Here is a 57,671-nt window from a genome sequence, read left to right on the forward strand (position 1 = left end):
AAGGCTGCCTCATCGCTAACTTTGCAACAGTGCCTCTGAGCGCCCTTTCCAGTCAGAACCCGCAGGCCGATCTTGCGGTCTGACAGCTCCTTCACCGTGTTGACCAGATGGGCAAGCGATCGTCCGAGGCGATCGAGCTTCCAGACCACCAGCACATCGCCGTCACGCAATGACTTGAGGCAGGCAGTCAAGCCAGGGCGATCATCACGACCGCCGGAAGCAAGATCATCATAGATATTGTCCCGTTCGACACCTGCGGCGCGCAAGGCGTCGTGCTGCAGGTCGAGAGACTGCGAGCCATCGGCTTTGGAGACGCGGGCATATCCGATCAGCATGTATCACAAACGTTGGTTTGAGGCGGCGCTTCGGCCACGATTGCATTGACCTCTGGAAATGTATCTCAACCAGCTTCATAAACAAAGCGTCTTGAACGCTATCAGATTTTGAAAAAGGAACATGTATGCCGCGTCGCGTCACTCTAACCGATCGGCAGAAAGACGCGCTGTTGCGCTTGCCGACTTCACAGACGGATTTGCTCAAGCACTATACGCTGAGTGATGAAGACTTTGGGCATATCAGGCTGCGTCGGCGCGCTCACAACAGGTTCGGCTTCGCCCTGCAATTGTGTGTCCTGCGCTATCCCGGCCGGGTGCTGGCTCCAGGCGAACTGATCCCTGCAGAGGTCATCGAATTTATCGGAGCGCAGCTTGGCCTGGGTGCCGACGATCTCGTAGACTATGCTGCCCGCGAGGAAACACGGCACGAGCATCTTGCCGAGTTACGGGGGCTCTACGGCTTCCGCACCTTCTCCGGACGTGGTGCGAGCGAGCTGAAGGAATGGTTGTTCCGAGAAGCCGAGATGGCTGTGTCGAACGAGGATATCGCCCGTCGCTTCGTAGCCGAGTGCCGACGCACCCGCACTGTCCTTCCCGCGACATCCACGATCGAGCGGCTTTGTGCCGCGGCTCTCGTCGATGCCGAGCGACGCATCGAGACGAGGATCGCCAGTCGGCTGCCTATGTCGATCCGAGAACAGTTGCTGGCATTGCTCGAGGAGACGGCTGATGATCGGGTGACCCGTTTTGTGTGGCTGCGCCAGTTCGAGCCTGGCTCGAACTCTTCGTCGGCCAACCGGCTGCTCGACCGGCTCGAATATCTGCAACGCGTCGATCTCCCCGAGGATCTGCTTGCCGGCGTTCCTGCCCATCGGGTGACTCGTCTGCGCAGGCAGGGTGAACGGTATTATGCCGACGGCATGCGCGATCTCCCGGAGGACAGGCGGCTTGCGATCTTGGCTGTTTGCGTCTCGGAATGGCAGGCGATGTTGGCCGACGCAGTGGTCGAAACCCACGACCGGATCGTCGGCCGTCTCTACCGTGCTTCGGAGCGTATTTGCCATGCAAAGGTCGCAGACGAAGCGGGGGTGGTGCGTGACACCCTGAAATCCTTCGCCGAGATCGGGGGCGCCCTGGTCGATGCACAGGATGATGGCCAGCCGCTGGGCGATGTCATCGCGAGTGGGTCAGGGTGGGACGGCTTAAAAACCCTTGTTGCAATGGCAACCAGGCTGACCGCCACCATGGCCGACGATCCGCTCAATCATGTGCTCGACGGTTATCACCGCTTCCGCCGATACGCTCCACGCATGTTGCGCCTGCTCGATCTGCGAGCTGCGCCCGTTGCACTGCCGCTTCTGGAAGCGGTGACGGCCCTTCGTACCGGTTTGAACGATGCCGCGATGACCAGCTTCTTGCGGCCCAGCTCGAAATGGCATCGCCACCTTCGGGCCCAGAGGGCTGGCGACGCTCGCCTATGGGAGATCGCGGTGCTGTTCCATCTGCGCGATGCGTTCCGCTCCGGAGATGTCTGGCTTACTAGGTCCCGGCGCTATGGCGATCTGAAACACGCACTCGTTCCGGCACAAGCCATCGCGGAAGGCGGTCGTCTCGCTGTGCCATTGCGGCCGGAGGAATGGCTGGCAGACCGGCAAGCTCGCCTCGACATGCGGTTGCGCGAGCTTGGCCGTGCCGCTCGCGCAGGCACGATCCCGGGCGGGTCGATTGAAAACGGCGTTCTGCATATCGAGAAACTCGAAGCCGCCGCGCCGACAGGCGCCGAAGATCTGGTGCTCGATCTCTACAAGCAGATCCCGCCCACGCGCATCACCGATCTCCTGCTGGAGGTGGATGCGGCGACCGGCTTCACCGAAGCGTTCACCCATCTGCGCACAGGAGCACCCTGCGCTGACCGGATCGGGCTAATGAACGTTATCTTGGCGGAAGGGATCAACCTCGGCTTGCGCAAAATGGCGGATGCGACAAACACCCACACCTTCTGGGAATTGATCCGCATTGGACGGTGGCATGTCGAGGGCGAAGCCTATGACCGGGCGCTGGCCATGGTGGTCGAGGCACAGGCAGCGTTACCCATGGCCCGGTTCTGGGGCATGGGCACGTCGGCTTCGAGCGACGGACAGTTCTTCGTCGCTACAGAGCAAGGTGAGGCCATGAACCTGGTCAACGCGAAATATGGCAATACCCCGGGCCTGAAAGCCTATAGCCACGTCTCCGACCAATATGCGCCGTTCGCAACCCAGGTGATTCCTGCAACGGCAAGCGAAGCGCCTTACATCCTCGATGGCCTGCTGATGAACGATGCTGGACGCCATATCCGCGAGCAGTTCACCGACACGGGCGGCTTCACCGATCACGTCTTTGCCGCATGTGCCATTCTCGGCTACCGGTTCGCTCCGCGCATCCGCGACCTGCCATCCAAACGGCTCTACGCGTTCAATCCGTCGGCCGCCCCGGCGCACCTGCGAGCGTTGATCGGCGGAAAGGTCAACCAAGCCATGATCGAGCGCAATTGGCCCGACATCCTGCGCATCGCCGCCACCATTGCTGCCGGGACCGTCGCGCCAAGCCAGATTCTGCGGAAACTCGCCTCCTATCCGCGGCAGAACGAGCTCGCGACAGCCCTGCGGGAAGTCGGTCGCGTCGAGCGCACCCTGTTCATGATCGACTGGATTCTGGATGCCGAACTCCAACGGCGTGCCCAGATCGGGCTCAACAAAGGCGAAGCTCATCATGCGCTGAAGCGGGCAATCAGCTTCCACCGCCGCGGTGAAATCCGCGACCGTTCCGCCGAAGGCCAGCATTACCGCATCGCCGGCATGAATCTGCTCGCCGCCATCATCATCTTCTGGAACACCATGAAGCTCGGCGAGGTCGTTGCAAACCAGAAACGCGATGGAAAGCTGCTATCGCCCGATCTCTTGGCCCATGTTTCGCCGCTCGGATGGGAACACATCAATCTCACCGGAGAATATCGCTGGCCAAAGCCTTAGCGTAGGATTCCGCCCCCTCCCGCAAACGACCCCAAGATGTTCATGGTCTCCCCGATCACTGCCCGGAAATGGGCAGGCCGCTACCGGGAAGAGGGTGAGTTTGGGATGCAGGATCGCTCCAGCAAGCCGCACCGGATCCCAGGCAGGACGCCCGAGCATGTCAAGAAGAAGATCATCAACCTGCGCTGGCGGCTTCGACTGGGGCCAGCCCAGATCGCTGCGCGACTTGGTCTCTCGACGTCGACTGTTCACGCGGTCCTCGTCCGTTGCCGCGTGAACCGCCTCTCGCATATCGATCGTGTCACTGGCGAGCCATTGCGGCGATATGAGCATCCTCATCCGGGATCGTTGATTCATGTCGATGTCACGAAGTTCGGCAACATCCCCGACGGCGGTGGACATCGTTACGTAGGTCGGCAGCAAGGCGCACGGAACAAGCTCGCGACTCCGGGATTACCACGAGGAAAAGATCACAAGCCGCGCACCGGGACGGCGTTCGTTCACACAGTCATCGACGACCACTCCCGCGTCGCATACGCAGAAATCTGGTCGGATGAGCAGGCGAGCACAGCGGTGGGAGTTCTCGAACGCGCCGTGGCCTGGTTCGCCGAACGAGGCGTGACCGTCGAGCGAGTCCTATCCGACAACGGGTCGGCATACAGATCCCACGCATGGAGGGACTTCTGCGCTCGGCTCGGCATCCGACACAAGCGGACACGCCCCTACCGGCCGCAGACGAACGGGAAGATCGAGCGATTCCACCGCACGCTCGGGGACGGCTGGGCCTATGCCAGGTTTTACGGTTCAGAGGCCGAACGACGCCTGGCGCTGCCCGGCTGGCTCCACTTCTACAACCACCACCGACACCACTCTGCGATTGGCGGCGTACCCTTCGACCGACTCAACAACGTCCCTGGACATCACACCTAGGCGCAGTAATACCTTAAATTCGGTACCCCTATTCAGCTGCGCCTTGGGCTGGTGCAGGAAAACCACACACTTTCAAGGCTTCCCAGAGGATAGGCAGTGTCGGTTTCCTAGTTAGCTTCAGCTGCGGCAAAACCATTGCCAGTGACATCGAGCGCGCCGACCGCGCCGGAGGCCGGGTCGCTCAGCGCAGCATCGCGGACAGCCTTCGCCACGGCCGGCATGACGCGCGGGTCCAGCGCCGACGGGATAATGCGGTCGGCACTCAGGTCTTCTACACCGACATTTGCAATCGCCTGAGTAGCAGCCAGCTTCATGGCCTCGGTGATGCGCTTGGCACCCGCCTCCAGTGCGCCACGGAACAGACCCGGGAAGGCCAGCACATTATTAATCTGGTTTGGATGATCCGAGCGGCCGGTGGCCACCACGGCGCCGTACTTGCGTGCGACTTCCATCGGAATCTCCGGAATCGGATTGGCCAGCGAGAACAGGATCGGGTCGGCGGCCATCTGGCTAATCGCATCCTCGCCGATACGGCCGGCAGAGACGCCGATGAACACGTTAGCGTCGACAAGCGCATCGTTGATCGAGCCGGTGATGCCGCGTGGGTTGGTCATGCTGGCGACCCACTGCTTGATGTCGCTCAGCGGCTCGCGGTCCGGATGGATGATGCCGCGCGAATCGACGACAACGATGTCGGACACGCCAGCGGACAGCAGCATCTTCGTCGCAGCGACACCAGCGGCACCGGCGCCGGAGATGACCACGCGGAGATCCTGGAAGCTGCGGCCGGTCAGCTTGCAGGCGTTGATTAGTCCGGCGGCGATGACGATGGCGGTGCCGTGCTGGTCGTCGTGGAAAATGGGAATGTCGAGCTCTTGGTCGAGACGCTGCTCAATCTCGAAGCAGCGAGGCGCGGAGATGTCTTCGAGGTTCACGCCGCCAAACGACGGTGCCAGCGCCTTGACCGTCTGGATGATTTCCTCCGTGTCGAGGGTATCCAGGACGATTGGCACTGCGGAGATACCGGCGAACTGCTCGAAGAGCTGGGCCTTTCCTTCCATCACAGGCAGTGCAGCCTTGGATCCGATGTCGCCAAGACCAAGCACTGCGGTGCCGTCGGAAACCACTGCGACGTTCTGGCCGGTCCAGGTGTAGGTGCGTGCCAGGGCCGGATCTTCGTGGATGGCCTCACAGACGCGGGCGACGCCTGGGGTGTAGCCGATGGAGAGGTCGCGAATCGTCTCGAGCTTCATGGTCGAATGTGAGCGGAGCTTACCTCCGCGGTGTGCCTCAAAGATCTCCGCATCGGTGATGGTCGACGGATCTGTGGGGGCGGTGTCCTCCGGTACTGCGTGAAGCGGCGTCTTAGCGGAGTTCGCGTTCGCAGTGTGGTCGGAGGAGCTAGAGGAAGAATTCGCAGCAGGCATGATGACAGTCCAAAACGTGTTGAGTACTGAGTACCGTGTTGAGTACTGAGTACTTTGTACTTTGAGAAAACTCGACCGCGGCGTGAGCTGCTGGTGGGCAGTGCGTAAAGCCGGGAGCAATGGCTGGAAGGTGATACCTAGTGGTGTGCGTAAAAACCAAACCAGTCTTGCTATACGGGATTGGTATCTCATTATATGGACGGTAGGGTGGAAAATAAAATCTTTGCGGTTGGGGAGCGGGGCGGAACCTTTCTGCTGAAGCTCAGTTTGCGTCACCTCGCGCCCTATAATCAGAATTCAATCGATTGAAAGGTCCATTTCGTCCCATGCAAGATCAGACCAAGCTCATCCACTCCGGCTACGTTCCAGGTAATAAAGACCCGCGTCAGGTGCCGATTATTCAGTCGACGACCTACACGTTCGACTCCTCCGACGACATTGCTGCCGTCTTTGACGAACCAACTCACGCACTGATTTACTCCCGCTTCGCGAACCCAACGGTTATGGCCGTCGAAGAGAAAATCGCCGACCTTGAGGGCGGCGCCGCAGCAATGGCTACTACCTCCGGCCAGGCCGCAACTGCACTCGCAATCATGAACCTCTGCTCCGCGGGCGACTCGTTTGTCACCTCGTCGGAAATCTACGGTGGTACCTCGAACCTCTTCGCTACCACGCTGAAGCGCTTCGGTATCGAGGCAATCTTCGTCAATCAGAATGCCTCCGAGGAGGAAATCGCCGCAGCATTCAAACCGAACACCAAGGCGCTATTTGGTGAAATCATTGCCAACCCGGCGATGAGTGTGCTCGATGTCGAGAAGTTCGCCCGCATCGCCCACGGCCAGGGGGTACCGCTGATTGTCGACAGCACCTTCGCCACCCCGATTCTGTGTAAGCCCATCGAGCACGGCGCAGACATCGTCGTCCACTCCACTTCTAAGTACATGGACGGCCACGCGATCCAGGTCGGCGGCGTCATCGTCGACTCTGGCAAGTTCGACTTCACCAACGGCAAGTTCCCCGACTTTACCGAGCCCGACGAGTCCTACCACGGCGTCATCTACACCAAGGACTACGCCGTCGCGCCGTTCGTCATTAAGGCGCGCATGCAGCTACAGCGCGACTTCGGCGCGTACCCAGCAGCTCACTCCGCCTTCATGCTGAACCAGTCGCTCGAAAGTCTCGACGTTCGCATGCGTCGTCACTGCGAGAACGCACTGAAGGTCGCCGAATACCTCGAATCGCGCACGGATTTGCTTAACGACGTTCGTTACCCCGGCCTGAAATCTTCTCCGTACTACGAGCTTGCTCAGAAGTACCTCGACGGAGCTTCCGGTGTGGTCACGATTGACCTCAAGGGTGGCCGTGAAGCTGGCACGACCTTCATGGATGCGCTGAAACTGGTGACCCGTCAGGTGCACGTGGCCGACTCTCGTTCCTGCGTGCTGCACCCGGCTTCCACCACGCACCGCCAGGTTCCGGATGAGCAGCTGCCGTCGGTGGGAATCACCCCTGGTCTTGTTCGACTGTCCATTGGTTTGGAAAATGTTGACGATATTATTGCCGATATTGAGCAAGCGCTGGCCAAGGTTGAAAGCTAGTTTGTCGAGAGTTTAGCCAGGTCCAATCCCCGTTTGGCGGGGTAGGGCCTGGTTTTTTCTTGCCTTTAGCGGCGTCTTATGGTTCGTGAATCGAAAATATTTGTGTAGTGCGGAAGATTGAATCCAGGGTTGCTGAGATAGTTCCAACTGACGACAGAGAGCTGTTCGTTTATTGCAACTTCTACACAGGAGGCTTATTACGATGTCCGATTCCACTTTCCCTCAGAACCCACAGAGCCCACAGAACCCGTATGACCCCGAGGGGTCATATGGTTCCCAGAATCCGTATGGCACCCAGAATCCGCAGGCTTCGCTGGGGCAGCAGTCCTACCAGCACAACCCGCAGGATCCGCTCGGCCAGCAGTCCTACCCGCAGGGGTCGTCGGCAGCTGGGCAGATGGCTCAGGCTCCGAAAGAAAAGAAGAAGGGTGGCTGCTTCAAGTGGGGTGGTATCGCCGCGGGTGCTGTTGTGGTCCTAGCCGTGGCGGCCAGCTTGACCGGTGGCGGCGATGCTGATTCGGGCTCCGATTCTGAAGCTGCGTCTCTCTTTGATTCGGACACTGCAGTTGCGGCTGATTCTGGCTCTGTTGAGAATGCCGATTTCGCTGAGAACCCTGGGGCTGCTCTAGATGAGCAGGACGATACAGAGAAGCAGGAAAAGCAGGATGAGAAGGTTCCGACCGAGTACAAGAATGCTCTCCGAAAGGCCAAGAGTTACTCGGATTTGATGCACATGTCGAAGGCCGGCATCTATGACCAGCTGACCTCGGAGTATGGCGAGAAGTTCTCGCCGGAGGCTGCCCAGTATGCAATGGACAACCTTGAAGTGGACTGGAATAAGAATGCACTGGAAAAGGCGCGCTCTTACCAGGATTCGATGGCAATGTCCCCGGATGCGATTTACGATCAGCTGACGTCGGAATATGGCGAGCAGTTTACCCCGGAGGAAGCTCAGTACGCGGTGGATAACCTGTAGCAGCGGGTTTCGTTTGTTGATGACGCCAATTGGCCAGAGCCCCGTTTGGATGCATGCTGCAAAAGGACGGTTTCCGCTTCACCAGAATGCATTTGCTGCACACTTAACGGCTCCTGGTGAAGCGGAAACCGTCTTGGCTGTTTTATGGCGTGCCCTGGCAGTTGAGCGACTGTCGGCAGCAAAACTTCGGCGCGGTGCAGATTGTGCCGAGAAAAATGTGGATTAGATGGCTGATTATGCATATTTCTCTAATGGCTCGTGGATGATAGGTGCTGCTGAAGGCGAGCCTTAGGGGAGTCCTATGTACTTTGTGGCAATAGATGAAAGGATTATCGAAAAGTCACATCGCGAATTAAAAGAGATAATTCGGTTTGCATACAATGCTGTAGAGATTGCTTTGTAGGTTAGTTCCTGCATATTGATCCAAAGAATCAATACCATCGGCAAATGGGTATCACGATAATTGTCAGCGTGTCGGCACCGATCTTTGTGGAGAACGAAATCGTCTTGTCCGTACCACCAGCACATCCTGAAGAATTTAAGCAGGCGGTGATGACCACGTTCCGCGTGGTGAAGGTTACGTGCACAAATGATATCAACGTGCCGACCATATCAGATTCGGCTGGACCTGCTGAAGACTGGGCAGGCTGCAAATAATAGGGTAGCCATCCGGCTACCCCGGCAGTCGAATGGCTGGAGACATAGTGTTTTAATGCGTTAACTTAATTGTGTACCTGGATTGTCTATAGGTCGTCCGAAGGGGTTCTTTATGCAAAAGAAGATTCGAAGTCTTTTCAACAGGTTGTTGGCCGGGATTGGGATAGACATCTCTATGTCTGGTGCAGTTACCCTCACCTGCACATGCTGAAAGTATTGAAGAACTCGCTAAGCAAGGAGTTCTCGAATGGCGAATTAAGCCAGATATTCCCAACGAGAATCCGTTGAACTCTGTACCCATGTCGTGGAACCCCGATTCGGGGTTTCCGCCATTTGCAGCGTGCGGTCCAGCAACCGACACATTAAAAACGGTAGCAAGCTGGAAGTATGTTGATTTAGGAACGCCGCAAGACTTCATGCACGCAAATGAAATTACATTGCGCTGTGGAGATGCTCATCACGGATTAAAGCACATCCGACAGAATCATCCTGAATGGTCAACGCTCGCAGACATTGAAGGAAAGGACGGGGATTCACTAATCCGGATTGCGATTGATGCTGCACTGGAGAACACTACGTGGTCAAAGAGAGTTGAACCTTCAAGTCAGAATCGTGATGGTAAGTTTTGCGCGTCCGCTCAGATTTACTTAGTTGATAAAGTCCGAGGGATAATTGTAAGGACACTTGAACCATCAATCTTTGTCGCTGAACATGGCCACCACGTTATTACTGCCTACCCCACCAATACGTCGAGGTGTAAATAGTATGGGGTTTGCACAAAAATTTATCGGTGCTCTTGAGGCAGACACCCATGTCGATGCTGACCATGCTGCTTTTATCGGATCTGACGGCGATGCTGTTTTGATTCGATACCGGGGCCGGGATTTGCAGTGGCAGATTCCTGTGCGAATCAATGAACCCGGTTGGCAGAAAATGGACTATATTACAAGCAGCTTTGATGGTGTAGATTTTGGTCTCTTCTTAGATGAGGAGCTTTATAAACTGAACGAAAAGGAGTGGATTAAACCGGAGTTGCACCTTAGTGATGACACAGGGAAGTGGCATTTGGTAGAAACAGCTAAGACCTTTACCTAGTCTGGGCAGTCTTCACCGTAGTAATCACTAACTCCAATCATCAATCCCGTCACATTGGTGAATTGCTCCCCATTAGTTGGACTGAGAAATCAGTTACCGACTCGTGGGGAGTAGCTTTCATTGAGAGCACGAAGTTCGCTAAGTAAGCAGCAGCGTGAGCAGTTGGTTGAGCTTTTCGAACAGGGCAACGAACTCGATTTAGTTGTCCAGCTGGCTCCGGCCAAGTCGACGAGTGGATATGACCTGAAAATTACGAGTGTCTTTTTCCGCACGAGGAGAACGCGTACGCGGAATTGACGAAGATGGAAACATACGGGAGGTGACTTTCAATGATGGGTATCGTTTCGTTGTGCCAGAGGATCGAGAAGGAGTCTAGCCCGCGGGTGCAGTTCGACCGGCTGCATGGAGCAGGTGGTGACTTGACCCTCGAAATCTTCCTCAATGATCTCGTCGAAGCCCGAGCTTATGTGCCTGAATCTCTCAAGCGTGAGTTCCTTATGACCTGGGCCGATGAGCCAATCATTTTCGATGCAATCCCGGGGGAAGAGGAAGAGGGCATTACTCACGATCTCGTTGTCGAGTTCGCTGCGATGGACCCGGTAATCGACCTTGGTCCGAACTGGGGCTAATCAGAATCACGCCCTAACCAGCCCGGCCGCCCCACTACGGGGCGCGCCGGACTCCGTCATGGAAGGCCCCGCCCGTGGTGGACAACCGGTTTCGAAAACCGGCATGGGACGTCACAGCGTCGGGGTTCGATTCCTCGGGCATTTACCTCACACCCAGGTTGGTAGCGGGGCTTTCTTAATTCTAAAACAGGCCACCTAGACGGGTAGAGCAGGGTGCAATTCCCTGTATGGACACAGCATTAACCCCACATTCCCTTGGCGGGCTCTGTGGGGGGTTTGCGTACCCGAAGTGCTTTTCACCCAGGAGGGGCAAACCAAGTTATGTCTACGAATGAAGCGGCCGCTGATGTACCGGCCTCCGATTCCACGCCAGATGCTCCGGCGCAGGCTGAACCTGCTCGCGAGAATCACGGTGCGGAAGAGAAGCAGGAAATGACCATCGAGGATTACAAGTCCGCGTTGGACAAGGTTCGTCGTGAGGCGGCGAAGCATCGCACGGAAAACAAGGAGCCGCGCCCGTTGGCGCAGCGCGCTAAGGAAGGCGAAGAAGCTGGCAAGAGTGAGCTGCAAAAAGCCCACATGGCACAGCTCGGTTTAGAAGTAGCCCGGCACGAATCCAAGGCTACGGCCCCACGCCACCGACGACGCAGTGGTTAGAGCAGCCGGTTTTGGCGAGAAACCATCAAACATCGTCCTCGAGCTCGTTGACGATGAGGCTAACGAACTCAATAAAAGAATCGGTACCGGCCTTTGCATTCCCCAATTACCCACGAGTCATTGAGTAAATGAGCGCACGCCTGACCCGCACCCTCATGCGCCATACCTTCAACGCCGGCCGATAAGCAGTCGCAGACACCGTACGGCTCGGCAGAGTCCGCAACGCAATAACCAAACACCCAATCGGACGCAGCGTCGGCTACGCTCGAGTACTCACAGGGCAAGAATCCTGCGCCTTCTGCGCAATGCTCGCTTCTCGCGGCCCCGTCTACTCCGAAGACACCGCTACGCGCCGGGCTGATGGGCGTCGGTATCACGATGGGTGTGACTGTCGTGCGGTTCTTGTTATTGAGGGGCAGCCGTGGGAAGGGGAGCAGGAGTTTCATCGGTTGCAAGCAGCCTGGCGGGAGGCAACATGGGGAGATGGAGCCCCAGCGCAAGATCAATGGAAAAGATGGCAGAGCCATGTCAGTGAGAATGGCAGCGGTAGCTATATCAAGAATCTTCTCGCTGTGGACGCTGAGCGAGGCGCAGCGCCACCAAAACTTCTCGGCGTGTCCCGGAAAGGTTCGAAGCGAACGGCCAAAACAGCGCTTATAGGGGCCAACCCCACTGGCGATGCAGGCAACTGTATCCGAAGCGTAAATGCATGGCTGATGCGAATGCAAGGATACGATATTTCGGCAATTCCCGGACAGCCTTCAGTCGACGCTGAAGCTTCCTCTAAGACCTGGCGCGATGACCGTGGAAAACCACCGCAATGGACTGGCTCAGATCATGAAACCGGCGGGTTAGCTTGGGAAAAGGTACGAAATGAACTTGAGAAAATGCCGGAGGGCAGTTTCGGTCTAATCAGGTATAGGCGCAGGATGACTGCTCACGTGACAGGCTGGGAAAAGACTGGCAATGGCCTAATCCAAGCTATTGAGGGATTCGAGTATGACATCGAGAAAGGCGCTGCAGGAAGTTTCCGTTGGGTCAACATGCAGGGGTTCCGCCCAACGCCTGACACAGTTAAAATAGTAAGGGAGGAGTAAAGATGATTGAAAGCATTGCTGCTTTGCGGGAAACGGTGGCTGCAGCGACTGGGAAGCAAATAAACCAGTTCGCAGATTCTGCATTTCGGTTCAACAATCATTGGATGATAGGACCTGCGGAGAATGAGCCTGAGGGGAGCCCTGCGTATCTCGTAACTCCGGAAGGATTATGTTTAAAGAAGACTCATCAAGATTCCGATGAGATTGATGACTTCGTCTCTCAGGCAGTCGAAGTAACCGGATAGCCATCATTCAATGAATAAAGCCATGTAGGAGCCACATTCGTGAGGTGCGAGTCCCCGCCATGGCACTGCCCCGCACCACATCGGTGGTGGCGGGGTTTTCTTATACCCGAAAACTGATTCACCCAGGAGCTAACGCAGGACCTAGCAAGCAATACGTGGCTCACTTTTGGCTCAAAATACCCGTGAAAGTACGTGAAAGTGCGTGAAAAAGAGTGAAAGATAGTGAATACGCAGACAAGCAAAAACCCGCCCCCACCAGGCTAAAAACCAGGTGAAAGCGGGTTTTAAAATCGTGCCCCCGGTGAGACTCGAACTCACACTGGACGGGTTTTGAATCCGTTGCCTCTGCCAATTGGGCTACAGGGGCGCAAAGCCGTCGATAAGCGAAAATGCTCTATCGAAGCGACCTTGACTAGTCTAGTCCATCGACCCCGAATTAGAAAAACGGCGCTGCGCATAAGCGACGACGCTGACGATTGCGGCGCCGAGAATGAACAGTCCGAGGGCGAGTCCCCAGTCGGAGCCGATGTCCTGGAGCTCGTTGTTTTCGGTCTGCCACGGCCAGAGAGCGCGCAGAGAACCGAGCATGAGTCCGGACATGGCGACCAGCGTGAGCGCCTGATGTGTACTCAACAGCCATTCGAGGAGACGGATGAACAGGACGATGCCAATCAGTGCGCCGACGAAGAACGTGCCGATGTAGGCGACGTCACGATCATGAATTGCGCCCATGGTCGGTGCGTAGAGACCGATGACCAGCAGGAAGAAGGAACCGGAAACGCCCGGCAGGACCAGCGCGCACACGGCAATCGAGGCGGCGATGAGTACAAGCCACAGAGGTGGCTGCGTCGGTGCGGCCTGGGGAAGGGAAGTCAGCGTGAACAGGGCGATGCTGAAAAACAGGAAGACGGCGATGGCCTTGCCGCGCATGCCCGGCTGACGCAGGGCACCCGGCTGCAGCTCGTTCAGCGGCATGGTGATTGAGGCGGCGATCATGCCCATGAACAGTGCTCGGGAAGCGACCGGCTGGTTGGTGACGAAGTCCTCCATGATGCCGGCCAGGGAGAAGACTACGGCAACCATGCCGATAGCCACCGGGATGAGCAGCCACCAGTCAACCCTGCGTAGGTCCTCCTTGAAGGTGCCCTTGGAGATCGCCCGCGGCAGGTCGGTGATGCGCTTTGCCGACTCAATCAGGCGTCCGTAGATGCCTGTAATCAGTGCAAGCGTACCTCCGGAGACACCCGGAATCGTCTCGGCGAGACCAATGAGGCCACCACGAACTGCGTTGGCGATGACATCCAGCGGGGTCGGCTTCGGGATTTCAGAGTAGGGGCTCGTGGTCGGCAGCGTAGTCGACTCTGCACCAGGAGCGCTCATATTTTCAGTAGACATCGCAGGCCATTGTATGTCTTCCACCTGAGAAGAACCGTATTTCCGTGTGTGTATTAGCAGCTTCGGAGTGCGATTAAGGACACAAAATAAAAAAGCAGCGCCTGGGGCGGCGCTGCTGATTCAGTGAGTTACGCAGGAGTAGGCGGTGGGTGGTGGATGGTGGGGCTGGTTCCTGAGCTGTGCTCGGACCTTAGCCGTGCTCGATAATCTGCTGCAGGCAGCTACCTAGGGCCTCCACCGAGATTTTCGGCGCGTTGGTCTCGTCGATCAAACCGGTATCGGAAAGAACTAGGTATCCGACGCAGAGGGAAATAACCATCTGGCTGCGGTACACAGCAGTTTCGTGGCTGATGTCCTCTGGGCCGTCTTCTTCGACGCGGTGAATCAGGTCGTCGGCGATAGCTTCATTGAACCGTTCGGCGATGACTTTTGCAGTTTCCTCGGAGTCAAGGGATCCGACGATCAGCGGAATCATGGACTGTCCGGCCATTCCTTGACCAGTCAAAATAGCGCTGGCCATCCGCTGGCCAAGTTCATTGAAAGGAGCTCGGCTGAGCGTGCCTTTGAACTGGCTGAAGTCAATCAGTTCGGCCATGAGGCCTTCTTTGGAGCCGAAGTACTTGATGATGAGCGGCGCGCTAACGCCCGCATCGCTGGCAATCTCCTTCAGCGGCACGCTTCGCAAAGGCTTGCGCGCGAAGTGCCGAGCTGCAGCCACGATAATGCGCTCGCGGGTGGACTGGGCACTCCGTTGGAAATTGGTCGAATCGAACTCACTCATGCTGACGAGTCTAAAGCCATGAAAGCGTAACTACGCCAATTGCTTTCAGGTGCACGCGCAGGACGTGGCGATATGTTTTCGCGGCCACCTCAAAGAGGGGGTAATTTCTAGACGCCTCATTGGGGGCAGGTTCTATGCCTGTTGTTGAACAATCGTTGGAAAATATGGAAAAACTCCAGGAAGATAAGGCGAATATTAAAGTTGGATTACAGCATTTCGGAAACTGAAAACAAGTACCAAGCGACGCTCGGGAGGCTCCCTCTTGCGAATCACTGTTCAGGTGGACTAAGGGGCTGCTGAGCCCGTTTCAAAATACAGTCTGATTACCGTAATTATTATTCACCGAAGCTGGTCGGCCAACAGCTCATCCCGCGCGGCCCGCGAGCCCCCAGCGCGATTCTCAGTTTTCCTACGCTGTTCAATATTTTCCTACACTGGGATGTCATGAAGAAGACCCTCATGCTTATCGACGGTCATTCCATGGCCTTCCGCGCGTTCTTTGCCCTTCCGGTGGATAATTTCTCAACCACCGGCGGTCAGACAACGAACGCGGTGTACGGCTTCCTCTCCATGCTGTCCAATATCCTCAGCGAGGAAAAGCCCACGCACGTGGCGGTCGCCTTCGATGTCGCCCGCGAAACCTTCCGCAACGAGATCTTCCCGGAGTATAAGGCCCAGCGTGAGAAGACTCCTGAGGAATTCCGTGGTCAGGTGCCGCTTATTCAGCAGGTGCTGAAAGAGATGGGCATCGTCACGCTGGAAAAGGACAACTACGAGGCCGACGACATCATCGCGACGTTGGCTACCCAGGCCAAGCCTGAGGGCTTCGAAACGCTCATCGTCACCGGCGACCGCGACTCGTTCCAGTTGGTCAATGACACCACTACGGTGCTCTATCCAATGCGCGGTGTCACTACGCTTCATCGCTTCACGCCTGCGGCTATTGAGAAGAAGTACGGTCTAACGCCGACTCAGTACCCGGACTTCGCGGCCCTCCGTGGCGACCCCTCCGACAATCTCCCGGGCATTCCAGGGGTCGGCGAGAAAACCGCGACGAAGTGGATCGTTCAGTACGGCACACTGGAAAACCTCATCGATCACGCCGACGAAATCCGCGGCAAAGTCGGCGACAACTTTCGCGAGCGCGTCGCAAACGTCCAGCTGAACCGTGACATCACCGAAATGGTCAAGGACCTGCCCTTGCCATACGGTCCGAACGAGCTCGAGCTCCGGCCCGCTGATGCCCAGGGAATCATCGACTTCTTCGACCGCCTCGAATTCGGCGATAACCTCCGCGAGCGCGTGTTCCGCACCCTTTCTATCGAAGGCGCGGGCGTCACCGCCTCCACCAGTGACAGCGCGACAAAGCTCGAGGCTGTTTCGCTTGACGACGGTGCCCTGGCTGCCTGGCTCGATGAACTGCACGAGCCGGCCGCGTTGCAGGTCGGGGAGCATACCTTGATGATTGGCTCCGCCGATGAGAAGGGCAAGACCTCCGGTCGGGCCGTTTCTCTCGACCTCGGCGAGCTATCCGCAGAAGATGCCGACACACTGCGCGAGTGGCTCGCAGGCGACCACCCGAAGCTGGTGCATGACTGTAAATCGGCCATGCATGCGCTCTGGAACTATGACTTCGAGCTGGCGGGGGTTATCCACGACACTTTCTTGGCCGCGTACCTGCTGCGCCCAAGCCAGCGTAGTTACAGCTTGGACAACGTCGTCCAGCGGCACCTGGGGCAGACTCTTTCGCAGGCCGACGGTCAGATGACCCTGCTCGATGGCCCGGCCGAAGACGCTTCCCACGTCGCCGCCGTCATCGACCTGGCTGAGCGACTGGCTGTCGAACTCGATGAGGCCGGGCTTTACAGCGTGTACGCCGACCTGGAAGTTCCGCTTTCTCCAGTGCTTGGCCGGATGGAACGCGCTGGCATCGCTGTGGATGTCGATGCGCTCGAGGAGCTTCGCAAGCAGGCGCAGGCGGCTACCGATGAGGCGGAGAGTGAGGCTCGCAACCTCGTCGATAAGCCTGAGCTGAACCTCGGATCGCCGAAGCAGTTGCAAGAAGTCCTGTTTGACCAGCTGGGAATGCCCAAGACGAAGAAGACGAAGACGGGCTATTCCACGGCGGCGAAGGAAATTGAGGGGTTGGCGAAGGTCAACCCACATCCGTTCCTGGATTACCTGCTGAAGTTCCGCGAGTCGCAAAAGATGAAGTCGACCGTGGAAGGATTGATTAAGGCCGTCGCCGATGATGGCCGTATTCATACGACCTTTAATCAGACGGTCGCGGCGACGGGGCGCCTGTCGTCGACGGAGCCGAATCTGCAGAATATTCCGGTGCGCACGGAGTTCGGGCGACGGATTCGTGAGGCGTTTGTGGTGGGCGATGGCTATGCGCAGCTGATCACCGCGGACTACTCGCAGATTGAGATGCGTGTGATGGCGCACCTGTCGCAGGATCCGGGGCTGATTGAGGCCTACCGACAGGGCGAGGACCTGCATAACTACGTCGGCTCGAAGGTCTTCGGCGTCGGTATTGATGAGGTCACGCCTGAGCTGCGTCGTCGTGTCAAGGCGATGAGCTACGGTCTGGCTTATGGTCTGAGCGCTTTTGGTCTGGCTCAGCAGCTCGACATTCCGCAGCGCGAGGCGAAGAAGCTCATGGAGGACTACTTCGAGCGCTTCGGCGGCGTGCGCGATTACCTGCACAAGGTTGTTGAGCAGGCGCGCAAGGACGGCTTTACGGCCACGATGTTCGATCGGCGCCGCTACCTGCCGGAACTCAACGCCGACAACCGCATCGCTCGTGACAACGCGGAACGCGCGGCTTTGAACTCGCCAATCCAAGGGTCGGCGGCGGACATTATTAAGATTGCAATGCTTCGGGTCGACGATGCTTTACGACGCGGCGGGTTGCGCTCGCGTGTCCTCCTGCAGGTTCACGACGAACTGGTTGTGGAAGTTGCAGATGGGGAAGAGGCAGCAATCAAGGAGCTGTTGCATCGGGAGATGGACTCAGCGGCTGAATTGCTGGTACCGCTGGATGTTTCCATCGGTGCTGGTGTGAACTGGGATACTGCTGCGCATTAGTGGTGCGAAGGCGTGGCGGCGGTCGCGGCCGGCGAACTTTTTGCGGACTCACCGAGGGCGTGTTGCGGACTTGAATGTCGCAGCTCAAATCGGTATTGTTCGCTAGGTATGCATTAGCATGCCGACTTTGCAGCCTCGAGTTCCGGGGGACATCGGGTTAACTAATTGCCAATGGCGAGATTCGCCGAAAGCGGATTTGGCCCGGTTGTCCAGGAGTTTCTTTGAGGGGTAAGGCCGAAATTGTCCGTTTTTCGATTTCTATCCGCTTCGGAGCACATCTTATATGTCCACTTCTAACGTCCCTCAGGTTGCCATCAACGACATTGGCACCGCTGAGGATTTCCTGGCCGCTGTCGACTCGACGATGAAGTACTTCAACGATGGTGACATCGTTGAAGGCACCGTCGTTAAGGTTGACCGCGACGAGGTTCTTCTCGACATCGGCTACAAGACTGAAGGTGTCATTCCTTCCCGCGAACTGTCCATCAAGCACGATGTCGACCCTGACGAAGTGGTCGAAGTTGGCGATGAGATCGACGCGCTGGTCCTGACCAAGGAAGACAAGGAAGGCCGCCTCATCCTGTCCAAGAAGCGCGCTCAGTACGAGCGTGCTTGGGGCACCATCGAGCAGCTCAAGGAGAACGACGAGCCGGTTACCGGTACCGTCATCGAGGTCGTCAAGGGCGGCCTGATTCTTGACATCGGCCTGCGTGGCTTCCTGCCGGCTTCCCTCGTCGAGATGCGTCGTGTCCGCGACCTCCAGCCGTACATCGGCCAGGAGATTGAGGCCAAGATCATCGAGCTCGACAAGAACCGCAACAACGTCGTTCTGTCCCGCCGCGCATGGCTCGAGCAGACTCAGTCTGAGGTCCGCTCCGAGTTCCTGCACCAGCTGCAGAAGGGCCAGGTCCGCAAGGGTGTCGTTTCCTCCATCGTCAACTTCGGCGCATTCGTCGATCTCGGCGGTGTTGACGGCCTGGTTCACGTTTCCGAGCTGTCCTGGAAGCACATCGACCACCCGTCCGAGGTTGTCCAGGTTGGCGACGAGGTCACCGTCGAGGTTCTCGAGGTCGACCTGAACCGCGAGCGCGTTTCCCTGTCCCTGAAGGCTACTCAGGAAGATCCGTGGCGCGTCTTTGCCCGCACTCACGCAATCGGCCAGATTGTTCCGGGCAAGGTCACCAAGCTGGTTCCGTTCGGTGCGTTCGTCCGCGTCGAGGAAGGCATCGAGGGCCTGGTTCACATCTCCGAGCTGGCTTCCCGCCACATCGATGTTCCGGACCAGATCGTCTCCGTCGACGAGCAGGTCATGGTCAAGGTCATCGATATCGACCTCGAGCGTCGTCGTATCTCCCTGTCCCTCAAGCAGGCTGACGAGGACTTCACCGAAGAGTTCGACCCGACCAAGTACGGCATGGGCGATTCCTACGACGAGCAGGGCAACTACATCTTCCCGGAGGGCTTCGACCCGGAGACCAACGAGTGGATGGAGGGCTTCGAGACCCAGCGCGCAGAGTGGGAGGCTCGCTACGCAGAGGCAGAGCGTCACCACCAGCTGCACGCTGCCCAGATCGAGCGTCACCGCGCTGCAGCTGCCGAGGCTGCAGAGACCGCTTCGAACTACTCTTCCGAGTCCGGCGAGGCAGCTCCGGCTGCTCCGGCCGCACCGGCTGCAGACAACGCAGGCGGCACCCTGGCTTCCGACGAGCAGCTCGCTGCTCTGCGTGAGAAGCTGGCTGGCAACTAAGCTAGACCGCTTTTGGTAGGCGGCTTTAAGGGCGCCTACATTCGACTTCGAATTGGCCCCGGCGAGGTTTTCCTCGCCGGGGCTTTTTCGTGCCTTCTTTGCTTTACGACGGGCACCCGCTCGGCCTTGTTTTTCTAGTGGCGGCTTGGGTGCTTGCTGCATTTTTGGTCCTGGTGTTGGGACTTTGGGCCATGAAGGTGGCACCGCTGCTGCCTAAGGCGGGCTTGCGCTTCACCAGAAGTGGCTTGCTGCACAGTAACCGGCTGCTGGCGAAGCGCAAGCCGTCTTAATGGCCCTAATGGCCCTGGGGCCCTGTCGATTTTGCGGCTCTGGCTGTGCTGACCGCCGTTGACAGCCTGTCTGCCTACCCATATGGTTGATGATATGACAACAAAGCATGAAGCTAATCAGGTAGAGGACTCCTCGCACTCTACCGGTGGGGTGTACTCCCAGGAGGGCACGGACTTTAATCGCGACACCCGCTATATCGGTGACCGCATTGTTCGGGACGGTCGCGAATTAGGACAGGGGATTAAGACGTGGCCTGTTGAAGCCGGTCGATACCGCCTTATTGCTGCTCGTGCCTGTCCGTGGGCACACCGCACGCTCATCGTTCGCAGGCTGCTTGGCTTGGAAGATGCAATTTCGGTCGGAATTCCAGGGCCGGTTCACGATGCCCGCTCCTGGACATTCGATAAGGGACCAGGTGGCCGGGACGAAATACTCGGCTACGAGCGCCTGCAGGAGGCATTTCTAAAGCGCTTCCCGGACTACCAACGAGGCATTACCGTCCCCGCCATCGTTGAGATCGAGTCGGGTGAGGTCGTCACCAATGACTTCCCCTGGATCACCTTGGACTTCATTACCGAGTGGGCCGAGTTCCACCGCGAAGGCGCCCCGGATCTCTACCCGGTGGAGATGCGTGAGGAAATGGATGGGCTTATGCAGTTCATCTACACCGAAATCAATAACGGCGTCTATCGCTGTGGCTTCGCGGGCTCACAGGACTTCTACGACAAAGCTTACGACCGACTGTTCAGTGCCCTAGACAAGGTATCTGAGCGCTTAGAGACCCGCCGCTACCTCATGGGCGACCACATCACTGAGGCCGACATTCGCCTTTACACGACCCTCATCCGCTTCGATGCGGTCTACCACGGCCACTTCAAGTGCAACCGGAATAAGATCTCCGAGATGCCAGTTCTATACAACTACCTGCGTGATCTCTTCCAGACTCCGGGCTTCGGCGACACCACTGACTTTGTCGATATCAAGCGCCACTACTACGAGGTCCACCGCGACCTCAATCCTTTAGGTATTGTCCCGAAGGGCCCGGAGCTCTCCGACCTGCTCCAGCCGCACGGCCGTGAAGCCCTTGGTGGCAGCCCATTCGGTAATGGCACTGCTCCGGATCCAGTCAACCCGGATCCCGTTGAAGAGGGCCACCGCATCGAGGATCTCGTCGTAAAGCACTAACGTGCGGGGGCGTGTCCACGTACCCTTAGAGACATGCTCAAAGTAGGACTAACCGGTGGCATGGGCAGTGGAAAATCTACGGTCGCTCGTAGATTTGCCGAGCTCGGTGCCGTCATCATCGACGCTGATCAGATCGCCCGCGATGTCGTCGAACCCGGCGAACCGGCGCTGGCCGAACTCGCCGAAGCCTTCGGCGAGGGAATTTTGCTTGACGACGGCTCCCTCAATCGCGGCGAGCTTGCGAAGCGGGCCTTTGTATCCGTGGAGAAGACAGAATTGCTGAACTCCATTACTCACCCGCGGATTGAGCAGCGTACCGAAGCGCAGTTCAGCGCGGCAGGTGATGCCGTTATCGTGTTTGACTCTCCGCTGCTAATTGAAATGGGGCAGTCGGAAGCACAGGACCTTGTCGTGGTTGTGCATACCCCGGTGGAGGTCCGTCTCGACCGTCTGGTGGAAAGCCGCGGTGTAGACCGAAAGGATGCGAAGCAGCGCATCGCTAAGCAAATCAGCGATGACAAGCGCCTGCAGTTCGCCGATGTGGTCCTGGAAAACTCAGGCACCGAGGAGGATCTCGTGCGCCAGGTCGACCGGATTTGGGAGCGGATTATTCAGCCGCTGAATCAGATTCGTCAGCTACAGGCCGGGCAATAGCGATCCGGCCAGTAGCGGGCCGACCAGTAGCAGTCCGACCACTAGCGGGCCGATCAGTAACGGGCTGACCACTAGCGGGCCGATCAGTAACGGGCCGATCAGTAACTGGCCAATCAGCTAGATAATCCCGCAGCCGCGCAATAGCCTCCTCAATCACTTCGGCGCGCTTGCAGAAAGCGAAACGCACCAGGTAGCGGTACTTTTCTGACTCCGGGTCATCCACAAAAGCGGTAACGGGGATAGCTGCGACGCGGCATTCCTTGACCAGGCGGGTGCAGGTCTCCAGTGCGTCGCCAAGCCCCCAGCTCGAGACATCGGCGACGATAAAATACCCTGCCTGCGGCGTGAAGACGTCGGCGCCAAGACCCTCCAGCCCATCGGCGAGGAGCCGCATGTTGCCCTCGAGCTGCCTCGCTAGCTCGTCCACCCATGAAGCACATTCTTTCAGGCCACGAGCGACTGCGGGCTGAAGAGGAGTGGCACCGACATAGCTCAAGAACTGCTTGGCCTTGACCACGCCATCGAGCAACTCGGCCGGAGCGAGCGCCCAGCCAATCTTCCATCCGGTGACGTTGAAGGTCTTTGCGGCGCTGGACACGACAATGGTGCGCTCACGCATGCCGGGCAGAGCGCTGATGGAAGAGTGCGACAATCCGTTGAAGTACAGGCGTTCGTAGACTTCGTCGGCAAGCACGAGTAGATCGTTTGCGATGGCGACATCGGCGATAGCCTGCAAGTCCTCGTTTTTGAGGATGGTGCCGGTGGGATTGTGCGGCGAATTGATGATGATCATGGCCGTTTCGGCGGTGACGGCATCGGCAAGCGCGCTGCGGTCGAGCGACCAGGAGCGTTCGGTGTCCGAGGCCGTGGGAATGAGCGGCACCGCGGTATATGTGCAGTTAGCCAGTGCGATGGCGGCTTTGTACGAGTCGTAGTACGGCTCGATGACGATGACGTGGCTGCCGGGTTCGAGATGCCCCAGGGCAGTGGCGGCAATCGCCTCCGTGGCTCCGACCGTGACGAGGCATTCGGCGTCGGCATCGTAGACCTGCCCCGTATGGCGGGCGCGATCGGCGACGATGGCCTCGCGGAGCACCTTCATACCGCGGCCGGGTCCGTACTGGTTATTTCCGCCAGCTATCTGATGCTGCGCCTCCGCGAGCACCTCCTCCGGCCCGTCCCAATCCGGGAAGCCCTGCCCAAGGTTGATTGCCTCGTGCTTAGTGGCGAGGCGGGACATGGTGGCGAAAATGGTCTCGCCGAAGGGGCGCAAGCGGGAAACGGTCATGGTTTTACTGTAGGCGGGAGATTGTGCGCTTGTTGCAGTTTCTTTCGGGGGATTGCAGCCGGCGGCCAGCAGTTGCACCGCCTGCCGACCGCCACCTGGTGCGCTAGTACATGTAAATCTTCGCGCTGTTGCCGCCGGTGCACACGACAACGTCGTCCTGTGTGCTGCAGCTGAGGTCGTAGGTCTTGCCGGTCGCGGGGCTCTTGGCCTTGATGTTTGGCTGCAAATGGTCGCGGATATTGTCCTCCGAGGCGTTAAGGCCCTCGGTCTGCTGGTTGAATACAGCCTTCGCAAAGTCGCAGCTGGTACTTGGGCCCGCCGCGACGAGGTTGACGGCGTATCCATCGCCATAGATGCAGGTGGTTGCCTGTTCGCCGGCCGCCATGAAGGTGGATCCCGGCGAGGGGTTGTTGTAGATTTCAGCGGTCATGTCCTGACGAAGTCCGCTGCCTTCGCCGTTGTCACCGCTTTCGCTTGACGACGTCGACGTGCCACCGGTCTCCGCCGTCGTTGTATCGTCTCCCTGATCCGGTGCAGAGCCGGTTGGGTTGGGCGTGTTGCCTGAACTCTTGTCGGACACGCCATTCTCGGTCTGAGTAATGGTAGTGGTTTCTGGAGCGGTTGCGTCAGCCGCGGTGCCCTCGGCATTAGCATTCTCAGTGCTAGCCGGGTCAGTCGCCGCCTCATTTCCTTGTGCGGAACAGGCGGTGAAAGCCAATGCGGTGGTAGCGAGGATACCGGCCACAAGGGCTCGGTGTGAGGTTGCTTTTCGAGTGGTGGAACCTGGGCGAGTCCTAGCGGGCGTGTGGACTAGTGCGCGGCGCGAGGTGTTCATAGGCGCCAGGCTAGTTGCTGTTCGGTCAGTTTTCATTACAAAATAAATAACAATTCGGCAAATGGATGGCTGTTTATCTCGCGATATCGGCTGTTTATCGCGGCTTATTGGCGTAACCAACCGTTGGATTCCACTCCCAGACTTTCTGGCAGGCAGGCCATCCTGGTTTATAGTCCACGCGGGGACGGCGCTTTTGTACCCATCGGATTGCCTGCTCGATTTCGTCGAGGACGCTGTCGAGATTCCAATTGATGCATGAGTCTGTGAACCGCAGGACTATCCAGCCGTGCAGCGTGCCGGAGTTGGTCTTCCAACGATCTGAGATGAATGAGTCCTCGTTCGCGTGGTACTTCTCGGAGTCGACTTCGATGGCTATTTTCCACTGGTCAAGCAGGATATCGAAGCAGTAGGGGCCGATGAATTGGTTCATTCGGATCCGGTACCCGCGCTTAATCAATGGGCGAGCCAGCTTGCGCTCGAGTTCGCTGCATGCGCCGATTGGCGTGGTGGCGATGGTTTCACGCAGCCATGCGGGGACTTTCCGCATCCGGCTGAGGTCGTGGTTGAGTCGCTTCTCGCCGTCCCGGCCGGAGTAGTGTGTTTCCAGGATTCTGCGTGCATAGTCTTTTGAAGCTCGTGCTGCCCAGAGTGCTTCGACAACTGGGAGGCCATTGATGTTGGTGCAGGCCGGCAGGCGGCTATGCCTAATGGAGAAGGTTTCGGCTTGAACTGATCCCGCGCCTTCCGTCTGGATAGGAAATGTCAGGGGAAGTCTCAAGTGGATTTGAGCTGCGCTTTTACCGCTTAGAGCAATCTTTTTGTAATGCCCTGTGATTGCTCGGGCGACTGAGGCGGGAGAGTGGTCGTCAATGTAGAGGCCACGTACTAATTTAGTTAGCCTGCCTTGTTGTAGGAGGGCTCTGGTCTTTTTCTCTCCGATGCCGAGTGCACGTAACTCGGCCGTGGTGAAACTTCCCATGGTCGGGACTCTAAGCCTTTTCGAACCAGGGGCTTTTCTTTGAGAGAGGCTCCGCGTCCAATCTGTGGACAACTTTCAAGGTGTGGATAACCCCGGCCGCCCGCAGCCGCGCAGCCGCAGCCTCAACCTCAACCTCAACCTCGTACCCGCGAACCATCGATAAGACGGCTTGCGCTTCACCAGGAGCGAGTCGCTGCGTACTAAGGGCCAGCTGGTGAAGCGGAACCCCGCCTGCGATGCCTGCGATGCCTGCGGTGCCTGCGGTGCCTGCGGTGCCTGTGCTGACCCCAAATCCCTACAGCCACCCCAAAGCCCAGGGAAGCGAGCATAACCAGCCCATGTAAAGCAGCCTTCGCTACGCTGGGAACTATGGCATTTGCAGCAGAGCAACCCGTCCTCGCGCACTCGGAGTTCCGTCCCGTCGGTGAAGTCGAGCGCGCTGAGGGAACCTTCGAGGTCATCAGCGAGTTCGAGCCCTCGGGCGACCAGCCGCAGGCAATCGCGGAACTGTCGGATCGCCTGGACAGAGGCGAGCGCGAGGTCGTCCTGATGGGTGCCACGGGTACCGGTAAATCAGCCACCGCAGCGTGGCTGATTGAAAAGGTGCAACGGCCAACCCTGGTCATGGCACCGAACAAGACGCTGGCGGCACAGCTGGCCAATGAGCTCCGCAGCCTGCTGCCAAACAATGCGGTCGAGTACTTCGTTTCCTACTACGACTACTACCAACCCGAGGCCTACATCGCGCAGACCGATACCTATATTGAAAAGGATTCCTCCATCAACGAGGATGTGGAGCGCCTGCGCCACTCGGCTACGTCAGCGCTGCTGTCGCGTCGCGACGTAGTCGTCGTCAGCTCTGTTTCTTGCATCTATGGCTTGGGTACCCCGCAGTCCTACCTCGACCGTTCGGTGTGGCTGAAGGAGGGCGAAGAAGTCGACCGCGACCAGTTCCTGCGCCTTTTGGTGGACATTCAGTATGCCCGCAATGACATCGCCTTTACCCGCGGCACCTTCCGAGTAAAAGGCGACGTGGTCGACATCATCCCGGCCTACGAAGAAAAGGCCGTGCGGGTGGAGTTCTTCGGCGACGAGATTGATTCGCTGTACTACCTCAATCCAGTCACAGGCGACGTCATCGACCAAGTCCCTGAGCTGCGCATTTTCCCTGCTACGCACTACGTCGCCGGCCCGGAGCGCATGGAACGCGCCGTCGCGGACATCAAGGCCGAGCTCGCCGAACGCCTGGCAGACCTAGAAAACCGCGGCAAGCTGCTGGAAGCACAGCGTCTGCGCATGCGCACGGAGTACGACCTCGAAATGATTGAGCAAGTCGGCTTCTGCTCCGGTATTGAGAACTACTCACGCCACATCGATGGTCGCGCGCCGGGCTCGGCCCCCGCGACGCTCATCGACTATTTCCCGGAGGACTTCCTCACCATCATCGATGAGTCACACGTCACCGTGCCGCAGATTGGCGGCATGTTCGAGGGCGACGCCTCCCGTAAGCGCAACCTCGTCGACTTTGGTTTCCGCCTCCCATCGGCGTTGGATAACCGTCCGCTGACGTTCGATGAATTCGATGCCCGAGTGGGCCAGGTCGTGTTCATGTCCGCAACGCCGGGGGACTATGAGCTCGAGAAGGCCGGTGGTGAGTATGTGGAGCAGGTCATTCGTCCGACTGGGCTGGTGGACCCCAAGATCGTCGTTAAGCCTACGGAGGGACAGATCGATGATCTGATCGGCGAGATCCGAAAGCGCACCGAGCGTGACGAGCGCGTGCTCGTGACCACCCTGACGAAGAAGATGGCGGAGGACCTGACCGACTACCTGCTCGAAAATGGCGTGCAGGTGCGGTATATGCACTCGGATGTGGATACGCTCAAGCGCGTTGAGCTGCTGCGACAGTTGCGTCTCGGTGAGTACGACGTGCTGGTCGGCATTAACCTGCTGCGCGAGGGCCTCGACTTGCCCGAGGTTTCGCTGGTGGCAATCCTCGATGCCGACAAGGAGGGGTTCCTGCGTTCGGAGCGCTCGTTGATCCAGACGATTGGTCGTGCCGCGCGAAACGTTTCCGGCGAGGTGCACATGTACGCCGACAAGATCACCGATTCCATGCAGTTCGCCATCGATGAGACGGAGCGCCGCCGCGAAAAGCAGATTGCGTACAACACCGAGCATGGTATCGATCCGCAGCCGCTGCGCAAGAAGATTGCGGACATTCTGGATCAGGTTTACGACAACGCTGACACCGATTACGAAGGCAAGACCGGTGCGGCCGCTGATGCGCTGCTCTCGCGTGCCGACGGCTCGGGCGCAGCCGATGGTGCCAGCGGTAAGCAAATGCCGCGGGCTGAGCTTGAGGCGCTTATCGCGGATCTGTCGGAGCAGATGGCCGCGGCTGCGCGTGAGTTGAAGTTCGAGCTCGCGGGGCGCTTGCGCGATGAGATTTTCGATCTCAAGAAGGAACTTAAGGGGATGATTGAGGCCGGTGTCGAGTAGTTTTTTGCTACTGTTGTGGGAAGTAAAACAGTGTATTCGCGAAAGTGCCTCTGGCCAGTGGGTTCGGGGCAACGACGGCGTTACGCACGATGAACTGTTTTAATGCAACTTCCACAGTGAGGGATAGTTTTCATGAGTGATTACAAGACCATTGTTGTCGGCACGGATGGTTCTAAGTCGTCGCTGCTCGCAGTAGAGCGCGCTGCTTCGATTGCTGCCGCTTTCGATGCCACCCTGGTTATCGGCTGCGCTTACTACGAGACTGCAGAGGATGCGTCCAAGACCCTGCGCCAGGATTCGGTCCAGGTCCTCGGTGATGACCCGGCTCAGAAGAACCTGGCTGCTGCTAAGGAGGCCGCAGAGGCCGTCGGCGCGACCAAGGTTGAGACCGAGGTTCGCTCCGGCTCCCCGGTTGAGGCTCTGATGTCCCTGGTCACCGACCGTCGCGCTGACCTGCTGGTGGTTGGTAACCGCGGTATTAACTCGCTGACTGGTCGTCTGCTGGGCTCCGTGCCGGCTGATGTTGCTCGTCAGTCGGACTGTGACGTCATGATCGTTCACACTGTGAGCTAATAAAACCGTGAGCTAACAAAACGCTGAGCTAAGAATTTAGATTTCGCTTTAAACCGGCGCCTCTGGGTTGAGGTGCCGGTTTTTTATTGTCGGCCGGGACGAGTGTGGATTCTCGGGGCCGTGAGGAGCCGTGAGGCTAGGCCCAATCCAGCCCGGGCAGATGGTCAGGGCGCTGCTTATCGACGACCACGAGTCCCTGGGTCGCCCGAGTCAGTGCAACATACAGGTCCTGTAGCCCCTGCGGGGATTGCGCCACAATCTGGTCGGGTGCGACGACGATGACCTCGTCGAATTCCAGGCCCTTTGAGGTCGTGATGTCGTAGACCGCGCAGTTGGTGAGCTTGCTGGCGCGAGTAGCAGGTGTGGCATCGGTGCTAGTCGCGTCGGCTGCATTAGCAGCATCAGCACCGTTGTCACCACCACCAGCGATAAACTCCCGCACCTCCGCGCGCGTGGCTTCGAGCAACTCTGCCGGGGCGATGACCGCGACCAGGCGATCCGGCTGCGCCACCCGCTCCACATGTGCCAACGCCTCCGTCACGGTGCGAGCCTGAACAGGATTGCGGCCAGTGGCGCGAATCGACTGCGGCGCCTCCAGCTCCGAATCAATCTGGGCCAGGACACTAGCGGCAACTTCCATAATCTCAGCTGGGGTGCGGTAGTTGACGGTCAGCTCGTGGAGGTGCCACCTCGAACCGATAATCGGTTCCAGCACATCGTCCCAGGTCGCGGCACCTGCGGGGGAGCCCGTTTGGGCCACATCTCCGACGAGGGTCATCCAACCGTTGGGGCTGCGGCGGCGCAGCATTCGCCAGGCCATTGCGGAGAGTTCTTGCGCCTCGTCGACGATGACATGGCCGTAGGCCCACAGGCGATCCGCCGCGGCTCGCTCGGCGGTGGATCGCAGGTCGCGCTCACGGTGGCGTTCGGCCAGTGCCTCGGCATCGATGACGTCATACGCTGACAAGATTTCGGCCTCGAAGCCGTCGTCAAGGTCTTGGGACGCAGAACTGGACAGGGTATCCAACGCACCCTGCGCATCCTCGACACGAGCCTGCCAATCCTCTTCATCGGCCTCCGCTTCGCCAGCCGGGCCGAGGAGCTCTGCCAGCTCGTCGAGAAGCGGGGCGTCGGAAGGCATCCAGTCGGTGCCTTCCGGCCGGTAGAGAGCCTCGCGCGTCAGCTCGTCGTAATCGCTGGCGGCGTAGGCGATGGCCTCGCGGGAACTCAGCAGTTCCGACAGCACCTGCTCGGGCGTAAGCGCAGGCCACAGCTCGTCGAGGATGTCGGCGACTGCTCCGGATTCGTCAATTTCGTCGCGCAGGTCGGCAACGTCGGTCACCGACAGCAAGTTTTCACCTCCCAGCGGGTCGGCACCGATAACCTCGGCCATCTGTGCGGCCAGGAGCTCCACCACGTGATCCCGGAATATCGGCCGTGACAGATTGTGGGGTTTCCGAGTCCGACGCGCACGCGTCCGCGCCGCTTTCACCATGTCCGGTGTGATGGTCAGAGTGATGTTGTCGTTCCGGACCTCAATCGGCTCCGCGGGCAGCTCCTGGTAGCCCCGTACGGCTTCGCGCAGGATTGTGAGCATCTCAATCGAGCCCTTGACCTCTTGCGCAACCAGGGGTTCGGGGTTGTGTCCGTCGATAAGCGCGTCGGAACCGCGTACGCCGGGGTAGAGATCGGCGATGGTGGTCAGTACCACGCCAGTTTCGCCGAGGCTCGGCAGCACGCGGGAGATGTAGTCGAGGAAAGTTGTGTTCGGGCCGATGATGAGGACACCGGTTTTCGCCAGCTGATCGCGGTAGGTGTAGAGAAGCCACGCGACGCGATGCAGCGCCACCGCCGTCTTGCCCGTGCCGGGACCGCCCTGGACAACCAGGGTGCCGCGGGTGGAATCGCGGATGATGAGGTCCTGCTGGCGCTGAATGGTCTCCACAATGCCGCGCATATGGCCGGTGCGCGCTTGATTCATTACCTCGCGCAGCACCGATTCGCCACCGACACCAGCCTCGACTTCGGTCTCGGGTGCGCTGTCGGCTTCCTCGCCGGAGAGCCATTCGTCGTCAATGCTGCGGACCTTCCGGCCGTGCGTGCGCAGGTGGCGACGCAGGCTGACTCCCTCGGGATGCGCGGTCGTGGCCAGGTAGAACGGGCGCGCGCCGTCGGCTCGCCAGTCCATGATGACCGTGCGGTAGTCGTCGTTTTCATCGGACAGGCCGATTCGCCCGATGTATCGCTTGTCGACGGTCGCCCCCGACCCTTCCTCTGCCAAAGGATTGTCGGGGTCTGGGTCATCGATATCGATTCGACCAAAGACCAGGCCAATCTCGGCTGAGCGGTAGCGGTCCAGGTTAGCCTGTAGTCGGTGGTATTCCACCTCGCGTTCAACGCGGGCTTGCGGGTCGGGGTCGTCGATGAGCATGACCTGGCGCAGGTACTCTTGGTCGCGCTCGCGTGCCCGGTCGAGGAAGCTGAACGCGCGATCGACGTAGGCCTGTTCTGCAGCGAGGGTACTCTCTTCTTCTCGCTGTGGTGCTGAACTTGCCTGGTCCGGCAGACCTGCCTGGCCAGTGCGGCCAGTGCGGCCTGTCTGGTCCTGCCCGGGCTCGGATGCGCGCGACGCCAACCTGGTCTCCTCAACAGTTCGTTAAAACTAGTACTAATTGATGTGCGCAGGAGCATGCGCACAAGCTAGTGCTGAATGAATATAAAAATATGAAAACGCCCCCGCACGCGTAGTGGCGTGGGGAGCGTTTAAGTATACCGCTTTAACTGCGGCAGCAAACTTACTGCAGGCGCTTCTGCGCCTTCTTTGCAGATTTCTTGGCCTCCTTAGAAGCCTTGGCTGCGCGCTTGCGCAGTTCCTTGCGCTGCTTGCGGGAGTCCTTCTTGAAGTCCTTGCCCAGGTCCTCGGCGTAGTCGCGAGCATCCTCGGCGAGTTCGGTGGCCTTGGCAATCCAGTCGTCCTTGTTGTCCTCGACGTAGCTCTTAGCGGTGTCGAAGGCATCGGTGACCTGCGCGCGCCAGCCGTCCTTGTTCTCCTCGACGTATTCACGAGCCTCATCGGTAGCCTCAGAAGCGCGGTCTCGGAGCTGGCCGGCCTTCTCGCGGACGTTCTCGCCGGCAGAAGCGAAGGCGGCGCTGATTTCCTCAGAGCGCTGCTCGGTCTCGGACTTGGTCGGCAGTGCGGACTGAACCTTCTTGTTCAGCTGCTTGCCAGCCTTCTCGGCGCGCCAAGCGACGCCCGGCTTGCCGTCGGTGTCAGCAGTAGCCAGGAACAGGCCACCCAGCAGGCCAATGTTGGTGAGGAAGCCCGTGCGGCGAGCTGCCTTTTCCTTCTCATCCTGGGTCTCCCAGAATGCGTGGCGAGCCAGCATCGTCGGAACCTGGGCAGCGACCAGGGCGGTTGCGGACAGGCGCGGGGCTTTACCCAGAGCGTAGAGGGAACCGGCGGCAACCTTGGTACCAGCGACGGCCTGAACAACCAGCTTCTCGCTATTTGGCACGTACTTGTTGTACTGGTTCGGGGTTACGGAGCGGACGCGGGCAATCAGGTCGCGTGCGCCCTCTTCATGATCCTTCTGGTTCATCAGCGTGTCGACACCGTCGGCAACGAAAACCGAGGCCAGCATTGGTCGGGCAAACTTGCGAATCATCTAAATTCCATCTCCTTTGTCGTCCAGGTGAAACCGTGTTTTTGGCCATCTGGTCGCTGTAATTCACTATTAATCCTACGCAGCTTGGCCTATTTATGTCGCGGGAATGACGAGGTTTTCAGGCTCGACTCACCGTATGCTGTAAAAACCAAGCGGACATAGGTCGGCGCCGTCGACTACGCACAGCTCACTACGCTCAGCGAACTACGCACAGTCAGCGCCCATCTCTACCAACCACGCTCGCGCCAGTTCTCCACCTCGGGGCTCTCGACTCCGACCGTGGTGTCCTTACCGTGGCCGGGGTGAATCACCGAGTCGGCGGGGTAGACGTGGAAGACACGGCTCTCGACATCGTCGATAAGCTGCGAAAAATCCTCGGGCGAGTACGTTTTACCGACGCCGCCGGGGAAGATGCTGTCACCGACGAAGAGGTGGTGTGACGGGGTGTCGTCGGAAAGCGCGCCGGTTTCCTTGGCGGACAGGTCGAGACAGAGGCCGCCTTTGGTGTGCCCGCGCAGGATGAACGTGGGAAGCGTGATGCCCTGGCCGAAAGTAATGGTCTCGCCGCCGTCGAGTTGCTGGTCGGCGGGTTCGGGAATGTCTGCAGCGTCGAGGCTTGACGTGATGTGGCGGGCAGGGAATGCCTGCAGGAGCTCGCCGAGCGCCTGGACGTGATCGCCGTGGGAGTGCGTGGTGACAATCGTGCGGACCTGCGCGCCGACGTGCTCAACCAGGCGGATTAAGTGGTCGGCGTCGGTGGCGGCATCGATAAGTAGGGAATTGTCGGGCTCGCGGGAGTCGACCAAAAGGTAGACGTTGTTTTCCATCGGTCCGACGGAGGTCTTATAAATAGTGACATTGCCGTAGTCAATGCGCTCAACGCCGCGCGTGCTCGGCGAGTTGGAGTAGGGGCTAATTGTAATGACGTCGTTCATGCGCCCCAGGGTAATGAGGTGTCTGTCGGTGCGCTAGGAACGCGACTTAACTGCGAGTCTCTGAACACATGTGCGAAAAATTGGTTATGGACTGTAGACTGGTCGGCAGTGAATCGTCGACGAATTGAGGTTTCCCACTGTGGCTGAACGTCTAGTGGTCAGAGGCGCCCGCGAGCATAACCTGCAGGGTGTTGACATCGATTTGCCCAGAGACAAGATGGTGGTTTTCACCGGTCTGTCGGGGTCGGGTAAATCGTCACTGGCATTTGACACAATTTTCGCCGAGGGCCAGCGCCGTTACGTGGAGTCGCTGAGCTCCTATGCGCGCATGTTCCTGGGGCAGATGGAAAAACCCGATGTAGAGATGATTGAGGGGCTCTCGCCGGCGGTGTCGATCGACCAGAAGTCGACGAACCGCAACCCGCGCTCGACCGTCGGAACCATCACAGAAGTGTATGACTACCTGCGTCTGCTCTACGCGCGCACCGGTACTCCGCACTGTCCGACCTGTGGGGAAGTAATCTCCTCACAGACTCCACAGCAGATTGTCGATCAGGTCATGGAGATGCCGGAGGGCACCAAATTCCAGGTCCTCGCACCCGTCGTGCGTACGCGCAAGGGCGAGTTCGTCGACCTGTTTGAACGCCTCGCATCCGAGGGCTACGCGCGTGTCATCGTCGACGGCGAAATGCATCGCCTGACTGACCCGCCGAAGCTGAAGAAGCAGGTCAAGCATGACATTGACGTGGTTATTGACCGACTCCAGGTGAAGGAGTCGCAGCAGCGCAGGCTCACCGATTCCGTCGAAACGGCGCTTCTGCTTGCCGACGGCGTCGTGGTCATCGACGCAGTCGGGCTAGAGGCAGATGACCCGCGTCGTACCCAGCGATTCTCGGAAAAGATGGCCTGCCCGAATGGGCACCGCATTGCTATCGATGAGCTGGAACCCCGGTCGTTTTCCTTTAACTCGCCGTATGGTGCCTGCCCGGAGTGCGACGGCATTGGCACCAAGCTGGAGGTGGACACGGACCTGGTCATTCCAGATCCGTCACTGCCGACGATCGAGGCTATTGCGCCGTGGCGGCAGACGCTGAACAAGAAGTACTTTGAAAAGCTGGTCGAGGGGCTCGCTACCGAGATGAGCTTCGACCCGACCACGCCTTTCGAGGAGCTCACAGCGCCGCAGCGTAAGGCCCTGCTGCATGGTTCCAGCCACAAGGTCACGGTGCGTTACCGCAATAGGTACGGCCGTACTCGCCAGTACACCGCGCCGTTTGAAGGCGTGATGCCGTACCTGCACCGCAAGCTGTCGCAGGCAGAGAGTGACTCCCAGAAGGACCGCTTCCAGGGATACATGCGTGAAGTGCCGTGTCCGGCGTGTAATGGCACGCGTCTGCGGCCAGAAATTCTTTCGGTGACGCTGGATTCGGCGGAGTTCGGGCAGAAGAATATCGCCGAGCTCACAGAGCTGTCGGTCCACGATGGCTCGGCATTCCTGAATTCGCTGACTTTGGGCAAGCGCGAGGAAATGATTGCCGGTCGCGTTCTGCGTGAGGTGCAGGCTCGTCTGAAGTTCCTGCTGGATGTGGGGCTGGACTATCTGTCCCTGTCGCGTTCGGCGGGAACGCTGTCCGGTGGCGAAGCGCAGCGAATTCGTCTGGCCACCCAGATTGGCTCGGGGCTCGCCGGCGTGCTCTATGTCTTGGATGAGCCGTCGATTGGTCTTCACCAGCGCGATAACAGTCGTCTAATCAAGACTCTGAAGAACCTGCGCGACCTGGGCAATACCCTGATTGTGGTCGAGCATGATGAGGAGACGATTCGCGAGGCCGATTGGCTGGTCGACATTGGGCCGAAGGCCGGTGAATACGGTGGGCAGATTGTCTACCAGGGTGACCCGTCGGGCATTGTTGACTGCGAGGAATCACTGACAGGTGCGTATCTCTCGGGTCGTCGGGTATTGGCAGTGCCGGAGAGCCGGCGTGCGATTGATAAGTCGCGCATGGTGACGGTCAAGGGCGCTCGCGAAAACAACCTGAAGAAAATCGACGTGAAGTTCCCCCTCGGCGTGTTGACCTGTGTCACGGGTGTTTCCGGTTCAGGCAAGTCCACCTTGGTCAACGAAATTCTGGCCAAGGTGATGAGCAACGAGCTCAACGGTGCTCGTCAGGTGCCGGGTCGACACAGCCGCGTGGAGGGGCTGGATCACCTGGACAAGCTGGTGCAGGTTGACCAGTCGCCGATTGGTCGCACTCCACGTTCCAACCCAGCGACGTACACCGGTGTGTTCGACAAGATCCGGAACCTCTTCGCAGAGACGCAAGAGGCAAAGGTTCGCGGTTATAAGCCGGGGCGTTTCAGCTTCAACGTCAAGGGCGGTCGCTGTGAGGCGTGTAAGGGCGACGGCACCATCAAGATTGAGATGAACTTCCTGCCGGACGTCTATGTGCCTTGCGAGGTTTGCCATGGTGCGCGCTACAACCGCGAAACGCTGGAGGTTCGCTACAAGGGCAAGACCATCGCTGAGGTGCTGGACATGCCCATCTCCGAGGCAGCGGAGTTCTTTGAGCCGATTCAGTCGATTGCGCGTTATCTCAATACGCTTGTCGACGTCGGCCTGGGCTATGTCCGTCTCGGGCAGGCGGCAACCACACTCTCGGGTGGTGAGGCTCAGCGCGTGAAGCTGGCCAGTGAACTGCAGAAGCGCTCTAAGGGCCGCACCGTTTACATCCTGGATGAGCCGACCACGGGTCTGCATTTTGAGGACATCCGCAAGCTCATGCTGGTGTTGCAGGGTCTGGTGGACAAGGGCAACACCGTCATTGTCATTGAGCACAACTTGGATGTCATCAAGTCTGCGGATTGGATCATCGACATGGGGCCGGAGGGCGGCTCCGGCGGTGGCACCGTGGTTGTAGAGGGCACCCCGGAGGATGTCGCGAACTGTTCCGGCTCCCACACCGGGCAGTACCTGAAGCCGCTGCTTAAGTAGCTTAGGTAGTCGGGTCGTTTCCGTCGGAGATTTCAGAACCGTCGGTGCGGGTGATGCCTTCCAGTCTGTCAGCAACAGGGTCGGCATCGGCAGCATCGGCATCTGCGGCAGCGGCAGCGCCGGCAGCGTCAGAATCGCTGGCGGTGCCGTCACGGTCCGGTGTCGCCGGCTCCTCGGCATTTTTCTGTTTCGCCCCGGAGACCGCCATGGCCAGTAGAATCAGACCACAGCCGAGGAACGCCAAGGCACGGATAACGCCATCGAGTGTTGCCATGTCGTAGAAGATCAGCTTGACGATAGACAGCGCCGCAATCGTCAAACCCGCTGCAAGTCGCGCCGGAATGTGGTGGAACCTCTTCGATAGCACCAGCATGCCGGCAATCGTGGCCCAGAAAATACTCAGCAACATGTGTGCAGCGTTGAAGCTCACGCCAATAGTTGTGAGCAGCACGATAAATGGCATACCCAGCGCAGCCAGGCCAATCAGTGCAAAAGCTGGCGGCAGCTGCGACCTCGCCGCCGTCACGGCCAGGCCGACGTCGGCGCACAGCAGGAATAACAGCGAAAGCATTTCTGCCCACGTTGCCGAGTAGTCAGCCGCAGCACCGGCATTCAACGCTGCGGGCAGGATGTAGAGGTGTACTACCGTTGCGCCGAGCAGCCAGGTCAGTGCCGCAATCTTTGTATAGGGTGCAACGGCATCCCGCGTTGGTTCAGGAGCTTGTAGTCGTGCGCCAATCGCACCGTGCTTCGGTGCTGTGGCCAGCGCCCAGACAAAGAGCGCGGCACCGATGGAGATTGGGATGAGACCCCAGGTGTGGGGTCCAGTACCGGCTCCTGCGTCCCCTTCTGGGCCCGCCACCGCGAGTGCAAGCCAGGGCAGAATTGCCGTGGCCAAGGCCATTGGGGCGAGATAGCGGAAGATGGCACGGTTCCAAAGAAATACCGCAGCAATTGCGATGAACAGCACGAATCCGCCGTAGAACAGCAACCAGAGGCTGGAGGTGGACTGTGTGGCGTTGACCGTTGGGACTGCAGCTACAACCGGAGTCGAGAAGGCAACTACTGACGTGATGGTGACCAGATCGTCTTCCCAAGTGCTGGTCTCCGAAGGCCCGTCGTCAAGCTCGGGAGTGAGTTGGCGCGCCAACGCCAGCGGGCCGAACTGGGCAAACACGAAAAGGGCAATGGTGAGTGCGGCGATTGCAGGCATCACCAGTGCATTGTTGGTCGTGATTACGCCGATGAGAACGTTTGCGCCGAGCAGGAATGCGACTACGTACTTCCGGAAGGGGATGTTCAAGAAGCAGACGATAGCGGCGATAACCATCAGTTGAAGGGTGATTTGCGCGAGCGAAGAGCTCAGCGGGCGGGCGTGGAAGTTGAGGCCGATCGTCGCCCACAGCATTAATCCGGTGTTGATTGTGATGGCCCACGCGGCGGTTGCGCTCGACTTTGTCCATCGCGCGCCGTATAGGCCGACGGCGGCGAAAGGCAGCATGATGACCAGCGTCGCCGCCACCGGAATCCAGTCGAGGAGGTAGGACATCGACATCGTTGTCAGGTGCGCAGCGGCTAGCGATGTCGCAATCAATGCCGTTACGCCAGCAGGCGGTGCGTGACGACGGTGCGCTCGCACAGCCGCGACTGCGAGCACGGCGGCCAACAAGTAAGCCAGGACCACACGCCCGGCCGGTCCAATCAGGCCGGATTGGATTGCAACCGCGACGAAGAATGCGATACCGGCAGCGGTGATGAGACCACCAAAGATCGCAATGATCTTGATGATCGCCTTCTCGTTGCGCCACCAGGGTTCGCGGGGCTCGCGAGGTTCACGCGGTGCCTCCGGCAGCTTCGGCGGCGGGGCCGAGCCGGTTGGGGAAGACTGCGGCGAGGGAGAAGACTGCGGTAAGGGAGAAGACTGCGGCGACTTCGAATCCCGCCGCCACTGGTGGGCAGAGGGGAAGCCGAACATGGGCTGCGCAGTTGCGTCGCTCTGTGGCAGGGGAGCCGGTTGATTCCGCCAGTCCGCTTGTGTTGGCGGTGGTTGCCAATTATGTTGAGGTACCCCTTGGGGCGCAGCATGGGGCGGCGCTTGAGGTGTCCGCTCAGGCGCCGATTTAGGTACCGGCGCAAATTCCGTTCCCGTAGTTTGAGGCGCGCTCGGTGCAGTCGGCGCTTGCCCGCTTGCCTGCGAAAGGCGCACCTGCCAAGTTCGGGTGAGCCGAGCCAGCCGAAGCGAGCTGGCCTCCAAATCTGCCAGAGCATGGGAAAGCTCTGAGACGGAGTCGCCGGTCAGGACAAAATCTCGCGTCGGGGGCTTGCCGTATCGGGCGGAATGCTGATTAGGGTTGGAGTTCTCGGTTTTAGGGCCAAAGCCGTTGGAGCCAGTATTCATGGTGACGACTTTAATCGTGTTTGACCTAAAAACTATGGAGAGAATCTACCAATCTGATTACAATTCCGATTGCACTTTTTAACGCTCGGTAGTGCGCCGGGGGGCTGATGGTGAATAACCTGGCGTAAGAGTCGGTTTTGGTATGCGAGAACGCTTGTGTTAACATCGCGTCTACGACCGCCAGAATGTGATGCTTCTTGCTGCCTTCGGGGAGCATTTAGTTGCATTCGGCAGCGAAGAGGATTTAAGTCCCACCCTAGGTGCGCCAAAGAATTACGGTAGCGCCGGGGTCCACCCTAATCGGTGATGTCACATCGCACGATTGGAAGGCGTCCTTATACAGTGTGTAGTAATCCGCTGTAGACGCGTGGCTTTTCTTCCTTTCCCGCTTGCTATCGCGGTTTGAAACGAAGATTGTTCAGGTTCAACCTAGGAGGCCACATCAGCGCTGAAGCTCGTATTAACGAGGATATTCGAGTACCGGAAGTCCGCCTTGTAGGACCGAATGGTGAGCAGGTGGGCGTTGTCCGCACCGGTGACGCACTCAAGCTCGCTTACGAAGCAGACCTTGACCTGGTTGAGGTTGCTCCGCGAGCAAAGCCACCGGTCGCCAAGATTATGGACTACGGCAAGTTCAAGTACGAACAAGCCCAGAAGGCACGCGAGGCTCGAAAGAACCAGCAGCAGACTGTGGTCAAGGAGCAGAAGTTCCGTCCGAAGATTGATGACCACGACTACGAAACCAAGAAGAACAACGTTGTTCGTTTCTTGGAGAAGGGTTCGAAGGTCAAGGTCACGATTATGTTCCGTGGCCGTGAACAGTCTCGTCCAGAACTGGGATTCCGCCTGTTGGAGCGTCTGGCCGCCGATGTCGAAGAGTACGGCACCGTCGAGTCTCGCCCGAAGCAGGACGGTCGCAACATGACTATGGTCCTGGGGCCGGTTCGGAATAAGGGTAAGAAGTAACCGACCTGACCAGAAATGGTTGTAAACGAGATTTTTGCGCCACGAGCGTCAAAGATCGGTAGGGGAGAGTTTTAACATGAAGCAGAAGACCCACAAGGGCACCGCAAAGCGCATCAAGGTTACCGGTTCCGGCAAGCTGCGCCGCGAGCAGGCTAACCGCCGCCACCTCCTGGAGGGCAAGCCGTCCACTCGTACCCGTCGCCTGAAGGGCACCACGGACGTTGCTAAGTCGGACGTCAAGCGCGTCAAGCGTCTGCTGGGCAAGGCTTAATTTTTCAAGTCTCGTCCCAGGGCAATCGCCCTCTTAATTTCACTAGTTCTTAAAGACAACGAAAAGGAAGTATCACCGTGGCACGTGTGAAGCGGTCTGTTAACGCTAAGAAGAAGCGTCGCGAAGTTCTCGATTCCGCAAAGGGCTACCGTGGTCAGCGCTCTCGCCTGTACCGCAAGGCCAAGGAGCAGATGCTCCACTCCAAGACTTACGAGTTCCGCGATCGCCGCCACCGTAAGGGTCAGTTCCGTCGTCTGTGGATTCAGCGCATCAACGCTGCTGCTCGCGCTAACGACATCACCTACAACCGCTTCGTCCAGGGCCTGAACCTGGCTGGCGTTGAGGTTGACCGTAAGAACCTGGCTGAGCTGGCTGTCAACGACCCACAGGCATTCGCTGCTCTGGTCAAGGTCGCTAAGGACGCTCTGCCGGAGGACGTCAACGCTCCTGCTGCTAAGTAAAGCAGCTACGAGGTAACTCGTACGTAGCGTCGGCAAGCGCCTGCGACTGGCAGTGCGGTCTTGCCAACATCTTTGAAAAGCCACCGTCGATTGGGTTAACGAATAACCTCGGCGGTGGTTTTTCGTATCCGCACTGGCAGTTATGAATCCCGAGCCGCATCACTAGGATTAATCACCATGAACTCTGCGCTGTACTTCAACGACGAGCCGTTTACTCCTCGTACTCCACGTGTCTCGGCGGCTATTCAGCTCCACCGTGCGGCCAAACGGAAGAAGGCCGGGCGCTTCCTCGTCGAGGGCTTCAATTCCGTCGATGCGGCTATCCGCGCAGAGGCTGTCGTGGAAATCTTCGTCACGGCAGCCGCCGCCGAGCAGTTCTGCGAGCTGCTCACGGGGTATCTCGAATCTGGGACGCAGCGCAAGTCTGTTTCGCTTATCGACGACTCCGCCGCCCGCTCATTAAGCGAAACCGTCACCACTACCGGGCTTTTCGCCGTCTGCGACACAGGTGCGGTGTCCACTTCGTTGGAGGAGGCCATTGAGGTTGGAAAGCAATCCGGTTGTCTAGTGATACCGGTGGAGTGCAATGACCCGGGCAATGTTGGCACGATTGTGCGCATGACTGATGCCCTCGGTGCTGGTGCGGTGATCCTTGCTGGCGATTCGGTTGACCCTTTGAACTCGAAGGCCGTGCGTTCCTCTGCGGGGTCTGTTTTCCATACACCCGTCGCACGCGAGCGCGACATCGATGTCGTTGTGGAGAGAGTCAGGGAAGCGGGCTTTACCACCCTCGCTACGGCGATGGATGGCGCTCTCACGCTCGGTGTTGATGCGCTTCCCGACGGTCCCGTCGCCTGGCTTTTCGGCAACGAAGCACATGGCCTGTCGGAGGAGATTACGGCCTCGGCGGGGGCGAGTGTGGCCATCCCGATTAAGGGCGAGGCGGAGTCGTTGAACCTCGCCACCGCAGCGGCTATGTGCCTGTGGGAGACAGTTCGGGGTAACTAGGAAACCTCGATGGTGAGGTGCGTGCACGTGTGCAGTTATCCTCGACTATGATTGTTCCATCACAAGAACTGATAGTCCTATATAGAAGTGGTTGACACGTGAGCGATTCGCCAAATCCTATCGATCTTTCCGAGGACGCCCTCCAGGCGGCTGCGCAGAAGGCCACGGATGCCTTTGACGCTGCCGGCAACCTGGATGAGCTTTCTGCCGCCCGTCGTGAGCACTTGGGGGATGAAGGTTACATTCCGCAGGCTCGCCGCGCGCTGGGCTCTATTCCGAAGGCTGAGCGCAAGGATGCTGGTCGTCGCGTGAATGTTGTTCGTGGAGCCGTCGAGAAGCACTATGCAGAGCGTCTTGCGGTGCTGGAGGAAGAGGAAAACGCGCGTCGTCTGGTCGCGGAGAGTATCGACGTGTCGGTGGACACCACGCGAGGCCAGCGTGGCGGGATGCACCCAATTACCATCCTGTCCGAGCAGATCGGTGACATCTTCGTGGGCATGGGTTGGGAAGTTGCCGAGGGCCCGGAGGTCGAAGCCGAGTACTTCAACTTTGACGCGCTGAACTTCCTGCCGGATCACCCGGCTCGTACCCTGCAGGATACTTTCCACATTGCGCCGGAAGGATCCAAGCAGGTGCTGCGTACGCACACCTCTCCAGTTCAGGTTCGTACTCTGCAGTCGCGTGACCTGCCAATTTACGTTATCTGCCCGGGGCGTACCTTCCGTACCGATGAGCTCGATGCCACCCACACCCCGGTCTTCCACCAGGTCGAGGGGCTCGCTGTGGACAAGGGGCTGACCATGGGGCACCTGCGCGGCACGCTGGACCATATGGCAAAGGCGCTGTTCGGTCCGGAGACCAAGACCCGTATGCGCACCAACTATTTCCCGTTCACCGAGCCGTCGGCTGAGGTTGACGTCTGGTTCCCGAATAAGAAGGGCGGCGCCGGCTGGATCGAGTGGGGAGGCTGCGGCATGGTGAACCCGAACGTGCTGCGGGCTTCCGGCATTGACCCGGAGGTGTACTCGGGCTTCGCGTTCGGCATGGGCCTGGAGCGCACCCTGCAGTTCCGCAACGGTCTGACCGACATGCGCGACATGGTCGAAGGCGACGTTCGCTTCACGCAGCCGTTCGGTATCCGCGGCTAATTCACTGACCTACAGATAGGAGTTTTACTTACATGTTCATTCCACAGTCGTGGGTCACTGAAATCGTTCGCGGCCCAGAGAACACCATCAACCCGGACTGGTCCGTTACCCCGGACGAGCTGGATGAGGGCTTTGTCCGCGTTGGTTTTGAAACCGAGGGACACGAGCCGCTAGAGAAGATCGAGGGCCCGCTGGTTTTCGGTCGTGTCGACCACATTGAGGAGCTCGAGGGCTTCAAGAAGCCAATTCGCTTCTGTCAGGTCAACGTCGGCGATGCTAATGGCACCGGTGAGCTGCAGGAGATTATCTGTGGTGCCCGCAACTTCGAAGAGGGCTCGATTGTCGTCGTCGCACTGCCGGGCTGCGTGCTGCCGGGCGGTTTCGAGATTTCCGCACGGAAGACCTACGGCAAGGTTTCCAACGGCATGCTCTGCTCCGAAGCTGAGCTGGGCATGACCGATTCCTCCGCCGGTATTCTCACGCTCCCGTCGGCCCCGGCTGAGCTGGGTTCGTGCGCCAAGGAGTTCATCGGTCTCGATGACGAGAAGTTCGAGGTCAACATCACACCGGACCGCGGTTATGCGCTGTCGGCCCGCGGTCTTGGCCGCGAAATCTGCTCCGCATTCAACCTCGACTTCGCCGATCCAGCCAAGGTCAAGGAGCTGCCGGTGGAGGGAGAGGTCCTGAACGTCACCATCGACGAGGACACCGACACCCGCCGCTTTGGTCTGCGCCGTGTCACCGGCATCAATCCGAACGCCGAGACCCCATGGTGGATGCGCCGCCGCCTGCTGCTGGCTGGTCAGCGTCCGGTCAACGTGGCCACGGACGTCACCAACTACGTGATGCTGCTGCTCGGTCAGCCGATGCACGCCTTCGATGGCTCCAAGATCGCTGGTGGCCTGCACATCCGCAACGCTAAGGCCGGCGAGACTCTGACGACTCTCGACCACGTGGACCGCAAGCTCGACCCGGCGGACGTCGTCATCTGCGACGACAACGGTATTCAGTCACTGGCCGGCATCATGGGCGGACTTACCTCCGAGATTGCCGACGGCACCACCGATGTGGTCTTCGAGGCCGCCAACTGGTCGCCGCTGCACGTCTTCCGCAGCGGTCGCCGCCACAAGCTGAGCTCCGAGGCTTCACGACGTTTCGAGCGCGGCGTGGACACCGCTCTTGTCGAGCCGGCTCTGGACTTGGCCTGCCAGCTGCTCGCTGACATCGCCGGCGGCACTATCGACACTGGTCGCACCCTGCTCGGCGAGGTTGCCACCATGTCGACTATTGACTTTGCCGTTAACCGCGCCAGCGAAGTTGCGGGCGTTGATTACCCGCGTGAAACCGTCATTGGTCGCCTGCGCGAGGTCGGTTGCGAGGTCGTTGACAACGGTGACCGCCTGGCTGTCACTCCGCCAACCTGGCGCTCGGACCTGACCATGTCCGCTGATCTGGTTGAGGAAATCCTGCGACTGGAGGGTCTGGAAGACATTCCGGTTATCCTTCCAATCGCCCCGGCTGGCCGCGGTCTGACCGAGCGTCAGCTGCGCCGCCGCTTCGTCGGCCACGCGTTGGCCCACAACGGCTACCTGGAGATTCTGCCGACGCCGTTCATTGCCAACGACGTCTTCGACGTCTGGGGCCTGGACGCTGATGACCCGCGTCGTAACACCGTCAAGGTCATCAACCCGTTGGAGTCCGACCACGCTCAGCTGGGCACGACTCTGCTGCCGTCCATGCTGGAGTCGCTGAAGCGCAATGTTGCTCGTGGCCAAGTCGACCTGTCGCTCTACGGTGTGGAGCAGGTATCCATCGAGCGCGGTAACGGTGTCTCGCCGATGCCGTCGACTGCTGGCTTGCCGAGCGAGGCCGAGCGCGCTGAGCTTCTGGACTCGCTGCCGGAGCAGCCACTGCACGTCGCCACTGTCGCCTGTGGGCGGATCCGCCTGGACAGCCCGTGGGGCGATGAGGCCGCGTACACCGTCGCCGATGCCATCGAAGCTGCACGCATTGTTGCCCGCGCCGCCAACGTCGAGCTGGAGATCCGTAACGCTGAGGTGCTGCCGTGGCACCCGGGCCGCTGCGCTGAGCTGCTTGTCGACGGCAAGGTCGTCGGCCACGCCGGTGAGCTGCACCCGAAGGTGTGCAAGGATGCTGGTCTGCCGGAGCGCACCTGCGCTATGGAGATCAATCTCGATGCACTGCCGGTGACGGAGCACCTGCCGGCGCCGGTACTCAGCCCGTTCCCAGCCGTCCACCAGGACGTCGCGCTTGTTGTCAGCGATGAGGTCTCTGCCGCAGAGGTGGAGAAGACTCTGGTGGAAGGTGCCGGTGAGCTCCTCGAATCCATCCGTGTCTTCGATGTTTATCGTTCCGAGCAGATGGGCGAAGGTGTTCGCTCACTGGCGTACTCCCTGCGTTTCCGCGCACCGGACCGTACGCTGAAGGAAGAGGAAGCTTCCGCAGCTCGCGAGGCGGCCATTGAGCTGGCCACTACCCGTCACGGCGCTCAGCTGCGCGGCTAAAAGGGGAGGCCCCAGGGAGAGATACCCATGATTGGCATCTTGCGGCACCGCGACAACAGGTTTAATAGCGCAGAGGCACGAGAGCAGCGCGTCGGAGTGTGCGCTGTGAGCAGTGCGAAGCCTGCGGCGACTGTGGCCACAGCTGCTGTCACGGCAGGTCTATTGCTCACCGGCGCGCCGAGTGCGGCTGCGCTGGTTGGTGGGGAGGCAGCTGCGCCTAGTGTGGCGGCGGACTCCGTGGTGTCGGTCATGGTCCGGACCAGTGCCCATACCGGAAACTTTTGCACGGGAACTGCAATCGCCCCGCAGTGGGTAATGACCGCAGCTCACTGTGTGCGTGACGTCCCGCAGCAGGTTGGGGAAGTCGAGGTCGGTTTCGGCCCGGATGCCCGGCGTGTACCGATTGATCGCTGGGAGATTGCGCCCACCGGTGACGTAGTGCTTATTCACCTTGCGGGCGATGCAGCTCTTCGGGAGTATCCCGCAATGGAACGTCGTCAGGCGTTTTCGGAGCAAGAAACGGCAGGCACGGTCTATGGGCGATCGCTGCTCGGCGATGTTGCGGATGGCTCGCTGCCGATGGCGACCGTCACCGCGTCGATGTGCCCGGTGAAGTATCAGCAGTGCGTGCGGGAAGACTCAGTGTTGGCGCACATGGAGCGCCCCGCGGCGTTGCAGGTGGGCGATTCGGGCGGACCGCTCTTTATCGACGGCCAGCTGGCTGCGGTGTTCTCGGGTGCGGTGGCTTTTGATGACAGCGTCGCACCGGAGGAGTCGGGTTACTATCTCTACACCACGACGTCATCGGTGGCGCAGTGGGCAGATGGTGTGATGAGCCAGGAGTCAAGCGGCGTAGTTGAATAATCCGGCGTTGAGTAGTCCGGCGTTGAATAGTCCGGCGTGCTGGTTGAACGAAGTGTATGTACCGACGACGGCGTTATATTCATAAATCACTCACGTCACATTGGTGGGATTCCAGCACTTTGGCAACGAATTCTATGAATATCTTGCAACACAGTGAATAAAAGTGTTGAATGTTTGACATGAGTATTTCCGTTGCCATTGCCGGTGCGACCGGTTACGCAGGAGGAGAGATCCTCCGCATCCTGTTGTCGCACCCGGCGTACCTTTCCGGCGAACTAACCATCGGCGCACTGACGGGAGCATCCAACGCGGGTGCTCGTGTGGGCGACATTATGCCTCATGTGGCACCTTTGGCTGACCGTCGTATTGAGCCGACTAATGGTGACACACTCGCTGGACATGACGTGGTGTTCCTCGGGCTGCCCCACGGTCATTCGGCTGCGATTGCAGAGCAGTTGGGGGATGACACGGTGATTATTGACTGCGGCGCGGATTTCCGCCTGCAGGATGCCGCTGAGTGGGAGCACTACTACGGCTCGGAGCACGCCGGTACCTGGACTTACGGTATTCCAGAGCTGCCGGGCAACAGGGAAGTAGTGGCTGCTTCGAAGCGCATTGCTGTGCCGGGTTGTTTCCCCACTGGGGGTACAATTACGGCGCTGCCGGCAGTTGCAAAGAACCTGGTTAAGCCGGACCTGTCCGTTGTTTCCATCACCGGTACCTCCGGTGCGGGCAAGAAGGCGGCTGTGCCCCTGCTCGGGTCCGAGGTTATGGGCAATCTCCGCGCCTACAACACTGCGGGCAAGCACCGCCACACCGCAGAGTTCCTGCAGAACCTCAAGCCGTACGCAGAGGATCTCACCGTCAGCTTCACGCCCGTACTCGCCCCGACGTCGCGCGGCATTCTCACCACTATTACCGCCCCGCTTGTCGACGGGGTTACGGAGGCAGCCGCACGGGAAGCCTACCTCGAGTTCTACAAGGATGAGCCGTTTGTGCAGGTGTTGGCCGAAGGGCTGCTGCCGCAGACACAGTCGGTAATTGGCTCTAACTTGGTTCAGATTCAGGTCGAGGTAGATGAACGCGCCAAGCGCCTGGTGCTGACCTCGGCGATTGACAATCTGACAAAGGGCACCGGTGGTGCCGCAGTTCAGTGCATGAATTTGGTTACTGGACAGAATGAAACTGCAGGACTTCCACTGGTAGGAGTTGCCCCATGATGAAGGAAGAAAAAGAAGGTCTCGTCAACGTCGCTGGTGACGAAGGCGGCGTATGTGCACCTCAGGGGTTCGCGGCCAGCGGTGTCATTGCCGGCATCAAGGTCAGCGGAAACCCGGACATGGCGCTCATCGTAAACCAGGGGCCGGAGAAGACCGCGGCGGCTGTCTTTACCACCAACCGTGTCCAGGCTGCGCCGGTGACGGTATCCAAGAAGCACATCGCTGACGGCAAGCTGTCGGCAGTGGTGCTGAACTCCGGCAATGCCAACGCCTGCAATGGCCAGCCGGGTATTGCCGACGCCCTCGAAGTTTGCCAAAAGGTCGCAGATGGGCTCGGCGTCGACGTTACCGAGATAGGCGCCTGTTCCACTGGCTTGATTGGTGACCGGTTGCCGATGGACATTGTGCTGGCAGGTGTGCCGAAGCTGATTGAGAAACTGGGCGGCGATGTCGCCGCAGGTACGGCTGCAGCAGAGGCCATCTTGACCACTGACTTGGTGGCAAAGCAGGCCGTTGCGCATGGTGACGGATTCACTGTCGGTGCTATGGGCAAGGGTGTTGGCATGATTAGTCCGTCGATGGCCACGATGCTCGGTGTGATTACGACGGATGCGTCGGTAAGCGCAGAAATGGCGCACGAGGCTATTGCCAAGGCGAGCGAGGTTACGTTTAACCGCCTAGATATTGATGGCTCCACCTCCACCAATGACACCGTCATCATTTTGGCCAACGGTGCCTCTGGCGTGAAGCCCTCGCAGGAGGAGCTCGATCAGGCAGTGCTTAGCGTGTGTGATTCCATCGCACGCCAGATGCAGTCGGACGCCGAAGGCGTGACCAAACGTGTGTCGGTGACCGTGCGTGGCACCGGTGGCGCTGAAGATGCCCTGGTAGCTGCTCGCATTATCGGCCGCGACAACCTCTTCAAGTGTGCGATGTTCGGTTCGGACCCGAACTGGGGTCGTGTGTTGGCGGCTGTCGGCACCGCGCCGGTGGATATGGATCCGGAGCACATCACGGTTTCCTTCAATGGTCACGTAGTCTGTCGCGATACCGGTGGCACGCCTGATGCTCGTGAAGTGGATCTGTCCGGCAAGGACATCGCCGTTGAGGTTGACCTCGGTACTGGTAATCCGGAAGAGGCCACGATTCGTACGACGGACCTTTCCCACGATTACGTTCACATCAACTCGGCATATTCGTCGTAGAAGGTTTTGAGGAGACTCTGCAATGGTTCACCAGTTGACCGAAGGGCTGTCCTTCGAACAGCGGGCACATGTGCTGGCGGAAGCCCTGCCGTGGCTGCAGCACCACCGTGACAAGATTGTGGTGGTCAAGTACGGCGGTAACGCGATGACCGACCTGAAACTGAAGAAGGCCTTCGCGCAGGACATGGTTTTCCTGCGCACCGTGGGTGTGAAGCCGGTGGTTGTCCATGGCGGTGGCCCCCAGATTTCGTCGATGCTCAAGCGCCTGGGGCTGGAGGGAGAGTTCCGAGGCGGTTTCCGTGTCACGACTCCGGAGGTCATGGAAATTGTCCGCATGGTTCTCTTCGGGCAGGTCGGCCGCGAACTGGTGAACCTTATCAACGCCTACGGCCCATATGCAGTGGGTACCTCTGGTGAGGACGGTGGCCTGTTCACCGGTACTCGACGCACGGTAAACGTCGGTGGCAAGGAGACAGATATCGGGCTGGTTGGCAATATCACCGAGGTGCACTCGGAAACGCTATTGGACCTGATTGATGCCGGCCGTATTCCTGTGGTTTCCACGATTGCGCCGTCCGCTGACGGCAAAGAGGTCTACAACATCAACGCCGACACGGCAGCAGGTGCACTGGCATCGGCAATTAACGCGAACCGTCTGGTGATTCTGACTAATGTCGAGGGGCTCTACACGGATTGGCCGAACCGCGATTCGCTGGTGTCCAAGATTTCCACTTCGCACCTGCGAGAAATCCTTCCGACGCTGGACTCGGGCATGATTCCGAAGATGGAGTCCTGCCTGAACGCAGTGGATCAGGGAGTGCCTGCGGCCCACGTTATCGATGGCCGCCAGCCACACTCGGTGCTGCTGGAGCTGATGACTTCCGGCGGTATCGGCACAATGGTAGAGCCAGGATAAGGCAGAAAAAGACGGACAAGAATTTACCTACACACACGTTAGGCAGGTCGAAAGACGACATGAGCGACTTCAAGCAGCAGTGGCAACACACGATGATGAACAATTACGGCACGCCGCGCATTGAGCTTGTGCAGGGTAAGGGCGCTATTGTCACGGATTCCGAGGGCAAGGAATACCTGGACCTGCTCGCCGGTATTGCAGTCAACGCGTTGGGTCACGCGCATCCGGCGATCGTGGAAGCCGTGTCCAAGCAGATTTCCACGATGGGGCACGTGTCCAACATCTTCGCCTCTGAGCCACCACTGGCACTGGGCGAGAAGCTCATTGAGCTCACTGGCTGGGATACCGATGACACTCGGATTATGTTCTGCAATTCCGGTACCGAGGCCAATGAGGCTGCATTCAAGCTGGCGCGTTTGACGGGGCGCAACCGTATTATCGCGACCCACCACGGGTTCCACGGCCGCACCATGGGAGCACTTGCCATGACCGGTCAGCCGGACAAACGCACCCCGTTCGAACCGATGCCGGGTGGAGTCGAGTTCGTGCCCTACGGTGACATCGACTTCCTCACCAAGACCATCGAATCCGATCCGTTGGGTGTCGCAGCGGTGATTCTGGAACCAATTCAGGGTGAGACCGGTGTGGTCGCACCGCCAGAGGGATACCTCGCCGAGGTCCGCGGACTGACCAAGCGCTTCGACGTCCTCATGATCGTCGACGAAGTGCAGACCGGCATTGGCCGTACCGGACAGTGGTTTGCCCACCAGCACGACGGCATCGTCCCGGATGTCATGACCCTGGCCAAGGGCCTCGGCGGCGGCCTGCCGCTGGGTGCTGTCATCGCCAACGGCCGCGCAGCGGAACTGTTCACTCCCGGTGCGCACGGCACCACTTTTGGTGGCAACCCGGTCTGTGCCGCTGCCGGCCTGGCCGTCATCGAGACGCTGGAAGAAGAAAAGCTGCTCGATCGAGTCACCGAGAAGGGCAAAGTCCTGGCTCGCAAGCTTGCGTCGTTAAACCATGTTGATCACGTGCGCGGCCGCGGCTTCATGCTTGGGCTGGTGCTGTGCGAGAACCTGGCGAAGGAAGCAGTTAACGCCGGTTATGAGCGCGGTGTCATTCTGAACGCGCCGCAGGCGAATGTGCTGCGAATTGTGCCGCCGCTGAACCTCAGTGATGAGGAAATCAACCGCGCCGTCGAGTTGATTGATGCCTGCCTGAACGACGCCGCTGAGGCTGTCGCCAACAATGGAAGGAATTAGGAACCGATGCTCCGTCATTTTCTCGCCGATGATGACCTGACTCCACAGGAGCAGGCTGAGGTGCTGCAGTTGGCTGCAGAGCTGAAGGCAGCGCCGTACTCCCGCCGGCCGTTTGAGGGGCCGCAGTCGGTTGCGGTGCTGTTCGACAAGACGTCGACTCGTACCCGTTTCTCCTTCGACGCTGGCATTGCGGCTCTGGGCGGCAACGCGATTGTGGTTGAAACCGGAAACTCGCAGATGGGCAAGGGTGAAACCTACCAGGACACCGCTGCTGTGCTCAGCCGTTTTGTCTCGGCAATCGTGTGGCGTACCTACGCACAGTCAGGGCTGGAGGCCATGTCTGAAACCGCGACGGTGCCGATTGTCAACGCGCTTTCCGACGAGTTCCACCCGTGCCAGATTCTCGCTGACCTGCAGACCATCATCGAGCACAAGTGCCCGGAAGAAGGCCAGGCGGGACTGCGTGGCAAGAAGGCTGTCTACTTCGGCGATGGTGCCAACAACATGGCCAACTCCTACCTAGTAGGCTTCGCCACCGCAGGGCTGGACGTCACCATCTGTGCACCGGAGAACTTCCAGCCGGAGCAGGTCTACGTCGACCGCGCCAAGAAGGTCGCGGAGCAGACCGGTGCGGCCGTGGCCGTGACCGCAGACGTCGATGAGGCCATTGCCGGTGCCGACGTTGTCATCACCGATACCTGGGTCAGCATGGGGCAGGAGAACGACGGCCTGGATCGTCGCACTCCGTTTCTGCCGTACCAGGTCAACGCTGAGCTGATGGCGAAGGCAAATGAGGATGCCATCTTCCTGCACTGCCTGCCGGCATACCGCGGCAACGAAGTTACTGCCGAGGTCATCGATGGCCCGCAGTCGGTAGTCTTTGACGAGGCGGAAAACCGCATGAACGCTCAGAAGGCGTTGCTGACCTGGCTGGTGGAGAGGCAGTAAGGTCATGACCGCAGCACAACCAGGTTCTCGCACAGCTCGGCAGACGCGCATCGCTGACCTGTTGGCGCAGCATCACGTGTCCAGTCAGGTTCAGCTCGTCGAGCTGCTTGCCGACGAAGGCATTGAGATTGCGCAGGCGACGTTGTCCAGAGACCTCGATGAGCTGGGCGCCCGAAAGATTCGCGACGGAGTCAACGGTTCGCGTTATTCCATCGTCGAAGATGCACTCGCTGTCTCCAGCGGGGCAGTGGCCAGGATGCGGCGCGTTTTAGACGAGCTGCTGGTCTCCATTGATCATTCGGGCACCATCGCGGTTGTGCGTACACCACCGGGAGCCGCACAGTATCTAGCCAGTGTGATTGACCGTGCGGGACTCAAAGAAATCGTTGGCACAATTGCGGGAGATGACACCGTAATGTGCCTGGCTAGAGAACCACTTTCCGGCGCTGACCTAGCCCAGCGTCTAGCCGCCGGAACGAACCAGTAAACTATTTCACGAAATGCTTTAAAGCACCGATTAAAGGAGCGCTTACCCTATGACCAACCGGGTTATTCTTGCTTACTCTGGTGGCCTCGATACCACCGTTGCTATTCCGTACCTCAAGGAAATGACCGACGGCGAGGTCGTCGCAGTTTCTATCGATGTCGGACAGGGCGGCGAGGACATGGAGTCCGTGCGTCAGCGCGCTCTGGACGCCGGCGCTGTCGAAGCTGTTGTTGTCGACGCTAAGGACGAGTTCGCCGAGGAGTACTGCCTGCCGACCATTAAGGCAAATGGTCTCTACATGAAGCAGTACCCGCTGGTTTCTGCACTGTCGCGCCCGCTGATTGTTAAGCACATGGCGAAGGCTGCAGAGGAGTTCGGTGGCACTCACGTCGCACACGGCTGCACCGGTAAGGGCAATGACCAGGTCCGTTTCGAGGTTGGTTTCGCCAACACCGCCCCGGATCTGAAGATTATTGCACCGGCTCGTGACTTCGCTTGGACCCGCGACAAGGCTATTGCCTTCGCTGAGGAAAAGGGTCTGCCAATTGAGCAGTCCAAGTCGTCCCCGTTCTCCATTGACCAGAACCTCTTCGGTCGCGCCATTGAGACCGGCTACTTGGAGGATCTGTGGAACGCGCCGACCAAGGATGTCTACGCGTACACCGAGGATCCGACCCTGAACTTCAGCTCCCCGGACGAGGTCATCATCTCCTTCGAGGACGGTAAGCCGACTGCCATCGACGGCAAGAAGGTTTCCGTGCTCGAGGCCATCGAAGAGATGAACCGCCGCGCTGGTGCTCAGGGCATCGGTCGTCTGGACATGGTTGAGGACCGCCTGGTCGGCATCAAGTCCCGCGAGATCTACGAGGCACCGGGTGCTATGGCCATCATGGCTGCACACGCAGCGCTGGAGGACGTCACCGTTGAACGTGAGCTGGCTCGTTACAAGCGTCAGGTCGAAGGCGAGTGGGCCAACCTGGTCTACGACGGCCTGTGGTTCTCGCCGCTGAAGCGCGCGCTGGATGCCTTCATCGAGGAGTCCCAGAAGGGCGTTTCCGGTGATATCCGCATGGTCATGCACGCTGGTCACTGCAACGTCAACGGTCGCCGTTCGAACACCTCGCTGTACGACTTCAACCTGGCTACCTACGACGAGGGCGACACCTTCGACCAGACCCTGGCTCGCGGCTTCGTCGAGCTGCACGGCCTGTCCTCGAAGATGGCCGCAAAGCGCGACTTCAACCTGTAAAGATTCTCCAGAGCGACTAGAGCGAAAGGCCTATTGGAAAAGACAATGGTCGAAAAGCACGGTACCAACGAAGGCTCCCTGTGGGGCGGCCGCTTTGCCGGTGGCCCGTCCGAGGCGATGGCCGCATTGAGCAAGTCCACCCATTTTGACTGGGTGCTCGCGCCTTACGACGTTCTTGCGTCCAAGGCCCACGCCCGAGTGCTGCATGCTCGCGGGCTGCTCAGCGATGCCGACTTTGACACCATGATTGCAGGCCTCAATCAGCTCGACCGCGACGTTGCCTCTGGCGAATTTGGTCCGGAGCCGACGGATGAGGATGTCCATGGTGCCATGGAGCGTGGCCTGATTGACCGCGTCGGCCCGGAAGTCGGCGGTCGCCTGCGCGCGGGTCGTTCTCGCAATGATCAGGTGGCAACCCTGTTCCGCATGTGGCTGCGCGATGCCGTCCGCGGTATCGCACTGGATGTCACGGACCTGGTCGGCGCCCTGGTTGCTCAGTCCAAGGCACACCCGGATGCCATCATGCCGGGCAAGACTCACTCTCAGGCGGCTCAGCCGGTGCTGCTGGCGCACCAGTTGCTGGCACATGCGCATCCGCTGCTGCGTGACCTCGATCGTATCCGTGATCTCGACCGTCGTTTGGCTGTATCCCCGTACGGCTCCGGTGCGCTGGCGGGATCCTCGCTGCACCTGGATCCGGAAGCCATCGCTGAAGAGCTTGGTTTCGATTCGGCTACGGACAACTCCATTGACGGCACTTCTTCGCGTGACTTCGCCTCTGAGGCGGCTTTCGTCTTTGCACAGATTGCCGTGGACATGTCTCGCCTTGCAGAGGAGATCATCTACTGGGCCACCCCAGAGTATGGTTACGTCACTCTGGCTGATGCCTGGTCGACTGGTTCGTCCATCATGCCGCAGAAGAAGAACCCGGACGTGGCAGAGCTGACCCGCGGTAAGACAGGTCGTTTGATTGGTAATCTCGCTGGTCTCATGGCCACGCTGAAGGCTCAGCCGCTGGCCTACAACCGTGACCTCCAGGAGGACAAAGAGCCTTTGGTGGACTCGGTCGAGCAGCTGACCCTGCTGCTGCCGGCATTGACCGGTCTGGTGGCAACGCTGACCTTCCACGAGGACCGTCTGCGCGAGCTCGCTCCAGCGGGCTACACCCTGGCCACTGACCTGGCTGAATGGCTGGTCCGCGAAGGCGTGCCTTTCCGTGACGCTCACGAGGCTTCCGGCCAGTGCGTCCGCATTGCGGAGTCCAAGGGCGGCATCGGTCTGGACGAGCTTTCCGACGAGGACCTCGCCGGTGTCCACCCGGCACTGACTCCAAAGGTCCGTGAAGTGTTGACTATCGACGGCGCTGTGGCTTCTCGCGATACTCGCGGTGGTACCGCGGGAGTGCGTGTTGCAGAGCAGCTCGCTCGTGTCGACGAGAAGAACAACGAGCTAAAGCAGTGGGCTGAAAAGCCAGTTCGCGGCTAAAGCGGCTAAAGCGGCTAAAGCGGCTAGCGCGGCTAATTAATCGGTGTGCGGTCAATCGATCGCACGCCGATTGTTTACAGCCCGGGGGCAAGTAGCAAAACCAGCAACCCGACAACGGACAGCCCGACAACGGACAACCCGGTAACTGGCAACCCGGTAACTGGCAACCCGATAAATTATGGGCTCCACGTGCGAATACGGGCTGCAAATGTGAAACTGTGCGAGTTTATGACACTTTCAGGCCATTTTTCAGGTCATTTTTGTCATAAACGCAGTCAGTAACTCGGATCGACCCGCCGCCGCCAGCCATAAACGCAGTCAGTAACTCGGATCGACCCGCCGCCGCCAGCCATAAACGCAGTCAGTAACTCGTATCGTTCCGACGCCGCCAGTAAACCCGTAATGCCAGGTACGCCCGAAGTGACGCAGATTACTGATTATTTCTATATCTGTTGCCAGGTTTGACCGGGTCTCTTACCATAATTTCATGGCGGAAAGTACGCGGTCGAGCGGTGGAAATCACAGCTCACGAGATAAAAATAAAAATCAAAGTGGTAGCAAGAAAGGGTGTATGGGCCCGGGGGCAATTCTTGCAGTCATTTTGATTGTTATCGCGGCTGTCGCGGTCTATGTCGGTCGTGGCGGTAGTATTCCAGGTTTTTCTGGTGGCAACTCCGGAGGAAGCCGTGATTTCTTCGGTGGTGAAAAGACCGTCGTCAAGGCGATTGTTGGCTCTGAGAAGAAGCCCTTCTTCGAAGACAAAGAGGTCCAAAAGGCTCTTGCCTCCCACGGCTATGCGGTGGAAGTAAAGACGGCGGGTTCGCGTCGGATGGCCACGGATGTGAATCTGGATTCCTTCGACATGGCGTTTCCATCATCGGCCCCTGCAGCGGAGAAGATTGCTGAGAAAATGAGCGGTGCTGAGCGGTACGACGTCTTCTACACCCCGATGGCGATCGCTACTTTCGACAACATCTTGCAGGCGCTGGAACGGGAAAATGTTGCTCGCCAACAGGGCACTACGTGGCAGGTAGATATGGCCGCACTGGCCACGATGCAGCACGACAATGTCCGCTGGCGTGACTTCGCAGAGAATGACTACCCGTCGCCACGCACAGTGCAGATGTCCACGACTGACATCCGTTCGTCGAACTCAGCCGCGATGTACTTGTCGCTAATGTCTTGGATCACCAATGAAGGCAGGATTGTGTCCGACAATGGGCAGGTCAATGCGGTGTTGCCGGAGCTCACGCCGCTGTTTACTGGACAGGGGTACACGGAATCCTCGTCGGCTGGGCCATTCTCGGACTACCTCTCGCAGGGCGTCGGTTCGAAGCCAATGGTGATGGTCTACGAGTCGCAATTCCTGGGGGAGGATGGTGCCCAGAACAGCCGATTGAAGCCGGAAATGCGCTTGGCGTATCCATCGCCGACGATTCTGAGTACTCACGTGGCATTGGGCTTTAACGACAACGGTGTTGCGGTCGCAAGGCTTCTCGCTGAAGACCCTGAGCTTCAGAAGCTGGCGGCCAAGCACGGTTACCGATCCAGCCAGCCTGAGGCAATGGAGGAGTTCCAGACGCAGTTGAAGACGGGGCAGGAGGTCTCCACCGATTTTGTGGACTCCATTGACCCGCCGAGTTTCGACATCCTCGAGCAGCTCATTGAGGGTGTTTCCCGCGGATACCAGGGCCCGCCGAGGCCGGAAACGGAAGAGGGGTAAAGCAGAATGTTCATGTACAAGGCACCAACTGCCCTCCGCAAAATGCTTCTTGCCCTCGTCGGTGTGCTCGGCATCTTCACTGTCGCGGCCTGCTTCGACGGTGGCTTGAACCTGTCGCTGGGCTCCGACGATGAGAAGACGAACAAGGTCAATGTCGATTCGGACCTCAAGGGCTCGACTATGCGCATCGCCGGGGCCACGGAGCTTGCAGAGCTCCAGCCGCTGATGCAAAAGGCTTCCGACGACCTCGGCTTTACTATCAACCTCGAGCTTCTCGACGGCACTGTGAAGAACAGCCACGCTCTTGTCGACGGTGACTTCGACAACCAATTTGATGCCACCTGGTTTGCTACCAACCGGTACGTTGATCTTCTCGGCGGGGCTGACAAGCTCGGTGAAGCCAAGAAAGTCGCCACTTCACCGGTAGCATTTGGCATCCATTCGTCCAAGGCGCGGGAACTTGGTTGGGATACCAAGCAACCGACGTGGGGTGAGATCGCGGAGGCTGCGTCGTCAGGCAAATTGACCTACGGCATGACCAACCCCACGGAATCGAACTCGGGCTTTTCCGGTGTGGTGTCGGTTGCGACCGCGTTCGCCGACACCGGATCGGCGCTGACTACGGGGGATATCAACCGCACCACGCCTGAGCTGCAGAAGTTCTTCGAGGGGCAGAAGATGACCTCGGGTTCGTCGGGGTGGCTGCGCGACAAGTTCCTGGATGAGCCGGACTCCGTGGACGCTCTCATCAACTATGAAGCTGTATTGCAGCAGATGAATAAAGAGGGCGCTGACCTGGAAGTTGTTGTTCCGAGTGACGGTGTCATCAGTGCGGATTACCCGCTGACGCCACTAGCTCAGCCTGCTAACGACCTTGCCGCGCGGCAGACGGAAGCACTCGGACAGTGGTTGGAAGCCAACTCACAGATTCTCGCCGATCACTTTCTGCGTCCGGTCTCCGATGACGCCAACCTGCCGGAAAGCATGACCAACAACGTGATTATCGAGCTGCCTTTCCCGGGCGATCGCACAGTCACGGACCGCCTCATTGAGGCATACGACAATGACCTGCGCGTGCCCGGCGAGTCGGTCTTCGTTCTCGACACCTCCGGCTCAATGTTCGGTGACCGCATCGCGGACTTGCAGGCGACGATGCGCGCCATCGTCGACGGCAGCGCGCGCACCGAGACGGGAAGTGTGGGGTTGCGAAACCGGGAGATTGCGACGATTCTGCCGTTCAGTACGTCCGTCGGCGAGCCCACGACCACGACAATCGACGGTCCGGAATCGCGCGCTCAGCTGACCGCCGCGGTTGATGGACTGCTTGCCGAAGGTGAAACCGCGCTTTACGACGCCCTGATCCAAGCCTTCGACCTTCTCGGCAGCTCGGATAAGAACTCCATCCCGTCCATTGTGGTTCTGACCGATGGTCAGGTGACATCCGGCAAGACCTTCGCAGAGTTCCGCGACTTCTACCAGTCCAAGGGCGGGAATCTTCCGCCGGTATTCGTCATCCGTTATGGCGAGGCGGATCCGGGAGAAATGCAGGAACTTGCGAACCTGACTGGTGGTAAGGTCTTTGAATCCCGTGAGACCGAGCTTGCTGATGTGTTCAAGGAGATTCGTGGCTACCAGTAAATCCTCCGGCACTTCCTCTGGCGGTGGCTTTCTTAACAGCCCCGCCAACATTGTCGGGCTCGTCCTTGCCATCGCCGTCGTGCTGCTGCACCTGACCGTGGGGCTTGGTTTCCTGTGGCCGGTTGTTGCGATTGCCGCGTGGGGCGCGTCGGTTGCTTTGTTGCCGAGGCAGAGCAAGGGAGCTCAGAAGTCCGTTAGCTCGGCGCCGAAGCCTGCGGTTGCTCAGCGCCGTCCGCTCAATCCGGTTGAGCTGCGCAGGAGCCTCCACCGGACATTGGGAACACTCTTTGAGCAGGAGCCCGGCGAAGAGCTGGGAGAAGCCGCA

The 57,671-nt window shown here is 59.1% G+C and carries 45 protein-coding genes, 1 tRNA gene and 1 pseudogene (1 of these 47 running past the window's edge); 35 read left to right on the forward strand and 12 right to left on the reverse strand.

Going from position 1 to position 57,671, the window contains the following annotated elements:
- The coding region (locus HMPREF2847_RS06710; RefSeq protein ID WP_141751974.1) for a recombinase family protein at nt 1-335 on the reverse strand (335 nt) is incomplete at its 3' end.
- A 125-nt stretch (nt 336-460) separates the two neighbouring features.
- On the opposite strand from HMPREF2847_RS06710, the gene HMPREF2847_RS06715 reads away from it, so the two are divergent.
- Nucleotides 461-3,346, forward strand: a complete 2,886-nt coding sequence (locus HMPREF2847_RS06715; RefSeq protein WP_011116984.1) for a Tn3 family transposase — start codon at nt 461-463, stop codon at nt 3,344-3,346.
- A gap of 39 nt (nt 3,347-3,385) precedes the next feature.
- Nucleotides 3,386-4,276, forward strand: a pseudogene (locus HMPREF2847_RS06720) (IS481-like element IS5564 family transposase); the annotation flags it as partial.
- A gap of 107 nt (nt 4,277-4,383) precedes the next feature.
- On the opposite strand, the gene HMPREF2847_RS06725 reads toward HMPREF2847_RS06720, so the two are convergent.
- Nucleotides 4,384-5,703, reverse strand: a complete 1,320-nt coding sequence (locus HMPREF2847_RS06725) for an NAD(P)-dependent malic enzyme (RefSeq protein WP_070851913.1) — start codon at nt 5,701-5,703, stop codon at nt 4,384-4,386.
- A gap of 326 nt (nt 5,704-6,029) precedes the next feature.
- Here HMPREF2847_RS06725 and HMPREF2847_RS06730 point away from each other — a divergent pair, with 326 nt between their 5' ends.
- The 8 genes from HMPREF2847_RS06730 (at nt 6,030) to HMPREF2847_RS06770 (ending at nt 12,657) form a co-directional block, all read left to right on the forward strand.
- Nucleotides 6,030-7,301 carry an O-acetylhomoserine aminocarboxypropyltransferase/cysteine synthase family protein gene (locus HMPREF2847_RS06730; protein ID WP_070851914.1) on the forward strand — a complete coding sequence of 424 codons (1,272 nt, stop codon included), beginning with the start codon at nt 6,030-6,032 and terminating at the stop codon, nt 7,299-7,301.
- Between the two features lie 397 nt (nt 7,302-7,698).
- Nucleotides 7,699-8,277 (forward strand): Ltp family lipoprotein, encoded by a 579-nt coding sequence (locus tag HMPREF2847_RS06735; RefSeq protein WP_070851943.1) that lies wholly within the window; start codon nt 7,699-7,701, stop codon nt 8,275-8,277.
- Between the two features lie 447 nt (nt 8,278-8,724).
- Nucleotides 8,725-8,934: a hypothetical protein gene (locus HMPREF2847_RS06740; protein WP_070841022.1), complete on the forward strand. Its 210-nt coding sequence runs from the start codon at nt 8,725-8,727 to the stop codon at nt 8,932-8,934.
- A gap of 684 nt (nt 8,935-9,618) precedes the next feature.
- A complete protein-coding gene (locus tag HMPREF2847_RS06745; protein ID WP_246821972.1) occupies nt 9,619-10,029 on the forward strand; it encodes a hypothetical protein in 411 nt (136 codons plus the stop codon).
- Nucleotides 10,030-10,358: 329 nt separating this feature from the next.
- Nucleotides 10,359-10,658, forward strand: a complete 300-nt coding sequence (locus HMPREF2847_RS06750; RefSeq protein ID WP_052155528.1) for a hypothetical protein — start codon at nt 10,359-10,361, stop codon at nt 10,656-10,658.
- Between the two features lie 321 nt (nt 10,659-10,979).
- Nucleotides 10,980-11,315: a hypothetical protein gene (locus HMPREF2847_RS06755; RefSeq protein ID WP_070851915.1), complete on the forward strand. Its 336-nt coding sequence runs from the start codon at nt 10,980-10,982 to the stop codon at nt 11,313-11,315.
- A gap of 305 nt (nt 11,316-11,620) precedes the next feature.
- A complete protein-coding gene (locus HMPREF2847_RS11960) occupies nt 11,621-12,412 on the forward strand; it encodes a VG15 protein (RefSeq protein ID WP_141765065.1) in 792 nt (263 codons plus the stop codon).
- A 2-nt stretch (nt 12,413-12,414) separates the two neighbouring features.
- Nucleotides 12,415-12,657 (forward strand): hypothetical protein, encoded by a 243-nt coding sequence (locus HMPREF2847_RS06770; protein ID WP_070851918.1) that lies wholly within the window; start codon nt 12,415-12,417, stop codon nt 12,655-12,657.
- Between the two features lie 293 nt (nt 12,658-12,950).
- Here HMPREF2847_RS06770 and HMPREF2847_RS06775 read toward each other — a convergent pair.
- The 3 genes from HMPREF2847_RS06775 to HMPREF2847_RS06785 all read right to left on the reverse strand — a co-directional run bounded on the left by HMPREF2847_RS06775 (nt 12,951) and on the right by HMPREF2847_RS06785 (nt 14,833).
- Nucleotides 12,951-13,024: transfer RNA gene (locus HMPREF2847_RS06775), tRNA-Leu, on the reverse strand.
- Nucleotides 13,025-13,074: 50 nt separating this feature from the next.
- Nucleotides 13,075-14,052, reverse strand: a complete 978-nt coding sequence (locus HMPREF2847_RS06780; protein ID WP_070851919.1) for a DUF368 domain-containing protein — start codon at nt 14,050-14,052, stop codon at nt 13,075-13,077.
- Nucleotides 14,053-14,242: 190 nt separating this feature from the next.
- Nucleotides 14,243-14,833, reverse strand: a complete 591-nt coding sequence (locus tag HMPREF2847_RS06785; RefSeq protein ID WP_070851920.1) for a TetR/AcrR family transcriptional regulator — start codon at nt 14,831-14,833, stop codon at nt 14,243-14,245.
- A 459-nt stretch (nt 14,834-15,292) separates the two neighbouring features.
- Here HMPREF2847_RS06785 and polA point away from each other — a divergent pair, with 459 nt between their 5' ends.
- From polA to coaE, 4 genes are all read left to right on the forward strand, one after another.
- Complete coding sequence (gene polA, locus HMPREF2847_RS06790) at nt 15,293-17,923, forward strand: DNA polymerase I (RefSeq protein WP_070851944.1); 2,631 nt, start codon at nt 15,293-15,295, stop codon at nt 17,921-17,923.
- Nucleotides 17,924-18,206: 283 nt separating this feature from the next.
- Nucleotides 18,207-19,670 carry a 30S ribosomal protein S1 gene (rpsA, locus tag HMPREF2847_RS06795; RefSeq protein ID WP_005510285.1) on the forward strand — a complete coding sequence of 488 codons (1,464 nt, stop codon included), beginning with the start codon at nt 18,207-18,209 and terminating at the stop codon, nt 19,668-19,670.
- Between the two features lie 384 nt (nt 19,671-20,054).
- Nucleotides 20,055-21,146, forward strand: coding sequence for a glutathione S-transferase family protein (locus tag HMPREF2847_RS06800; protein ID WP_246821973.1), 1,092 nt, complete (start codon nt 20,055-20,057; stop codon nt 21,144-21,146).
- A gap of 33 nt (nt 21,147-21,179) precedes the next feature.
- Entirely contained in the window at nt 21,180-21,800 is a 621-nt protein-coding gene (coaE, locus tag HMPREF2847_RS06805; protein ID WP_070851922.1) for a dephospho-CoA kinase, read from the forward strand.
- Here coaE and HMPREF2847_RS06810 read toward each other — a convergent pair.
- The 3 genes from HMPREF2847_RS06810 to HMPREF2847_RS11785 form a co-directional block, all read right to left on the reverse strand.
- Nucleotides 21,754-23,088, reverse strand: coding sequence for an aminotransferase class I/II-fold pyridoxal phosphate-dependent enzyme (locus tag HMPREF2847_RS06810; protein WP_246821974.1), 1,335 nt, complete (start codon nt 23,086-23,088; stop codon nt 21,754-21,756). The genes coaE and HMPREF2847_RS06810 overlap by 47 nt on opposite strands.
- A gap of 103 nt (nt 23,089-23,191) precedes the next feature.
- A complete protein-coding gene (locus tag HMPREF2847_RS06815; protein WP_222866757.1) occupies nt 23,192-23,923 on the reverse strand; it encodes a hypothetical protein in 732 nt (243 codons plus the stop codon).
- Between the two features lie 94 nt (nt 23,924-24,017).
- The gene (locus HMPREF2847_RS11785) at nt 24,018-24,470 is read right to left on the reverse strand and encodes an endonuclease domain-containing protein (protein ID WP_246821975.1); all 453 of its coding nucleotides are present in this window, start codon (nt 24,468-24,470) and stop codon (nt 24,018-24,020) included.
- Nucleotides 24,471-25,271: 801 nt separating this feature from the next.
- On the opposite strand from HMPREF2847_RS11785, the gene uvrB reads away from it, so the two are divergent.
- Both uvrB and HMPREF2847_RS06830 read left to right on the forward strand, forming a co-directional pair.
- Nucleotides 25,272-27,404 (forward strand): excinuclease ABC subunit UvrB, encoded by a 2,133-nt coding sequence (gene uvrB, locus HMPREF2847_RS06825; protein WP_070851925.1) that lies wholly within the window; start codon nt 25,272-25,274, stop codon nt 27,402-27,404.
- Between the two features lie 132 nt (nt 27,405-27,536).
- Nucleotides 27,537-27,977, forward strand: coding sequence for a universal stress protein (locus HMPREF2847_RS06830; RefSeq protein ID WP_005511992.1), 441 nt, complete (start codon nt 27,537-27,539; stop codon nt 27,975-27,977).
- 136 nt (nt 27,978-28,113) lie between these two features.
- Here HMPREF2847_RS06830 and HMPREF2847_RS06835 read toward each other — a convergent pair whose 3' ends face one another.
- From HMPREF2847_RS06835 to HMPREF2847_RS06845, 3 genes are all read right to left on the reverse strand, one after another.
- Nucleotides 28,114-30,612 carry a HelD family protein gene (locus tag HMPREF2847_RS06835; protein WP_070851926.1) on the reverse strand — a complete coding sequence of 833 codons (2,499 nt, stop codon included), beginning with the start codon at nt 30,610-30,612 and terminating at the stop codon, nt 28,114-28,116.
- 160 nt (nt 30,613-30,772) lie between these two features.
- Nucleotides 30,773-31,642, reverse strand: a complete 870-nt coding sequence (locus HMPREF2847_RS06840) for a DoxX family protein (protein ID WP_070851927.1) — start codon at nt 31,640-31,642, stop codon at nt 30,773-30,775.
- A gap of 227 nt (nt 31,643-31,869) precedes the next feature.
- A complete protein-coding gene (locus HMPREF2847_RS06845; protein ID WP_070851928.1) occupies nt 31,870-32,577 on the reverse strand; it encodes an MBL fold metallo-hydrolase in 708 nt (235 codons plus the stop codon).
- A 139-nt stretch (nt 32,578-32,716) separates the two neighbouring features.
- Between HMPREF2847_RS06845 and uvrA the strand changes: the two genes are divergently transcribed.
- Nucleotides 32,717-35,569, forward strand: a complete 2,853-nt coding sequence (gene uvrA, locus HMPREF2847_RS06850) for an excinuclease ABC subunit UvrA (RefSeq protein ID WP_070851929.1) — start codon at nt 32,717-32,719, stop codon at nt 35,567-35,569.
- Between the two features lies 1 nt (nt 35,570).
- Here the strand turns inward: uvrA and HMPREF2847_RS06855 are convergent, their stop codons facing one another.
- Complete coding sequence (locus HMPREF2847_RS06855) at nt 35,571-37,967, reverse strand: DUF2339 domain-containing protein (protein WP_070851930.1); 2,397 nt, start codon at nt 37,965-37,967, stop codon at nt 35,571-35,573.
- A 414-nt stretch (nt 37,968-38,381) separates the two neighbouring features.
- On the opposite strand from HMPREF2847_RS06855, the gene infC reads away from it, so the two are divergent.
- The 18 genes from infC to HMPREF2847_RS06945 all read left to right on the forward strand — a co-directional run.
- Nucleotides 38,382-38,933, forward strand: a complete 552-nt coding sequence (gene infC, locus HMPREF2847_RS06860; protein ID WP_005511730.1) for a translation initiation factor IF-3 — start codon at nt 38,382-38,384, stop codon at nt 38,931-38,933.
- Nucleotides 38,934-39,009: 76 nt separating this feature from the next.
- Nucleotides 39,010-39,204, forward strand: coding sequence for a 50S ribosomal protein L35 (rpmI, locus tag HMPREF2847_RS06865; protein ID WP_005511726.1), 195 nt, complete (start codon nt 39,010-39,012; stop codon nt 39,202-39,204).
- A gap of 77 nt (nt 39,205-39,281) precedes the next feature.
- Nucleotides 39,282-39,665 carry a 50S ribosomal protein L20 gene (rplT, locus tag HMPREF2847_RS06870; protein ID WP_005511721.1) on the forward strand — a complete coding sequence of 128 codons (384 nt, stop codon included), beginning with the start codon at nt 39,282-39,284 and terminating at the stop codon, nt 39,663-39,665.
- Nucleotides 39,666-39,842: 177 nt separating this feature from the next.
- Nucleotides 39,843-40,673, forward strand: a complete 831-nt coding sequence (locus tag HMPREF2847_RS06875) for a TrmH family RNA methyltransferase (RefSeq protein ID WP_070851931.1) — start codon at nt 39,843-39,845, stop codon at nt 40,671-40,673.
- A 98-nt stretch (nt 40,674-40,771) separates the two neighbouring features.
- Nucleotides 40,772-41,821, forward strand: coding sequence for a phenylalanine--tRNA ligase subunit alpha (gene pheS / locus HMPREF2847_RS06880; protein ID WP_070851932.1), 1,050 nt, complete (start codon nt 40,772-40,774; stop codon nt 41,819-41,821).
- Between the two features lie 32 nt (nt 41,822-41,853).
- Nucleotides 41,854-44,346: a phenylalanine--tRNA ligase subunit beta gene (pheT, locus tag HMPREF2847_RS06885; protein WP_070851933.1), complete on the forward strand. Its 2,493-nt coding sequence runs from the start codon at nt 41,854-41,856 to the stop codon at nt 44,344-44,346.
- A 27-nt stretch (nt 44,347-44,373) separates the two neighbouring features.
- Nucleotides 44,374-45,210, forward strand: a complete 837-nt coding sequence (locus HMPREF2847_RS06890) for a trypsin-like serine protease (protein WP_070851934.1) — start codon at nt 44,374-44,376, stop codon at nt 45,208-45,210.
- Between the two features lie 179 nt (nt 45,211-45,389).
- The gene (gene argC / locus HMPREF2847_RS06895) at nt 45,390-46,430 is read left to right on the forward strand and encodes an N-acetyl-gamma-glutamyl-phosphate reductase (protein ID WP_187401048.1); all 1,041 of its coding nucleotides are present in this window, start codon (nt 45,390-45,392) and stop codon (nt 46,428-46,430) included.
- Complete coding sequence (gene argJ, locus HMPREF2847_RS06900; RefSeq protein ID WP_070560048.1) at nt 46,427-47,635, forward strand: bifunctional glutamate N-acetyltransferase/amino-acid acetyltransferase ArgJ; 1,209 nt, start codon at nt 46,427-46,429, stop codon at nt 47,633-47,635. The genes argC and argJ overlap by 4 nt, the downstream gene beginning before the upstream one ends.
- Nucleotides 47,636-47,657: 22 nt before the next feature.
- Nucleotides 47,658-48,551 (forward strand): acetylglutamate kinase, encoded by an 894-nt coding sequence (gene argB / locus HMPREF2847_RS06905; protein WP_005511727.1) that lies wholly within the window; start codon nt 47,658-47,660, stop codon nt 48,549-48,551.
- 59 nt (nt 48,552-48,610) lie between these two features.
- Nucleotides 48,611-49,816 (forward strand): acetylornithine transaminase, encoded by a 1,206-nt coding sequence (locus HMPREF2847_RS06910; RefSeq protein ID WP_070851936.1) that lies wholly within the window; start codon nt 48,611-48,613, stop codon nt 49,814-49,816.
- 6 nt (nt 49,817-49,822) lie between these two features.
- Entirely contained in the window at nt 49,823-50,764 is a 942-nt protein-coding gene (gene argF / locus HMPREF2847_RS06915; RefSeq protein WP_070851937.1) for an ornithine carbamoyltransferase, read from the forward strand.
- Nucleotides 50,765-50,768: 4 nt separating this feature from the next.
- Nucleotides 50,769-51,251 carry an arginine repressor gene (locus HMPREF2847_RS06920; RefSeq protein WP_038625622.1) on the forward strand — a complete coding sequence of 161 codons (483 nt, stop codon included), beginning with the start codon at nt 50,769-50,771 and terminating at the stop codon, nt 51,249-51,251.
- A gap of 49 nt (nt 51,252-51,300) precedes the next feature.
- Nucleotides 51,301-52,500: an argininosuccinate synthase gene (locus tag HMPREF2847_RS06925; protein ID WP_070851938.1), complete on the forward strand. Its 1,200-nt coding sequence runs from the start codon at nt 51,301-51,303 to the stop codon at nt 52,498-52,500.
- 45 nt (nt 52,501-52,545) lie between these two features.
- Entirely contained in the window at nt 52,546-53,985 is a 1,440-nt protein-coding gene (gene argH, locus HMPREF2847_RS06930) for an argininosuccinate lyase (RefSeq protein ID WP_070851939.1), read from the forward strand.
- A gap of 571 nt (nt 53,986-54,556) precedes the next feature.
- Nucleotides 54,557-55,708: a hypothetical protein gene (locus tag HMPREF2847_RS06935; RefSeq protein WP_070851940.1), complete on the forward strand. Its 1,152-nt coding sequence runs from the start codon at nt 54,557-54,559 to the stop codon at nt 55,706-55,708.
- Nucleotides 55,709-55,714: 6 nt separating this feature from the next.
- Complete coding sequence (locus HMPREF2847_RS06940) at nt 55,715-57,346, forward strand: VWA domain-containing protein (protein WP_070851941.1); 1,632 nt, start codon at nt 55,715-55,717, stop codon at nt 57,344-57,346.
- A protein-coding gene (locus HMPREF2847_RS06945) for a hypothetical protein (protein ID WP_070851942.1) crosses the window boundary here: on the forward strand, nt 57,333-57,671 show its 5' portion. The gene runs 309 nt beyond the window's last position; 339 of the gene's 648 nt are visible here — the first part of the coding sequence; the start codon lies at nt 57,333-57,335; its stop codon lies beyond the right edge, outside the window. Before HMPREF2847_RS06940 ends, HMPREF2847_RS06945 begins: the two co-directional genes overlap by 14 nt.

The organism is Corynebacterium sp. HMSC074C03 (assembly GCF_001838285.1).
In the GTDB taxonomy this organism is placed as follows: domain Bacteria; phylum Actinomycetota; class Actinomycetes; order Mycobacteriales; family Mycobacteriaceae; genus Corynebacterium; species Corynebacterium amycolatum.

Coding starts and splice junctions, on each gene's coding strand:
- argB (WP_005511727.1), top strand. CDS start 47,658: ATGGTTCACCAGTTGACCGAAGGGCTGTCCTTCGAACAGCGGGCACAT.
- rpmI (WP_005511726.1), top strand. CDS start 39,010: ATGAAGCAGAAGACCCACAAGGGCACCGCAAAGCGCATCAAGGTTACC.
- pheT (WP_070851933.1), top strand. CDS start 41,854: ATGTTCATTCCACAGTCGTGGGTCACTGAAATCGTTCGCGGCCCAGAG.
- coaE (WP_070851922.1), top strand. CDS start 21,180: ATGCTCAAAGTAGGACTAACCGGTGGCATGGGCAGTGGAAAATCTACG.
- HMPREF2847_RS06875 (WP_070851931.1), top strand. CDS start 39,843: ATGAACTCTGCGCTGTACTTCAACGACGAGCCGTTTACTCCTCGTACT.
- HMPREF2847_RS06920 (WP_038625622.1), top strand. CDS start 50,769: ATGACCGCAGCACAACCAGGTTCTCGCACAGCTCGGCAGACGCGCATC.
- HMPREF2847_RS06810 (WP_246821974.1), bottom strand. CDS start 23,088: ATGACCGTTTCCCGCTTGCGCCCCTTCGGCGAGACCATTTTCGCCACC.
- HMPREF2847_RS06830 (WP_005511992.1), top strand. CDS start 27,537: ATGAGTGATTACAAGACCATTGTTGTCGGCACGGATGGTTCTAAGTCG.
- argH (WP_070851939.1), top strand. CDS start 52,546: ATGGTCGAAAAGCACGGTACCAACGAAGGCTCCCTGTGGGGCGGCCGC.
- HMPREF2847_RS06755 (WP_070851915.1), top strand. CDS start 10,980: ATGTCTACGAATGAAGCGGCCGCTGATGTACCGGCCTCCGATTCCACG.
- argF (WP_070851937.1), top strand. CDS start 49,823: ATGCTCCGTCATTTTCTCGCCGATGATGACCTGACTCCACAGGAGCAG.
- HMPREF2847_RS06890 (WP_070851934.1), top strand. CDS start 44,374: ATGATTGGCATCTTGCGGCACCGCGACAACAGGTTTAATAGCGCAGAG.
- HMPREF2847_RS06845 (WP_070851928.1), bottom strand. CDS start 32,577: ATGAACGACGTCATTACAATTAGCCCCTACTCCAACTCGCCGAGCACG.
- HMPREF2847_RS06800 (WP_246821973.1), top strand. CDS start 20,055: ATGACAACAAAGCATGAAGCTAATCAGGTAGAGGACTCCTCGCACTCT.
- HMPREF2847_RS06715 (WP_011116984.1), top strand. CDS start 461: ATGCCGCGTCGCGTCACTCTAACCGATCGGCAGAAAGACGCGCTGTTG.
- HMPREF2847_RS06925 (WP_070851938.1), top strand. CDS start 51,301: ATGACCAACCGGGTTATTCTTGCTTACTCTGGTGGCCTCGATACCACC.
- argC (WP_187401048.1), top strand. CDS start 45,390: ATGAGTATTTCCGTTGCCATTGCCGGTGCGACCGGTTACGCAGGAGGA.
- HMPREF2847_RS11960 (WP_141765065.1), top strand. CDS start 11,621: ATGCTCGCTTCTCGCGGCCCCGTCTACTCCGAAGACACCGCTACGCGC.
- HMPREF2847_RS06840 (WP_070851927.1), bottom strand. CDS start 31,642: ATGATTCGCAAGTTTGCCCGACCAATGCTGGCCTCGGTTTTCGTTGCC.
- HMPREF2847_RS06730 (WP_070851914.1), top strand. CDS start 6,030: ATGCAAGATCAGACCAAGCTCATCCACTCCGGCTACGTTCCAGGTAAT.
- HMPREF2847_RS06940 (WP_070851941.1), top strand. CDS start 55,715: ATGTTCATGTACAAGGCACCAACTGCCCTCCGCAAAATGCTTCTTGCC.
- HMPREF2847_RS06780 (WP_070851919.1), bottom strand. CDS start 14,052: ATGTCTACTGAAAATATGAGCGCTCCTGGTGCAGAGTCGACTACGCTG.
- HMPREF2847_RS11785 (WP_246821975.1), bottom strand. CDS start 24,470: ATGCGGAAAGTCCCCGCATGGCTGCGTGAAACCATCGCCACCACGCCA.
- HMPREF2847_RS06815 (WP_222866757.1), bottom strand. CDS start 23,923: ATGAACACCTCGCGCCGCGCACTAGTCCACACGCCCGCTAGGACTCGC.
- HMPREF2847_RS06785 (WP_070851920.1), bottom strand. CDS start 14,833: ATGAGTGAGTTCGATTCGACCAATTTCCAACGGAGTGCCCAGTCCACC.
- argJ (WP_070560048.1), top strand. CDS start 46,427: ATGATGAAGGAAGAAAAAGAAGGTCTCGTCAACGTCGCTGGTGACGAA.
- HMPREF2847_RS06735 (WP_070851943.1), top strand. CDS start 7,699: ATGGCTCAGGCTCCGAAAGAAAAGAAGAAGGGTGGCTGCTTCAAGTGG.
- HMPREF2847_RS06740 (WP_070841022.1), top strand. CDS start 8,725: ATGGGTATCACGATAATTGTCAGCGTGTCGGCACCGATCTTTGTGGAG.
- HMPREF2847_RS06770 (WP_070851918.1), top strand. CDS start 12,415: ATGATTGAAAGCATTGCTGCTTTGCGGGAAACGGTGGCTGCAGCGACT.
- HMPREF2847_RS06725 (WP_070851913.1), bottom strand. CDS start 5,703: ATGCCTGCTGCGAATTCTTCCTCTAGCTCCTCCGACCACACTGCGAAC.
- HMPREF2847_RS06855 (WP_070851930.1), bottom strand. CDS start 37,967: ATGAATACTGGCTCCAACGGCTTTGGCCCTAAAACCGAGAACTCCAAC.
- rpsA (WP_005510285.1), top strand. CDS start 18,207: ATGTCCACTTCTAACGTCCCTCAGGTTGCCATCAACGACATTGGCACC.
- HMPREF2847_RS06910 (WP_070851936.1), top strand. CDS start 48,611: ATGAGCGACTTCAAGCAGCAGTGGCAACACACGATGATGAACAATTAC.
- uvrB (WP_070851925.1), top strand. CDS start 25,272: ATGGCATTTGCAGCAGAGCAACCCGTCCTCGCGCACTCGGAGTTCCGT.
- HMPREF2847_RS06935 (WP_070851940.1), top strand. CDS start 54,557: ATGGGCCCGGGGGCAATTCTTGCAGTCATTTTGATTGTTATCGCGGCT.
- polA (WP_070851944.1), top strand. CDS start 15,293: ATGCTTATCGACGGTCATTCCATGGCCTTCCGCGCGTTCTTTGCCCTT.
- HMPREF2847_RS06750 (WP_052155528.1), top strand. CDS start 10,359: ATGATGGGTATCGTTTCGTTGTGCCAGAGGATCGAGAAGGAGTCTAGC.